Raw genomic sequence first — 56,748 nt, 5'->3', positions numbered from 1 at the left:
AGATGGCCGCCCTGGTCCTGTGCGCGGCCACCGCCTCGGTCCTCGGCGACCTGGTCGCCTACCGGCTGGCCCGGCGCGGCGGCGACCGCTTCGACCGCGCCATCGGCCGCTCCCGGCGGCTGTCCGCCGCCCAGCAGCGGCTGGGCGCGGCGCTCACCCGGGGCGGCGGCGGCCTGGTCGTGCTGGCCCGCTTCGCGCCGGCCGGGCGCTCGGTGGTCAGCCTGGGCGCCGGGGTCGCCCACCGGACCGTGCGCGAGTTCCTGCCGTGGTCGGCGCTGGCCGGCCTGGTCTGGGCCGCGTACAGCGTGAGCCTGGGCTACTTCGGCGGCCACTGGCTCGGCACGTCCTGGGTGAGCACCGCCCTCTCCGTACTGGCGCTCTTCGCCGCGGGCTCGGCCGCCGCCTACGTCGTCCGGCGCCCGGCCCGGGAGACCGCCGGGAGCTGACCGCCGCCCGCCGCCGTCAGGCCGCCGGGGCGATCCCGGAGCCGCCGGCCGCCCCGGCCGCGCCGCCGGCGTCCTCCTCCGCGGTCGCCGGGACCACCGCGACCGGGCAGACCGCGTGCAGCAGCACGGCGTGCGCCACCGACCCCAGCCGCGGGCCGACCGGCAGCCGCCGCCGGTGCCGGGCCACCACCACCAGATCGCTCTCCTCGGAGGCCGCCACCAGCTGGCCCGCGGCGTCCTCGCCACGCAGCCGGACCGCCACCTCCACGCCCGGGTACCGGTCCCGGTGGGGCGCGAGCACGTCCGCCAGCCGGAGACCGAGCGCCTCCTCGTACTCCTCCTGCGTGGACTCGTACACCGCCGCGTACTCGAAGGCGGGCGGCAGCAGCATCGGCCAGGTGTAGCCGGAGACCACGGTCAGCCGGGCGCCCCGGCGCGCGGCCTCGGCGAACGCGAACCCCACCCCGGCCGGCTCGTCGGCGCCCGCGTCCACCCCGAGGGTCACCTGCCGCTCCGGTGGCGCCACCGCCTCGCCGTCCGGGCCGCGCCGGGTGCCGGCCCGGTCCGGGCGCGGCACCACCACGACCGGGCAGGCGGACCGGGCCGCGCAGGCCAGCCCGTTGGAGCCGAGCAGCAGGCTGGCGAAGCCGCCGCGGCCCCGGGAACCCAGGACGAGCAGCTGTCCCTCGTCCCCGAGGGCGGGCAGCTGGGCGTCGGCCATGCCGTCCAGCCCGCGGAGCTCCACGTCCGGCAGGTCCGCGAGGTACGGCCGGTCCTTCAGGGCCGCCAGCACGGCGTCCCCGGCCGCCCGCTCCCGCTCCCCGCCGCCGTGCGGCCAGACGTGCACCACCCACAGCGGCGCCGAGCGCGCCCGGGCCGCGCCGGCCGCCCAGCGCACCGCCCGCTCGCTGTCCGGGGACCCGTCCACACCGACGATGACCGGCAAGGTGTCCATCTCCGCCTCCGCTCCGTACCGAGTGGCTCCGCCTACGACTGCGTACGCCCGCGTACCCCCGGGTGCGGCCCGGTATGGCCCGTGCCGGGCGGCTCTCTCCACCCTGCCCCTCGCACCGGGGGCGGAGACCGGGCCGAAGGGCCCGCCCCCGCAACGGAGTAGAGTCGGACGTCCACCACCCGGCCCCCGCCCGCAACGGGTCGCGGCGCCGCCCCGGCGCCCCCGGAGGGCGCGGGCCCGAACCACTCACACGAGGCACACTGCGGTGAACCACCCCCCGGTCGTCGAATGGACCGAGGACGATCAGGTCCTCACCGCCCGCTGGCGCTCGGAGAACGGCGCCCGGCCGCCCCGGCGGATCGTCGTCGCGGACGACCGCACCCGGGCCGCCGACGCCTACCGGCTGGCCTGCGAGGGCACCGCGCTGCTGTGGCGCGGCGACTACCACAACGCCCGCCAGCTGCTCTCGGCGCTGGCCCGGCGGGTCGACCGGCGCCCGCGCCGGACCCCGCCCGCCGACCCCACCCAGGCGTTCCACCTGCACCGCGCCGCCCAGAACCAGCGCGCCCGCATCCTGGGCATGGTGCTGGTCCCGCTGGACGCCGACCTCGCCGTCCGGCTGCCGCGCGCCCCCGACGTCCGCGAGGCGTGCGCCCGCGCCTACGGCCCGCCGGAGCCCGCCCCGCAGGGCTCCGCCCAGGACACCGCGTCCCTGGTCTCCCTGCGCGAACTCCTCGGCCTGATCGGGGCCGACGAGTGGCGCCGCAAGGGCGTGGAGATCCCCGCGCTCGGCGGCGACCGCATCCACCCGCACTACGGCGTCTTCTCCCCGGCGCGCGGCGAGTACGTCGACCTGGTGGCGAAGGCCCCGCTGCCCGCCCTGGACCTGGCGTTCGACATCGGCACCGGCACCGGGGTGCTGGCATCGGTGCTGGCCCGCCGCGGCGTCCGCCGGATCGTGGCCACCGACCAGGACCCGCGGGCGCTGGCCTGCGCCCGGGAGAACACCGCGCGGCTGGGCGTCGCGGACCGGGTGGAGGTGGTCGCGGCCGACCTCTTCCCGGCCGGCCGGGCCCCGCTGGTGGTCTGCAATCCCCCCTGGGTGCCCGCCAAACCGACCTCCCCGGTGGAGCACGCGGTCTACGACCCGGGCAACCGCATGCTGCACGGCTTCCTGTCCGGTCTGGCCGGCCATCTGGCCCCGGGCGGCGAGGGCTGGCTGATCCTGTCCGACCTGGCCGAGCACCTCGGTCTGCGGCCCCGCGCGGAGCTCCTCGACGCCTTCGCCCGGGGCGGCCTGACCGTCCTCGGCCGGCTCGACATCGCGCCCCGCCACCCCCGCGCCCGCGACACCGCCGACCCGCTGCACGCGGCCCGCGCCGCCGAGGTCACGTCCCTGTGGCGGCTGGGCGCGGCGGCGGACTGAGCGATCGGGGGTGAACGGGCCGGGCGGGCCGCGGCCGCGTCAGGGCCGCAGCCCCGCGCACACCGTGCGGACGTAGCGGCGCCAGTCCCCGGCGCCGGTGCGGATCACCGCCGCCAGTCCGCACACCGCCATCACCAGGTCCGCCACCTCGGCGTCGGCCCGGACCGAGCCCTCGTCCTTACCGCGGGCCAGCAGCCGGCCGGCGACCTCCTCGGCGCCCGCCCGGCCCCGGCCGGCCGGCTCGGTGGACCCGAACGCCGCCTCCAGGGCCGCGGACAGCCCGCGCTCGGCGCTGAGCACCTCGCCGATGTGGGTGAGGTAGGCCACCAGCCCCTCCGCGGCGGTCGCACAGCCCAGGCAGCGGCTGCGCCCGAACGCGACGATCTCCTCCTGCCGTTGCTCCCCCACCGCGGCGATCAGCGCGGCCCGGCTGGGGAAGTGGCGGTAGACCGTGCCGATCCCGACCCCCGCCGCCCGGGCGATCTCGGGCATCTGCGCCTCGTCGCCGCGCTCCCGGAAGACCTGCCGCGCGGCGTCCAGCACCCGGCCGCGGTTGCGTTCGGCGTCGGCGCGCGGACGGCGCTGCGGGGCGGAGGCAGGCGAGGGAGGGGGCACCCCGCCGATGCTACTGGCCGCACACCGGGCGGAATCGGGCGCCGGCCCGCCGGCCTCCCGGGTACCCGGGCCGCCCCCCGCGCCCATCAGGCACGATGGTCCCATCATGAACCTCGACGACCTCGTCGCCCGCGCCCGCCGGCTCGCCGCCTCCGCGACGCCCGGCCGGCGGCGGCTGCTCGGGATAGCCGGCCCGCCGGGCGCCGGCAAGTCCACCCTCGCCGCCCGGCTCGCGGCGGAGCTGACCGGCCAGGCCGTGCTCGTCCCGATGGACGGCTTCCACCTCGCCGCGGCGGAGCTGCGCCGGCTGGACCGGGCGGACCGCAAGGGCGCCCCGGACACCTTCGACGCCGCCGGGTACGCGGCCCTGCTGGCCCGCCTGCGCACCCCGGAACCGGGCACGCCCGTCTACGCCCCGGCCTTCGACCGCCGGATCGAGGACCCGGTCGCCGGCAGCATCCCGGTGGCGCCGCACATCCCGCTCGTCCTCACCGAGGGCAACTACCTCCTGCTGCACTCCGACCCCTGGACGCCGATCCGCGAACTGCTCGACGAAGCCTGGTACGTGGAGCTGGACCCGGCCGAGCGGGTGCGGCGGCTGATCGCCCGGCACGAGCGGTTCGGGCGCCCGCGCACCGACGCGGAGGAATTCGTCCGCACCTCCGACGAGGCCAACGCCCGCCTGGTGGCGGCCACCCGGGCCCGGGCCGACCTCGTCGTCTCCTTCGACGACGGCGAGGCCCCGCCCCCACTGCCCGGCTGACCCGCCGGGGACCGCCCGCCGAGCCCTCGGGGAACGCCACCGGACCGGAACACCGTCCAACAGGCCGGGCGCCGCGGCGTACCGGACCGGACCGGACCGGACCGGACCGGCGAGAATGTCCGGCACCGCACGCGCGCCTCGCACGTTCCTCCCGGGGGACGCGGCGTCCCGCCCGAGCGGGCGGCCGCCGCACCGGACGCCGCACCGGCGCCCGCCCCGCCGACCGCCCGCCCGCCCGCCCCGCACAGAACGGCCCGCAGAATGACGCACGACTTCCACGCCTGGTCCGAGATCGACAACGGCACCGTGCCGGTCGAGGACGGCGAGCTGTTCTACGAGACGGCCGGGCCCGGGTCGGGGCCCGCGGTGGTGCTGCTGCACGGCGGGATGCTCGACCAGCACATGTGGGACGAGCAGTTCGCCTGGCTGGTCAACTCCGGCCTGCGGGTGATCCGTTACGACTCCCGGGGCCACGGCCTGTCCTCCACCGTCACCGGCGACTGGGCCAACCACGACGACCTGGCGGCCCTGCTGGACGCGTTGGACGTGCCGCGCGCCGCGCTCGTCGGCCTCTCCCACGGCGCCCGGGTCGCGCTGGACACCGCGCTGGCCCACCCGGAGCGGGTCGCCGCCCTCTTCCTGGCCTCCCCCGGCATCAGCGGCCGGGCCTTCACCGACCCGTTCGTCCTGGGGCACATCCGCGAGCAGGTCGCCGCGATCGGCGAACCGGACGGCGCGGAGCGCTATGTGGAGCACTTCCTGCGGCTGTGGGTGGACGGGCCGCACCGCGCGCCGTCCGCCGTGCACCCCGGCTTCCGCGAGCGGATGCGCGCCTGCGCGGCCGCCAACGTCGAGGTGCACGCCGACGGGGCGGGCGCCGGTATACCGCTGGAGGTCGGCGCCTTCGACCGCCTCGGCGAGATCCGGGTGCCGACCACCGTCCTCGACGGCGACCTGGACGCCGCCGACATCTCCGCGAACGCCCACGCCATAGCCCTGGCGGTGCCCGGCGCCCGGCGGATCCGCGTCCCGGCCGCCGGCCACATGGTCAATCTGGAGAACACCCCGCTCTTCGACGGGGAGTTGCACGCCTTCCTGGCGTCTCTGGCGCTCTGACCCGGCGCCGCCCGGCCGGGCCGCCGCCCCCGGTCCCGGACGGCGGCATGGCCCGTTCTCGCCGGTGCCCGCTAGAGTGACCGGGCCGTGGTGTTCGGGAAGACCGGTGCAGGACCTCGTGTCCCAGGCCGGCGCGGCCCTCGCCACTGTGATCGGGGAGTTTCCGTCCCTCTTCCGTCCGCGCGCCCGCGCGGGCGGAGGCCACTGACCGCAGCCTGCGGCCGGGAAGGCGGGGCGGACGCGTGCACCCGTAAGCCAGGAGACCGGCCACGGCATCTCACGAAATCATCCACGAGGTGCTGGAGCGTGATGGCCGGATGGCCCTGTCCACCGATACCCCGGACAATTCCCCTTCTCCCCGCAACACCCCCTTCCCCGGCATACCCGGCTCCACCGGGTCGTTCCGGTGGCAACGCCGCGATACGGTCCGCACCGCGGGCCTGATGTCCGTGATCGCCGCCCTGCACGCCGTCGCCTTCGGCGTGCTGTTCCTGCTGGTCGTGCCGGGCCACTACACCGTCGGCAGCCAGGTCTACGGCGCCGGCCTCGGCATCACCGCGTACACCCTGGGCATGCGGCACGCCTTCGACGCCGACCACATCGCGGCGATCGACAACACCACCCGCAAGCTGATGGCCGACGGCAAACGGCCGGTCTCGGTGGGCTTCTGGTTCGCGCTCGGCCACTCCAGCGTGGTCTTCGCACTGGCCGCGCTGGTGGCCGGCGGCACCCGGCTCGCCGGCACCCTGCTCAACGACGACTCCCGCACCCACCAGGTCCTGGGCACCGTCGGCACCACCGTCTCGGGCACCTTCCTCTACCTCATCGCGGCCCTCAACCTCGTCGCGCTCGCCGGGATCTGGCGGGTCTTCCGGGGGATGCGCGGCGGCCGGTACGACGAGGCGGAACTGGAGCAGCGGCTGGAGTCGCGCGGCTTCATGAACCGCTTCCTGGGCCGGTTCACCCGGTCCATAAGCCGCCCCGGCCAGATGTTCCCGCTCGGGTTCGTCTTCGGCCTGGGCTTCGACACCGCGACCGAGGTGACGCTGATGGTGATGGCGGGCAGCGGCGCCGCGGCGGGCCTGCCCTGGTACGCGATCCTGTGCCTGCCGCTGCTGTTCGCCGCCGGGATGAGCCTGTTCGACACCCTGGACGGCACGTTCATGAACTTCGCGTACCAGTGGGCGTTCTCCAACCCGGTGCGCAAGGTCTACTACAACCTCACCATCACCGGCCTGTCGATCGCCGTCGCGTTCTTCATCGGCACCATCGAGCTGGTGACCGTGCTGCACGACAAGCTCGGCCTCACCGACCCGGTGACCGAGGGCATCTCCTCCCTCGACCTCGACAACGCGGGCTTCGTCATCGTCGGCCTGTTCGTCGTGGTGTGGGCGGCGGCGCTGGCGTACTGGCGCCTGGGCGGCGTGGAGAAGCGCTGGGCCGCCCGGACCCGCCCGGCCGCCGGCGACCCCGTCCCCCCGACCGGCCCCTGACGCCCGGGCCCGTTCCACCGCCCCGCGGCCGGGCCGGAGGGCGGGCGCGGTCCTCGGCGACCACGCCCGCCCTCCCCCGCTTCCCCGCCTCAGGTGGCCGAGCCGGCCGCCGCGCCCGTCAGCAGGTCCGGGCCCCAGCGCTCCAGCGCCGCCGGCAGGTCGAGCGGCCGGAGCCGGTCCGCCACGTCCGGCCCCGGCCAGTCCTCGCGCGGCACCCGCCACATCACCTCGAACTCGTTCCCGTCCGGGTCCCGGGCGTAGACCGACTTCGAGACCAGGTGGTCGGTGGCGCCCACCAGCGCGTCCCGCTCCCGCAGCCGCGCCTCCACCGCCGCCAGATCGCCCAGCGAGCCGACCTCCCAGGCCAGGTGGTACAGCCCGATCCGGCCGCGCTCCGGCCCGGGCGCGCCCGCGCCCACCGCGAACAGCCCCAGATCGTGGTCGTTGTGCGACCCGGGCGCGCTGAGGAACGCCGCCCGCCCCGGGATCTCGACATCGACCGTGAACCCCAGCACCTCGGTGTAGAACGCCACCGACCGGGCCACCTCCCGGATGTACAGCACCGCGTGATTGAGCCGCCGTACGGACATCAACCCTCCGTTCTTCCTTCTTCTCGTTCCCCGTCTCGTTCCCCGCCCGGCTCCCGGACGGAACGCTCCTTCAGCGGCGCAGCACCAGAAGCACCACCAGCCCCGCCGCCACCCCCAGCACCACCGCCGCCACCCCGTGGACGAGCCGGTGGGCGCGCAGCCCCGGCAGGAAGCGGTCGAGGGACCAGCGCCCGGGCCCGGTCAGCGCCAGCGCACCGGCCGCGGCGAGCAGCACCACCTCGTACTCCACGCCCTGCGGCGCGAAGAAACCGCCGCCCCAGCGCAGCCCCAGCGCGTTGACCATCACGCCGATCACGCCCGCGGCGGCGAGCGGCGTCAGCAGCCCGAGGGCCAGTCCGAGCCCGCCGACCGTCTCGGTCAGACCGGCGAGCAGCGCCATCGGCCGGCCGGCCGGATAGCCGTTCGCCGCGAAGTACTGCCCGGTGGGCCCCAGCCCGGGCCCGCCGAACCAGCCGAACAGCTTCTGGACACCGTGCGCCGCCATGGTCAGCCCGACGACCAGCCGCAGCAGGAGCAGCCCGGCGTCCACACCTCGAAGACCGGGGGCGTACCGCACCGCACCACCGGTGCGGCCGGCCCCGGACGTGCGGGACGTAGTCATGATCCGTGCTCTTTCCCGGCGCCCACCGCACACCGGCCCGGCCCACCGCGACCCGACCGCACCCGCGGTAATTACGCCCAGAGAATTTACTTGAAACTTCAAGTCAGTACCTACGATACACATCCCCGCGCAAACACCAAAGGCCCCCGATCGGGAGCCGCCTCAGGGCCACACGTGGCCGCCATGGGACGGAACGCACGCCCGAGCACCGCCAATGGCCGGGGGAAGCCCCACCGTAGGCTGACCGCATGATCCGTGCAGTGGCATTCGACGTCGGCGAAACCCTCATCAGCGACGACCGCGGGTGGGGCGCGTGGGCCGACTGGCTCGGCGTCAACCGGCACACGCTGTCGGCTCTGGTCGGTGCGGTGGTTGCGCAAGGCCGGGACAACGCGGACGCTCTGCGGCTCGTTCGGCCGGGCATCGACATCGAGGCCGAGCGCGCCGCGATGGAGCGGGCCGGCCACGGGGAGCTGCTGGAGGAGTCGGATCTCTACCCCGATGTGCGGCCGGCTCTCGCGGCGCTGCGGGGAGCAGGCGTCCGCGTGGTCGTGGCGGGCAACCAGACGGCCCGCGCCGGTGAGCTGCCGCGCGTCCTCGCTCTGCCACGATTCGGCGGCCCGCACAGCCCTTCGGGCAGGCGGTCCCCGTAGTCTTCGATCACGAAAACGGCCCCCTGCTCGGATAAGCAAGGGGCCGCCGACCTCACGGTCGCGTACGTGGGCACAGACGGATTTGAACCGCCGACATCTGCTTTGTAAGAGCAGCGCTCTACCGCTGAGCTATGCGCCCTGGGCCGAGCCGACAGACTACCTTGCCCTGGGGCCGGGACTGCAAACCCGTGGCCGAGGGGCGGACGGGGGCGGGCGGGGGCGGAAAGGGGACGTGGCGGGCGGAGGCGACCGGGTGGGCGGGGCGTGAACTTACCGGTCGGGATGTTCGTTTGGACGGGTGGGAGAATGTCAGCCTGCCCTGGGGCGATCCGATCGGGAGAGGGATGTGACGGCGACACACACGCAGCCGCAGCCGCGGCCGTCCGGGCGGCGGGACCGCCGTCGCGGCCGCCGGGGCGGGGTCCGCCGGGCGGCCGGTGAGGTCCTGGGTCTGGCCCTGCTGCCGTTGCCGCTGCTGGCGGCGGTGGCGCCGATGGCGTTCACCGGGGGCGGGACCCGCCGGTGGTTCGGCGGGCGCGCGGAGAGCCAGCGGGCCGAGGCGCAGGCCGCCAAGGACGCCGCCGCCGCGGCCTTCTACGACCTGGACACCGCCCACCGGGACCTGCGGATCTCGGTGGAGACGATCACCGCCGTGGACGACTCCGCGCGGGCGCGGCAGGCCGCGGTGGAGTACGAGAGCTTCGGGCAGCGGATCGACCGGGTCAGCCAGGGGTACATCACCGCCGTCGACTCCCACGACCTGGACCGGGACGAGATCGACGGCGCGGCGCTGGCGCGGGCGCGGGCCGATCTGACCCGGGCCCGGGAGGAGCTGGAGCGGGTCCGCGGGGAGCTGGACTGGTTCGCGCAGAGCCTGGCGCCGCTGCTCGACAACGCCGAGACGCAGCTGGCCCGGGTCGCCCCGGCCGTGGAGCGGGCCCGGCAGGCGCTGCTCGGGGCCAGCAACGCGCTGGACGCCGTCCGGGGCCAGGGCCTGCGAGCCGATGACCTCGCGGCTCGGCTGGCAGCGCTCGGCCCGGAGCTGACCAAACTCAACGAGGGCGCCGGGCAGCACGGCGTACCGGCCACCCTCCGGCGGGCGGAGGAGGTGCAGCGGCAGGCCGGGGCGATCCGGTCGGAGGCCGAGCGGCTGCCGCAGACCGCGGCGGAGATCGACAAGCGGCTGGTGTCACTGCGCACCCGCGCGGAGGCGATCACCACCCGCGCCCAGCAGGTCGCCCCGGTCCTCAGCGAGCTGCGCCGGCGGTACAGCGCGGCCTGCTGGCAGGACCTCCAGCACGTGCCGGAGCGGGCGGCCGCGTCGGTGGAGCAGGCCCGCGGGGCGCTCCAGGAGGCCGGACAGGCGCGGGCCGAGCAGCGCTGGGCGGACGCCACCGCCAAGCTGGCCACCGTACGGGCGCTGCTCAACACCACCGACGAGGCGGTGTCGGCGGCCGGCGACCGGCTGCGCCGGCTGGACGCGGTGGCGGCGGACCGGCAGCAGGAGGTCGAACGCACCCGCTTCGCGGTCCGGGACGCCCAGCGGCTGGCGATGGCCGGCCGCAGCACGCCGGATCCGCGACATGCCGGGCCGCTGGACGAGGCGGTGGCGCGGCTGGACCGCGCGGTCGCCGGGCTGGCGGGGCGGCACCCGGACTGGTGGCACTTCCTGACCGAGACGGAAGCGGTCCGGGAGACCGCGGCCCGGGTCGTCCAGGAGATCCGCGACGAACGCGGCGGCGCGGGCCCGGCGGCGGGCGGAGGCTGAGGGGCCGGAGCCCGCCCTTCCGCCCGCGATGGCACGAACCGGCGCCCTGTCGGATGCTGGAGTCTGGAGCGAGTACGGAGCGCGTACGCCCCCGGCGGCTCCTCTGCGCGAAGGAGGCCGAAGATGGCAACCGGTGCGACTGGCCACGTCCTGCACAAGCCCGCCAACCCCCTCCGCAAGGCCAAGCGGCGCCGCACCCAGATCAACGAGCACCTGCCCGTCGACCACCGGCTGAGCCGGGTCTACCGCATCGGGGCCGGGCTGATGGGGCTGGTGCTGGTCGCCTTCGGCATCCTCGGGCTGACCGACAACATCGGCTTCTTCGACACCGGCGGCGCGACGGTGGCCGGGCTGAACACCAACGGTTCGCTGAGCGTGATCTCGATCGTCGTCGGCGCGCTGCTCTTCGCCGGGATGGTGCTCGGCGGTAACTTCGCCTCCACCCTCAACATCGTGCTCGGCGGACTCTTCCTGCTCAGCGGGTTCGTGAACCTGGGGCTGCTCCAGACCGACGCCAACTTCCTCGCCTTCAAGATCCAGAACGTGCTGTTCAGCTTCGTGGTGGGGCTGCTGCTGCTGGTCTTCGGGATGTACGGGCGGGTCAGCGGCGGGCTGCCGCACGACAACCCGTACTGGCGGACGCGGCACCCGGAGGAGGCCGCGCGGTTCGACAGCGGGGAGCTGCACCCGGTGTCCGGGATGACCGCCGGGCGGCAGTCGGCCCGGGCGAAGATGCAGGGCGCCTGGCACGGCGGGCTCGGCTCGCTCGGCCCCGGCACCAGCCACACCGGCCCGCACCACTATGCAGGGGCGCACGCCGAGACCACCGGCGCGCCCGGTGCGGAGCGGGCCGGTAAGGAAGGCGTGCCGGGCGCCGGCCCGCGGCCCGGTGCGTCGCCGCCGGCCGGCAGCCCCGAGGAGCTGTGAGGCGGGGCCCGGCGGCGGCCGGGGCATGAGGCCGGGCCCGGCGGCGGCCCGGACGTGACCCGGGGGGCCGGGCGGCGCACCCGGCGGGCCGGACCGCACCGAGGCGGTCCGGCCGCCTCCGGGCCCCGCGGCCGGGCCGGAGCCGGGATACGGGCAAGTGGGAGCGACCATGGGGCAGTTGGGGAACCCCGCCTCGCACGCGGGCGGCGGACCGTACGGCGCGGCCGTCGAGGTGCTCGCCAAGCGGATCTTCGAGGGCCGCTACGGCGAGGGCGACGTGCTGGGCATGCCGGAGCTGATGGCGGAACTCGACGTCAGCCAGACCGTGCTGCGCGAGGCCGTGAAGGTCCTCACCACCAAGGGCCTGCTCGCCACCCGGCAGAACCACGGCACCTACGTCCGGCCCCGCGAGGACTGGAACCTCCTCGACTCCGACGTGCTGCGCTGGAAGCTGGCGGCCGGCGCCTCCTCCGACTTCTACGCCGATGTGCTCGAACTCCGGCGCTCCATCGAACCGGCGGCGGCCGCGCTGGCCGCGGAGCGCCGCACCGACGACGACCTCGAAGCGATCGGCGCCGCGCTCGGCGCGATGTCCGCCACCGAGGACGACCCGGTGCTGCTCATCCGCGCCGACGCCTCCTTCCACACCGCGGTGCTGCTCGCCTCCAACAACCGCTTCTACGCGCAGATGCACCGGGTGATCGTGCCGGTGATCATCCAGCGCGGCCGCGAGGTGTACGCCTCGGGCGGCGCCTTCGAGCATCCGCACGCGATCCACGCGGCGGTGGCCGAGGCCGTACGGGACCGGGATCTGGACGGGGCGTACATGGCGATGCTGGAGCTGCTGGACAAGTCGGCGCGCGAGCACCCCTAGCCAGGGGGTGCCCGCAAAGTCGCGTCTGCCGTCCGGCGCGCGGAACAGGCCCGGGGCGGGTAGACGGAGGGGTGGACACCCCTCTCCGGAAGGACGGTCCCCGCGCCATGACGCCCTCGACGAAGATCAGCCGGATCGAGACCTTCCTCGCCCCGCCCCGCCGGCTGTTCGTCCGTGTGGAGACCGACGAGGGCGTGGTGGGCTGGGGCGAGCCGGTGGTCGAGGGGCGGGCCGAGCCCGTCCGGGCGGCCGTGCCGCTGCTGGCGGACTGTGCGCCGCTGTTCGCCGAGGAGCCGGTGCTCCCGAGCACGCCCCACGCCCTCCCCCTTCTCGTCGCCGCGTCCACCATTCCCCTCGCATTGGGTGAATGCCTCAGCACCCGCCGTGAGTTCCCGGCTCCGCTGCGCGCCGGCGTCGCGGTGGTGCAGCCCGACGTCTCACACGCCGGCGGCATCTCCGAGCTGCGCCGGATCGCCGCGCTGGCGGAGACCTACGGCGCCCTGCTCGCCCCACACTGCCCGCTCGGTCCGGTCGCGCTGGCCGCCAGCCTCCAAGTGGTCTTCACCACCCCGAACTTCCTCATCCAGGAGCAGTCGCCGGGCCCGCACCACCACCGCGGCGCCGAACTCCTGGACTACGTCGCCGACCCCGCGCCGTTCCTCTTCGACCGCGGCGCGCTGCTGCGCACCGACCGCCCGGGGCTCGGGGTGGACGTGGACGAGGCGGCCGTGCGGGCCGCGGACGCGGCGGGCGGCCACACCTGGCGCAACCCGGTCCGGCGGTACGACGACGGCGCGTTCGCCGAATGGTGAGGCGGACCGCGCAAGAGGGCCGAACATGCCCCGGCCGCTCGTACGCCCCGCGGCGCGCCCCCGGTTAGCCTGTGGCCATGCCCCGTTACGAGTACCGGTGCCGCCCCTGCGGGACCACCTTCGAGCTGAACCGGCCGATGGCCGAGTCGTCCGCCCCGGCCGTCTGCCCCGAGGGCCACGAGGACACCGTCAAGCTGCTGTCCACCGTCGCCGTCGGCGGGACCGCGTCCGGCCCCGGCCCGTCCGCGGCCCCGCGCGGCGGCGGGGGCGGCGGCTGCTGCGGAGGCGGCTGCTGCGGCTGACCCGACCGGCCCGCCGCGCACGGACCGCGCGGCGGGTCTACCGCTTGCGGGCCAGGGTCACCCCGTCGGCCACGGTGAGCAGGACCGCCTCCGTCCGCGCGTCCTGGCGGACGTGCTCGTTGAACTCCCGGATCGCCAGCGCGGATCCGGACGCCGCGGGGTCGGTGACCTCGCCGCCGTAGAGGACGTTGTCCGCGACCAGCAGGCCGCCCGGGCGCAGCCGTGGCACCAGCTCCTCCCAGTAGCCGATGTAGCCGCCCTTGTCGGCGTCGAGGTACACCAGGTCCAGGTGCGGCGCGGACGGCAGGGACCGGAGGGTCTCCAGCGCGGGCCCGAGCCGCAGCCGGACCCGGTCCGCCACCCCGGCCGCCGCCCACGCCTCCCGCCCGCACGCGGTCCACTCCTCGGAGACATCGCAGGTCAGCACCGTCCCGCCGGCGGGCAGCGCCAGGGCCATGGCGAGCGTGGCGAAGCCGGTGAAGGTGCCCACCTCCACCACCTGGCGGGCCCCGGTCAGCCGCACGAGGAAGGCCAGCAGCGGTGCCTGCTCGGGTGCCGACAGCATCCCGGCCGCGTCCGGGAACCGCTCGCGGGTGCGGTCCGCCAGCGCCCGCAGCGCGGGGTCCAGCGGCGGGTTCTGCGCGAGGACGTAGGCGTACAGCTCCGGGGTGAGCGGGGTGTTCTTGGGCTCGGGCACGGCTCTCCTCCCTGGTCGGGGGCAGCCTACGGCCGGCTCCCCGGCCCGCTCAGCAGGCGCGCTGCGGCTCCGTACCGGCCAGGAACGCGCGGACGATCGCCTCGCCCGCGGCCACCCCGCGCTCGGTCAGCGCGGTGACGTGCGCGGCCTGCCAGCCGGTGTCGGCCAGTTCGCCGTGGCCCGGGCGCCAGGCGCGGTCCGCGGCCAGCAGCAGGTCGGTGTCGAGCAGCGAGTCGCCGGCCGCGAGGAAGCCGCCGGCGCCGGTGCGGCGGACCACCTCGGCGACCGCCGCGCTCTTGGTGAGCGGCTGCGGTACGACGTAGAGCTTGCGGCCCTGGAGGGAGACCGTCCAGCCGCGCGGCTCGGCCCAGCCGGCCAGCTCCGCGACCCACCCGTCCGGCAGCAGCGGCCGCTCCACGACGAGGTAGGCGAAGAGGTCCTCGGCGGTGCGGGCGCTGCGCAGCCAGGCGTCATCGGCGGTGCGCAGCAGGTGCGCGCGGACCTCCGCCAGGGGCGCGCAGCGGGCGGCGAGGCGGGCGGCGACGGTGCGCTGCCAGTCCTGGTCGGACGCGCCCCCGACGAGGAGGTGGCCGCCGTTGGCGCAGACCGCGTACGCCGGGGGCGGGCCGGGGAGGCGGATGCGCCCGTACTGCTCCCGGGTGCGGGTGGTGGCCGGTACGAAGGTGGTGCGGCCGGCCAGTGCGGCCAGCAGCCCGGCGGCGGTCTCGGTCAGGTAGGACAGCGGCCGGCCCTCGTAGACCTCGACGCACAGCAGCCGGGGGGCGGCGGCGTCCGGGCCGGTGAGGTGCAGGGCGGGGGCCGAGTAGATCAGGGTGCGGTCGAGGTCGCTGGCGACCAGCGGCGCGGGCGCGGTCATCGGGCCGCCACCGCCCTGCCGTCCGCGCCGGTGGCGCCGCGGGTGTAGCGGGGGTGGACCAACCCCACGCAGGTGTACGGGAGTTCGCCGACCTCCTCGACGGGCACCCCGCGCCGTTCGGCCAGCAGCCGGACGTGGTCGAGGTCGGACCCGGCACCCCGCCGGGCCAGGATCCGCCAGGGGACCCGGCGCAGCAGGACCCGGGTGGTCTCGCCGACCCCGGGCTTGACGAGGTTGACGTCGTGGATGCCGTACTCCTCGCTGATCCGCGCGACGGCCGCCCAGCCCGCCCAGGTGGGGGTGCGGTCGGCGGCGGTCAGCTCCCGGACATCGGCCGCGACCGCGCCGGTGACCGCGCCGAAGCGGGCGCTGACGGTGTCCAGGAACTCCGCCGACAGGTCGCTGCCGGCCAGCTCGCGGTAGAACTTCGCGCCGTGGAAGTCGTCCGGCCCGACCAGGTCGGCGCGGAGCACGGTGCGCGAGACCAGCCCGGAGACGGTGGAGTTCAGGCAGGCGGAGGGGATGAGGAAGTCGTCGCGGGTGCCGTAGGTGTCGACGCAGCCGCCGGGGTCGGCGAGCACCGCGATCCGCGGGTCGAAGCCGGCGAACTCCGGGGCGGCGAGCGCGCCGGCCAGTTCGCGGGTGATGGCGCCCTTGCCCGTCCAGCCGTCCACGAAGACCACGTCCCGCGGGTCGTGGTGGGCGGCGAGCCAGCGCAGGGCGGTGGTGTCGATGCCCCGGCCGCGGACGATGGAGACGGCGTAGTGCGCAAGGTCCAGGCCGCGGGTGTGCCGGGCCCAGCGGCGCATCAGGATGCCGACGGGGGTGCCGGCCCGGGCCAGCGAGACCAGTACGGGGCGGGGGCCCCGTTCGGCGAGGACGGTCTCGGTGACCGTGCCGACGGCGCGGGCGATCCGGTCCGCGGAGCCGCGCAGCGCGGTGCGGAACAGCGCCTGGTACTCCTCGTCGGGCTGGTACTCGACCGGCAGCGACTCGGCGTAGTGCGCGCCGCCGCGCTGGATCGCCTCCTCGCGCTCCTCGGTGGGCGCCTCCAGGGTGACCCCGGACAGGTCCTGGAGCAGCCAGCCGACCTCGTCGGGCGCGTACGAGGAGAAGGCGGGGCCGCGCAGCGGGGCGGGCAGCGCGCGCGGCGGGGTGTAGGAGGGGACGACGGCGAGCAGCAGCCGGTCGGTGTGGTCGGCGAGCCGGTCCAGGAGGCCGCCGGGGGCGTGGAGTTCGGGGCGGTCGCCGGCCGAGTCGACGACCGCGACGACGGCGTCGAAGCGGCGGTCCTGGCCGCGGCCGGGGGCGACGTTGTAGGCGTAGCGCTCCCCCGGCCCGTCGGCGGGCCGGTCGTGGGCGGGGAAGGCGAGCCGGGTGCGGAGGGCGTAGCCGGGGTCGTCCACGGCGAGCACCGGGGAGCGGGTGGTGGTGGAGAAGCGGACGGCCGCGCCGGTCCCGGCGAGGTGAGCGTCCAGCGCCCCGGCCAGGCGCAGCGGGGCGTACATCAGCTCCTCGCTGCCGAGGACGAGGATGCGGCGGGCGCCGCCGAGGCGGTCCGCGATGCGGGCGGCCATGGCCGGCAGGTGCTCCTCCAGGAGGGCGCGGTGCGCGGGGGTGAAGCCGTGCCGGCCGCCGTCGGGGAGCCCGGCGGGCCAGCCGAGGTCGATCCGGACGGCGCGCGGGGCGCGGCCGGCGGCGGGCGCGGGCGGCGGCTCCTCCTCGTGGGCGGCGACCAGCTCCCGGCCGCGCTCCAGGACGCCGTCGGGCAGGCGGACCCCGCCGGAGGCCAGGGCGACCAGGTCGACGCGGGCGCCCAGGCGGCCGGCGAACGCGGTCAGCCGCGCCCGGTCCTCGTCCCCGCGCATGTCCACCAGGGCGACGACGACGTACCGCCGGCGCGGGTGGCGGGCGTGCAGCGCGTCGATGGTGTTCAGGACCGTCCGCCCGGTGGAGAACTCGTCGTCCACCAGGACCAGCGGGCCGTCGCCGGCGAGCAGCCCGGGGTCCTCGGGGAGCAGCAGGTGGGAGGTGGCGTGGCTGTGCTCCTCCTCGAATCCGGCGGCGGGCCGGACGCCGGGCACCGGGCGCCGGGTGGAGTGCAGGTAGGGGGCGAGCGCCAGCCCGTCGGCGACCGAGTGGCCCAGGCCGGTGGCGGTCTCGGCGTAGCCCAGCACGACGGCGCGGGCGGCGTCGGCGTCGCCGAGCAGCTCCCGGACGCGGCGGCCGAGCCGGACGCCGGCGCCGTGCACCACGTCCGGGCGCTGCGGTACGTGCTTGCCCAGGACGTTGGAGACCAGCAGGTGGGCGCGGCGGGGGTTGCGCCGCAGCGCCAGCCCGAGGAGTCCGGGCAGCCGCTCGTCGCCGGTCAGCGCGACCCCGAGCCGCCGGGCGACCCACTCCCCCGTCCACCCGGCGGGCGGTATCAGCTCCGCCGCGCGCCGGGCGCCGTCCGCGCCGCCGGTGCCGTCCGTGCCCTCGTCCATGCCGCCTTCCCTGCCGTCCGCCATGCCGTCCGTCCTGCCCTCTGCCGTGCCGTCGTTGCCGTTCCGCATCCGTCTCCCGCTGCCGTCCGCCCCCGTGCCGGTCAGGCCGGCTGGAGGCTGGCCGTCAGCAGCTCCACGAAGCCGACGTCCTCCCGCGCCACGCCGAACGCCTCGGCGCGCAGCAGCGTCCGCTCGGCCCAGGCGCGGTGCGGTTTCACCTCGTTCATCTTGTTGGTGTAGGCGGAACGCAGTACTCCGCCGTCGCCGCGCTCGGGCCGCAGGATGTCCGTGGCGTCGCTGTACTCCTCGTGGCTGACGACGGAGAGGGCGTGCACCGGGGCGACGTGCGAGGGGTGGATGCAGGTCTTGCCCGTCAGGCCGTTGGCGCGGTCCAGGGCGATCTCCCGCAGCAGGCCGTCCATGTCGTGCTCGATGAGGCTGGTGCGCAGCTCCTCGGCCTGGCCCAGGAACGGGCTGCGGCGCAGCTGGGGCTTGAACATCCGCTCGTGCAGCCGGAAGTACTCCCACACCGGGCCGGTGACGGTGAAGCCGGTGCCGTCGGCGCGGCCGAGGACGTTGACCACGTCGGCGATCACCGAGGCGACGATCTGCACGTCGTAGGCGGTCATGTCGGGGGCACGGCGCAGTCCGTAGGCGGCGCAGAAGTCGGTGACGCCGAGGCGGAGGGCGAGGATCCGGTCGCGGTGGGCGCCGACGGTGCGGGCGATACCGGCCAGGGTGGCGGCGCGGCTCTCCAGGTGGAGCAGTTCCGGGGACTCCAGCACCGGCATCGCGAACAGCCGCCGCCCGCAGGCGGATTCGGCCGCGGCCAGCGCCGCCAGGAAGGGCTCCCCGCGCTCCCCGGTGAACTTGGGGAGTACGAATCCGGACAGCCGGCGCACGGTGCGGCCCAGCCGGCGCACGAGGTCCGCTATCTGGTGCGGTGCCCGGACCCGGATGAAGAGCAGCGGCAGGTCCTCGCCGCGGGCGGCGGCCTCGTCGAGGAGCGCGAACTGCCGGACCAGATTCTCCTCGCCGGCCGCCACGTCGCCGTCGCCTATGGAGTCCTCCAGGCAGAGCACCATGGACATGACGCCGCGGGCTGTCTGCTTGCGCACGTCGTCGGCGAGGCGGGGGCGGGTGGCGGGGCTGTAGAGCGTGGCACCGAGGGCGGCCGCGAGCGTGCGGGCGGGGGACTCGGCGGTGAACTCCACCGGCTCCTTATGGAACAGAGTCTTCCGGATATCCGGTGCAAGATGCCCAAAGTGCCGCATACAACTCCCCGTGGAAAAGCGGGAACCGGGCACCCCGCTGCGTCTCCCTGTCTGGATCCAGCCGGTAATCGTACGTGTGCGGGGGTCCCGAAAGTTCCCGCCCGCGCGAATTTCCCGCCACCCGCGAGCGTCCGCCCGGTGGCCCCCGGGTGGCCGCCCGGACCCGCGCCCGGCCCCCGCGTTGTGGCCGCGACCTGAGGGAAGGCAGGATTGCCGCATGACGCACGCGATGCTGAAAGGGTCGAACGTACCCCTCGACGCCACGGCCGTCCGGGCCGTCCTGCGCTGGACGCCGGGCGCCGGCGTCCCCGACGTCGACGCCTCGGCCCTGCTGGTGGGGCCGGACGGACGCGTGCGCTCCGACGCGGACTTCGTCTTCTACAACCAGCCGCGCCACCCCAGCGGCCTGGTCCGGCACCTGCCCAAGACCCGGCTGCCGGACGCCCTGACCGACACCATCGAGGCCGAACTCGCCCCGCTGGAGGCGTCGGTGGCCCGGGTGGTGCTCGCCGCCTCCTCGGACGGCGGCCCCTTCGGCGGCGTTCCGGACCTGCGGGTACTGCTCTACGACGCGGCCGCGGACGGCGCCGAACCGCTCGCGGTCTTCGACGTGGTACCCGAGACCGGCGACGAGACCGCGCTGATCTGCGGGGAGCTGTACCGCCGCGGCGACGGCTGGAAGTTCCGCGCGCTGGGCCAGGGGTACGAGACCGGGCTGGTCGGCCTGGCCACGGAGTTCGGCATCTCGGTCGAGGAGGGCGAGGAGGGCGAGGACGCAGCCGGCCGGCCGGCACCGGACGACCCGGCTTCCGCCACACCGGACGCACCCGCTCCGGACGCCCCGCGGGCCCCGGCCGCTCCCACCCCGCCGCCGTCACCGCCGACCGGCTCCCCGTCCGCCCCGCCCCCCTCCGCCGAGGCGTCCGCCGCGGACCCCGAGGGCGGGCCCGGCACCGGGAGCGCCCCGGCCGCCCCGCCGCCGCCCGCCCCGGTCTCCCCGCCGCCCGGCGCCTGGCCCGAGGAGGCCACCGCACCGCCGCCCGGCGGCCCGCGCTCGGACCCGGCAGCGGTCACCCAGCACGTACCGGACCGGATGCCGGAGCCCTTCTCGGCCGCCCCGCTGCCGCCCGCCCCCACCGGCGGCTACGGCTACCCCGCGCACGTCCCGCCCCCTCCGGCCCAGCCGCCCGCACCGGCCTACGGGTATCCGGGCCCGCCGCAGCAGCCGCCCGCCTACGGCTACCCCGGCCCGCCCCCGCCCGGGCCGGCGTACGGCTACCCGGCGCCCGGGCCGCAGCCGTTCCTGCCCGATCCGTCGTTCGTCCTGCCGCCCCAGGGGCCGCAGTTCCAGCGCCGCTGACGCGCCCGGTGGCCGGTGCTCAGACCTTGGACTTGTAGCCCCGGCCCCACTGGAGCCCCCAGCCGTAGAGCCGGTCCAGCTCGGCCTGGAAGCCGTAGACGTACTTCACCTCGCGGCGCACCGACAGGCCGTCCTTGCCGTTCTCCAGCATGAAGACGGCGCACGACCGGGCCTGCGGCGCCCGCTCCTCCAGCTTGACCTCCATCCGCGGGCCGGAGCTGGGGTAGAGCGTCACCACCGCGTGGGTGCGGTCGAACGCCGGCGTCCCGTCGTAGATGTAGACGAAGATCAGCAGCCGCTTGATCTCGTCCCGGTGGTCGAGGTTGATGTAGAGCGTCTCACCGGACCCGGAGCCGAACCGGTCGTCGCCGCTGAGCTTGACGTACGGCGCGGCGTTGAGGTCGCCGAGGAAGTCGCCCAGCGGCTGCACCACGCCCTTGGTGCCGTCCTTGAGCTCGTACAGGCAGGCCAGGTCCAGGTCGACGTTGACCACCGCCGGCCCCTGGGCCTGCACGATCTCCGGTTTGAACATCCGGCCCGGATTGCGCAGCAGGCTGCCGGCGCGCACGCCGCCCCGCTGGCCGAAGTCCGAGGTCCGCATCTGCCAGCTCAGATTGACCCGCAGATGCCCGCTGGCCGCCCCCTGCTTGGTCAGCGAGACGACCGGATTCCGCTTCGTCAGCTCGACGACGTGCGATCCGCCGCCGTCGAACTGCGGCGCGTTGCCACGCCAGAGGTTCCCCAGGAACGACACCTTGCCCACCCCATACTTCCGGCCCGTACCGACGCGGGGCGGCCGGGGATGCTGTCCCCGTGGCCGCCCCGCAGAAAGCGTTCCTCAATCAGGGGTCCGTCACACTCCGGACCGCACCTCCGCCTGCGCGGACGGCGCCTGCCCCGACTTGCCCTCGCGGCGGTTGCGCAGCACCGACGAACCGAAGGACAGCGCGATCAGGACCACCCCCACCAGGCCGGTGACGACCTCGCTGATCTCGTAGCGGATCGTGACGAGCAGGATGCCACCCAGCGCACCGATCGCGTAGTGCGCGCCGTGCTCCAGGTAGACGTAGTCGTCCAGGGTGCCCTTGCGGACCAGGAAGACCGTCAGCGAGCGGATGTACATGGCGCCGATGCCCAGACCCAGCGCCATCGCGAAGATGTCGTTGGTGATGGCGAACGCGCCGATGACGCCGTCGAAGGAGAACGAGGCGTCGATGACCTCCAGGTAGAGGAACATGAAGAACGCCGCCTTGCCGGCCAGGCCCACCGCGGACCCGGCCCCGCCGCTCTTCTTCTCCACCGCGGCCGCGCCCTCGCCGTCCGCCTCCTCCGCCTCGTCGTCCTCCAGCCGGCCCTCGAAGTAGCCGGAGATGCCGCCGACGACGAGATAGGTGATCAGGCCGGCGATCCCGGCCAGCAGGACCGTGGTGGTCTTGTCACCGCCGCCGTGCGCGGCGTGCGGCGCCACCGTCACGGCGCTCACCAGCAGGACGGCCAGCGCGACGATGATCGAGAGGGTGTCCAGCTTGCCGATCTTGGCGAGCGGCTTCTCGATCCACGACAGCCAGGTGTGCTCGCGGCCCTCGAAGAGGAAGTCGAGGAAGATCATCAGCAGGAAGATGCCGCCGAAGGCCGCGATGGCCGGGTGCGCGCCGGTGACCAGTTCCTGGTAGCGCGCCTTGTCGTTGAGAGCGAGCTGGACGGCCTCGATCGGCCCCATCTTCGCCGTGAGGGCCACGATGACGACCGGGAAGACCAGCCGCATGCCGAACACCGCGACGAGGATGCCGACGGTGAGGAAGATCTTCTGCCAGAAGGCGTTCATCTTGCGCAGGATGCCCGCGTTGATGACCGCGTTGTCGAAGGACAGCGAGATCTCCATGATGGAGAGGATCCCGACGATCGCGAGCCCCTGCCACCCCCAGAGGACGCCGGCCAGGCCGAGGCCGATCGCCGTGATGGCGAACGACCAGCCAAAGGTTTTCAGGAGCACTGCCTACCCAATCCTTCTGTGTGGGTCCCCCGCGCGCAGCGCGCGGCGCTTTACGAAACGTTGACCAGAAGTGTAGAGCGCGCGTTTTCCGGCCGGGCCGGTCGGCCCCCGCCCGCCCGGAGCGCCGCAGGTCGCGGCGCGGACGCCCGCGCACACCCCGGAAAACGCCTCCGGCGCCGCACTCCCCGGGGGGTGTACGGCGCCGGAGACGATTCCGCCGCGCGGTCAGACGTTGACGCCGAAGTCCTGCGCGATCCCGCGCAGGCCCGAGGCGTAGCCCTGGCCGATGGCGCGGAACTTCCACTCCGCGCCGTTGCGGTACAGCTCGCCGAAGACCATGGCGGTCTCGGTCGAGGCGTCCTCGCTGAGGTCGTAGCGCGCCAGCTCCTTGCCGTCGGCCTGGTTGACCACGCGGATGTAGGCGTTGCGGACCTGGCCGAAGCTCTGCTGGCGGGTCTCGGCGTCGTAGATCGACACCGGGAACACGATCTTGTGGACGTCGGCGGGGACGCCGGCGAGGTTCACCTTGATGGCCTCGTCGTCACCCTCGCCCTCGCCGGTGGTGTTGTCACCGGTGTGCTCCACCGAGCCGCAGGGGCTCTTGAGGTTGTTGAAGAACACGAAGTTGAGGTCGTTGGCGACCTTGCCCTGGTCATTCGTCAGCAGGGCGCTGGCGTCCAGGTCGAAGTCCGTACCGGTGGTGGTACGCGCGTCCCAGCCCAGACCGACCAGAACGGCGGTCAGATTGGGGGCTTCCTTCGTCAGCGAGACGTTGCCGCCCTTGCTGAGGCTGACTCCCACGAGTCCTCCCGTAGATTCGAGGGGTACGTCATGATGTGCGCCCCCATCGTGCATGGCATCGGATCAACGATTCGATCCTAGTGACGGGTTCCCGCCGCACGCAGATATCGCGCACGGTTCCGGCCGGATGTCCGGCCGGAACGGTCCCGTCCGCCGCGCCCGGGCCCGTCGGCGCCGCCGGACCTGCGGTCCTCAGAGGGCTTCGAGGGCCTTGACGTAGTCGTTGAGGTCGCGGGCGTCCGGCAGGCCGTTGACGACCGTCCAGCGGACCACGCCCTCCTTGTCGATGACGAAGGTGCCGCGCACCGCGCAGCCCTTCTCCTCGTCGAAGACGCCGTACGCCTTCGAGGCCGCGCCGTGCGGCCAGAAGTCCGACAGCAGCGGGTACTCCAGGCCCTCCTGCTCGGCGAAGACGCGCAGCGAGAACGGCGAGTCGTTGGAGACCGCGAGCAGCTGGACGTCGTCGTTGACGAACTTCGGCAGCTCGTCGCGGAGCGCGCACAGCTCACCGGTGCACACGCCGGTGAAGGCGAAGGGGTAGAAGAGCAGGACGACGTTCTTCTCGCCGCGGAAGTCGGAGAGCCTGACCAGCTCGCCGTGCTGGTTCTTCAGCTCGAAATCCGGAGCCTTGGTGCCGGCCTCGATCGCCATGGGACTGCTTCCTTCCGCGTCACGCACAACTTGGACGCGACCACCCTACGCGGCCCGGCCCGGCCCCCGCGCACCCCCGGTGAACAGCACCGAGCCCCCTTCCGGGAGGGGCCCGGAGGGGGCTCGGCGAGGACGGTGGGGGTGCTGCGGTCAGCGCTTGGACTGAGGCGAGATCAGCCGGCTGCCGGTCCAGTCCTTGCCCGCGTTGATGCTCCGGGTCTGGGAGAGGCCCGCGGTCTGCGCGGCTTCGTTGATGTCGCTCGGCTCGATGTAGCCGTCGCGCCCCGTCTTGGGCGTCAGCAGCCAGATCTGGCCGCCTTCGTCGAGCAGACTGATGGCGTCCACCAGCGCGTCCGTGAGATCGCCGTCCTCGTCCCGGAACCACAGGAGGACGACATCGGCGACGTCGTCGTACTCCTCGTCCTCCAGTTCCTGGCCGATGATGGCCTCAATGCCTTCTCGGAGCTCCTGCTCGACGTCGTCGTCGTAGCCGATCTCCAGGACCACCTGTCCGGGCTCGAACCCCAGCCTGGTGGCAGGGTTGGTCCGCTCCTCCGCGTGGTCCGCGGTCGCGCTCACGGATTGCCTCCTGTCATCTTTCGGTAAGTGGGGGACCCCGCGCGTGCGCGGAGCATTGGGCGTAGTCCACACGTGCCGGGCGGATCGCGCAAGTACCCGGCGATCGAGACCGCCGAAACGGTGACGATCAGCGGGCGCGACGCCGCGGCCCGGCCCCCACCAGGACACCATGAAGTGATACGCACCACAGCATTGTGCCGGGTATATGGGGTAGTGGGGAAGGAATGGCCTCCGCGCAGGGTATCGGAGCGTCCCGGCTCCGCCGCCGGGCACCGCGCAGCCCTCCGGCGGGGCGTTTCGAGATGAGCGTATGGTTGCGATTTGGCCGACCCCAGGAATCGGCCCGCGCAGCGCCCTCTCCCAGCGGGTGGTTACCCATCGGTAGAGGTGACGTATCCCAGTGGCTCGGTACACGATGGAAGACGGCGCGACACAAGGCACAGACAGCATTCGTCCCCGTGCACAGCGGCAATCGCAGGCAGAGCACGATACGAACCGAACACGAAGGAACAGCGTGGCTTCCGGATCCGATCGAAACCCGATCATCATTGGCGGCCTTCCCAGCCAGGTCCCGGACTTCGATCCCGAAGAGACCCAGGAATGGCTCGACTCGCTCGACGCGGCCGTCGACGAGCGCGGCCGGGAACGTGCCCGCTACCTCATGCTCCGCCTGATCGAGCGCGCCCGCGAGCGGCGGGTGGCCGTGCCCGAGATGCGCAGCACGGACTACGTCAACACCATCGCGACCAAGGACGAGCCGTTCTTCCCCGGCAACGAGGAGATCGAGCGCAAGGTCCTGAACGCGACCCGGTGGAACGCCGCCGTCATGGTCTCCCGCGCCCAGCGCCCGGGCATCGGCGTCGGCGGCCACATCGCCACCTTCGCCTCCTCCGCCTCCCTCTACGACGTGGGCTTCAACCACTTCTTCCGGGGCAAGGACGAGGGCGACGGCGGCGACCAGATCTTCTTCCAGGGCCACGCCTCCCCCGGTATCTACGCCCGCGCGTTCCTGCTGGACCGGCTCTCCGAGGCGCAGCTCGACGCCTTCCGCCAGGAGAAGTCCAAGGCCCCCGACGGCCTCTCCAGCTACCCGCACCCGCGGCTGATGCCGGACTTCTGGGAGTTCCCGACCGTCTCGATGGGCCTCGGCCCGCTCGGCGCGATCTACCAGGCCCGGATGAACCGCTACATGGAGGCCCGCGGCATCGCCGACACCTCCAAGTCGCACGTCTGGGCGTTCCTCGGCGACGGTGAGATGGACGAGCCGGAGTCGCTCGGCCAGCTGTCCATCGCCGCCCGCGAGGGCCTGGACAACCTGACCTTCGTCGTCAACTGCAACCTCCAGCGGCTGGACGGCCCGGTCCGCGGCAACGGCAAGATCATGCAGGAGCTGGAGTCGCAGTTCCGCGGCGCCGGCTGGAACGTCATCAAGCTGGTCTGGGACCGCAGCTGGGACCCGCTGCTGGCGCAGGACCGCGACGGCATCCTGGTCAACAAGCTCAACAGCACCCCCGACGGCCAGTTCCAGACCTACGCCACCGAGACCGGTGCCTACATCCGCGAGCACTTCTTCGGTGACGACCACCGGCTGCGCGCGATGGTCGAGAACATGACCGACGACCAGATCCTCCACCTGGGCCGCGGCGGCCACGACCACCGGAAGATCTACGCGGCGTACGCGGCGGCCAAGGCCCACAAGGGCCAGCCGACCGTGATCCTGGCCCAGACCGTGAAGGGCTGGACCCTCGGCCCGAACTTCGAGGGCCGCAACGCCACGCACCAGATGAAGAAGCTGACGGTCGAGGACCTCAAGCGCTTCCGCGACCGGCTGCACCTGCCCATCCCGGACAAGGACCTGGAGGACGGCCTGCCGCCGTACTACCACCCGGGCCCGAAGTCCGAGGAGATCCAGTACATGCACGACCGCCGCAAGGCGCTGGGCGGCTACGTGCCGACCCGGGTCGTGCGCGCCAAGCCGCTCCAGCTGCCCGGCGACAAGGCGTACGCCACCGCCAAGAAGGGCTCCGGCCAGCAGAAGATCGCCACGACCATGGCGTTCGTCCGCATCCTGAAGGACCTGATGCGGGACAAGGAGATCGGCAAGCGCTTCGTGCCGATCGCGCCGGACGAGTACCGGACCTTCGGCATGGACGCGTTCTTCCCGTCCGCCAAGATCTACAACCCGCTGGGCCAGAGCTACGAGTCGGTCGACCGCGAGCTGCTGCTGGCCTACAAGGAGTCGCCGACCGGCCAGATGCTGCACGACGGCATCACCGAGGCCGGCTGCACCGCCTCCCTGATCGCCGCGGGCTCGGCCTACGCCACCCACAACGAGCCGCTGATCCCCGTCTACGTCTTCTACTCGATGTTCGGTTTCCAGCGGACCGGCGACCAGTTCTGGCAGATGGCCGACCAGCTCGCGCGCGGTTTCGTGCTCGGCGCGACCGCCGGCCGCACCACGCTGACCGGTGAGGGCCTCCAGCACGCCGACGGCCACTCCCAGCTGCTCGCCTCGACCAACCCGGCCTGTGTCGCCTACGACCCGGCCTACGGCTACGAGATCGCGCACATCGTCCGGGACGGTCTGCGGCGGATGTACGGCGAGACCGCCGACGGGCAGCCGGGCGAGGACGTCTTCTACTACCTCACCGTCTACAACGAGCCGATCGTGCACCCCGCGGAGCCGGAGGACGTCGACGTCGAGGGCATCCTGAAGGGTCTGCACCGGATCGCGTCCGGTGAGAAGGGCGAGCACCGGGCCCAGATCCTCGCCTCCGGCGTCGCGGTGCCGTGGGCCGTCGAGGCCCAGCGGATCCTGGCGGAGGAGTGGAACGTCAAGGCCGATGTGTGGTCGGCGACCTCCTGGAACGAGCTGCGCCGGGACGCGGTCGCGGCCGAGGAGCACAACCTGCTCCACCCGGAGGAGGAGCAGCGCGTCCCGTACGTGACGCAGAAGCTCCAGGGCGCCGAGGGCCCGACGGTGGCGGTCTCGGACTGGATGCGCTCCGTCCCGGACCAGATCGCGCGCTGGGTGCCCGGCACCTACCAGTCGCTGGGCGCCGACGGCTTCGGCTTCGCCGACACCCGCGGTGCGGCCCGCCGCTTCTTCCACATCGACGCCCAGTCGATCGTGCTGGCCGTGCTCACCGAGCTGGCCAAGGAGGGCAAGGTCGACCGGTCGCTGCTCAAGCAGGCCATCGACCGCTACCAGCTCCTGGACGTGACGGCCGCCGACGCGGGTGAGGCCGGCGGCGACGCCTGATCTCCCCGCGGCCTGCCGCCGCACCCCCTCCCCCGCGCCCCCCGGCCGACGGATCCCGTCGGCCGGGGGGCGCGGCGCTTCCACCGCGGCCGGCCCGCTCAGCGCTCCCACAGCTTGACCGCCCGTACCTGATAAGGGGAGCGCGGCACCCAGCTGCCGCCGCCCGGGTAGGTGTCGAACTCGCCGGTCTCGGCGCAGACCTCGCTCTGGTAGGTGGTGACCGGGCGGCCGGTGCGGTTGGCGAACGAGGCCGCGGTCATCCCCTGGGGCAGCGTCACACAGCTCTCGATCTCGGTGCCGGCCAGCTCGTAGTGGTGCGGCCGGCCGCGGAAGTCCGCCTTCGGCCAGAGGCAGAGCCGGCCCGCCGCGCACTCCCCGGAGGCGGCGGCGGTGCGGCCGCCGGTGGCCGCGCGGGCGGCGGCCGGGGCGCCGTGGGCGGCCGGGGTGACCAGGGCCGCGGCGAGGGCGGCGAGGCCGGTGACGAGTGCGGTGCCGCGGAAGGTGCGGGACGTCGGGATGCGCATAGGAGTCTCTCCCCCGTGTGGGGCCGTGGCGGGTCTGCGCGCGGGTCGGCGCGGGCCACGGCCGGTGGCGTCCGCTGCGGGCGGCTGCCCGCGGCGGGTTCGGGTTCGAGCGTGCGGCGGAGCGGACGCCTCCGCCAAGCCCCGGGCGGCCGGTCCACCCGGATCGGCTATGTGGACAGCCACCGGACCGCCAACCTCCCCGCACACCCACGGTGTTGACGCCCGGCGCTCTCCGGCGCCGAACCGGCGAAACCGTTCCTCCCCTGCGCGGCACGGGAGGCCCCCGGCCCTCCCGTCCCGGAGGCGCGGTGCGGTCCGCGCGGTTCCCGCCCGGCATCATCCGGATGAGCGATCCGACACCCCAGCAGAAACCAACTGCCGCAAGGCTTCCGGCTGGTGACCGGCGGGAGACGCGCGGAGAGGCGGGTTGACGCTTGCGGGTGACGGGCGGGACGGCCGGGGCGGGCGGGGGACGTCCGCGGGCGGGCCCGGGCGTCGCGCTGCGGCTGATGGGTGGCGGGAGGCGGATGGAGGGGCGGGGCGACGTCCGCGGGCGAGCGGGGCGACGTCCACAGGCGGGCCCCGGTCGTCGCGCTTGCGTTCCCGCCTGCCGTCGCGGGATCACGGAATCGCGGACGAGGTGTTCGACGCCCCCACAGAGGTCAACTGACGCAGGACGGCGGGCCGGTGAGCGGCGGGAGCGACGCGGGAGGGCGGGAAGATGTCCGCGGGCGAGCCCAGGCCGTCGCGCTCGCGTCGGTGTCTGGCGTCGCGGAGACACGGAGCGCGGTGGATTCGCGGAGATGCGGCACGGCGAACTCCCAGCGGGGGCCGCGGGGAGGCCGCGGAGTCGCGCCGGGCAAGGCCGCCGGAATCCCGGCAGGGCCACGGCGGGGGCCGCGCGGACGCCGAGGCCACGGCGGAGTAGTGCCGGAAGCCACCGGAATCGCGGCGGCGTCGTGCCGGAAGCCGCCGGAAGCGGACGCCTCGGAAGCCGCCGGAGTCGCAGCCGGGGCACTTGGGAATCGCGGCCCGGGCCCACCGGAAACGCCGCGGCGCGCGGCCGGCCGAGGGGGTCGGTCGGTCGCGCGCCGCGGGGCGGGCCGGGCGGGATCAGATGTGGCCGACGCCGGCGCCCGCCGCGGCGTTCGCGCCACGCTTGGTCAGCAGGGCGACGGCGGCGGCGAGGATCGCCACTCCGCAGGCGACCGTGAAGGCCAGGCCCATGCCGGAGACGAAGGTGTCGTGCGCGACCGCGATGATCTTGTCGGCGAACGGCTTCGGGGTGCCCTTCGGCACCGGCGCGAAACCGGCCGAGACGGCATCGGACGCCTGGGACAGCTGCTCGGGGCGCAGCGGCGGGAGGCCGGCGCCCTGCCAGTTGCCCGGCAGGTCACGGTCGACGCGGGAGGCCATCACCGCGCCGAGCACGGCGGTGCCGAGACTGCCGCCGACCTGCATCGCGGCCTGCTGGAGCCCGCCGGCGACCCCGGACAGCTCCAGCGGGGCGTTGCCCACGATGACCTCGGTGGCACCGACCATGACGGGCGCCAGGCCCAGGCCGAGCAGGGCGAACCAGACCGACATCGGGCCGGTGGTGGTGCCGGCGTCCAGCCCGGACATGCCGTACATCGCCACGGCGGTGATGACCATGCCGCCGACCAGCGGGATGCGCGGGCCGAGCTTGGTGATCAGTGCACCGGCCAGCGGGGAGCCGACGATCATCATGCCGGTCAGCGGCAGGAGGTGCAGCCCGCTGTCCACCGGGCTCATCCCGTGGACGTTCTGGAGGTAGAACGTCACGAAGAACAGGCCGCCCATGAAGGCGAAGGCCATCAGCACCATGAGCACGGTGCCGGCGGTCAGCGGCACGGAGCGGAACATCCGCAGCGGGATCAGCGGCTCGCGGACGCGGCTCTCCAGGACGGCGAAGAGGACGAAGAGGACCACCGCGCCGATCAGGAAGCCCCAGGTGGTCATGGAGCCCCAGCCCCACTCGGACGCCTTGATCAGCGGCCAGATGAGGCAGAACATCGCGCCGGACAGCAGCGCGATGCCGGGGATGTCGAAGGAGCGGGGGGCGTTCTGCGCGCGGTGGTCCTTGAGGATCACCAGGCCGAGGGCCAGGGCGAGCACGCCCACCGGCACGTTGATGAAGAACACGGACTGCCAGTTGACGTGCTCGACCAGCAGTCCGCCGACTATCGGGCCGCCGGCGGTGGAGGCGCCGATGACCATGCCCCAGATGCCGAGGGCCATGTTCAGCTTCTCGGCCGGGAAGGTGGCGCGCAGCAGACCCAGCGCGGCCGGCATCAGCAGCGCACCGAACAGCCCCTGGAGCACCCGGAAGACGATCACCAGCGCGACCTCGCCGGAGAACCCGATGGCGGCGGAGGCGGCGGCGAAGCCGACGATGCCGATGAGGAAGGTCTGGCGGTGGCCGAAGCGGTCGCCGAGCTTGCCCGCCGTGATCAGCGAGATCGCCAGGGCGAGCATGTAGCCGTTGGTGATCCACTGCACGTCGGCCAGGGACGCGTGCAGGTCCTCCTTGATCGCCGGGTTGGCGATGGCGACGATCGTGCCGTCGAGCGCCACCATCATCACTCCGATGGCGACGGAGAAGAGGGTCAGCCAGGGATGGCCCCGCAGCCCCTTGCGAGGCTCCGGTACGGGAAGTTCCGGTGCGACGTGGGCGACCGGGGTCTGAGAGCTCATGATTCGAGGCTAATGTCAGCCACTGACAGTTGACAAAGCAATTCATCAGTCGGTAACTGTCATTTAGCTCACAGGTATTCTGAGCAGCGAGAACACCACGGAAGGGGCGGCGCAGGATGACGGACCCGACGCCGCGGACGACCCCGGCCCCAGGACTGCGCGAACGCAAGAAGCAGCGCACCCGGGACGCCCTGATCCGGGCCGCCCTGGAGCTCTTCACCGAGCAGGGCTACGAGGAGACGACGATCGACGAGATCGCCGAGGCCGTCGACGTCTCCCAGCGCACCTTCTTCCGGTACTTCGCCAACAAGCAGGAAGTCGTCTTCGCCGTCCAGGACATGATCGAGGCCCGGTTCCTGGACGAGCTGCGGGCCCGGCCGGCCGCGGAGCCGCCGCTGACCGCCCTGCGCAGCGCCGTGATGACGGCCTGGGACGACATCGGCCAGACCATCGCCTCGACGGTCCCGGTGGACCTGCACATGCGCTCGTACCGGATGATCGAGTCGACGCCGGCGCTGATCGCCGCGCACCTGCGGCGCTCCACGGAACTGGAGGAGCAGATCGCCCAGTTGGTCGCCCGGCGCGAGGGACTGGACGTGGACGCCGACCCGCGGCCGCGGGTGCTGGTCGCGGCGTTCAGCGGGGTGATGCGGGTGGCCGGGAAGGTGTGGGGCGAGGGGCACGACTGCAGCGTGGCGGCGATCCGCGAGGTGACCGAGTCGTATCTGGACCACATCGGCCCGGCGATCGAGACGCACTGGCGGCGGGGCTGACGACGGCACCCGCCGGACCTGCGCCGATGGGACGTTCGGCGCGTCGGATCGGTTCCGCCCCGTTGCGTTCGAAAGTGTGTCTTCGCGCACGCCGTGCCGCCGCGAGATGTCGCGTTTAACACAAATACCCTTCGTGAAACGTGAGATGGCTCACGGGGTCCACGAGCACCCTCGCGCGTCTCCTAGGGTGGCCCGCGGTGACTTCTTTCCCGGGCCTCGGTCCCTTCCCCGGTTTCCCCCAGTCCACCGCCTGGCGAGCCGCGCTCGCCCTGGTGGTGGTGTTCGTGATGCTCGCCATGACGGGCTTCACGGCCATCCGAGGCACCAAGGAGGACGGCAATCCCCTGGCCACCGCCCGGAACGCCTGGCGGCACACCACCTTCCACGGGCACCCGCTGCCCGACCCCGACGCCGCGCCGGCCGCCCTCCGCGCGTTCTTCACCGGTCTGGACACGTCCGCCCGCCGGCAGCTGGCGGACCGCTATCCGCTGGTCGTCGGCAACATGGGCGGCGCCCCCGTCGGCCTGCGGTACCACGCCAACCGGATCGCGATCGACCACGCCCGGGAGACCGAGCAACGGCGCATGGTCGACCACCGGCTCACGCCCGTCGGCCGCCAGGAGGCGGGCCGGCTGATGCACCGCCTGGAATCGCTGATGAGCCCCGGCCGGCAGATCCTGGCCTTCGACCCGGCCGGTGACGGCCGGGTCGCGGAGGTCTTCGGCAACCTCCGCACCGCCGACCGGGTCTCGGTGGTGGTGCCCGGCGTGGACACCAACCTCTCGACCTTCGAACGCACCGTGAAGGCGACCGCCGCCCCCGTGGGCATGGCGCAGTCCCTCTACGACGCCGAGCGCGCCGCCCGCCCCGGTACCCGCACCGCGGTGATCGCCTGGGCCGACTACACCACCCCGGCCGGGGTGGGCGTCGAGGCGGCCACCGGCCAGCTCGCCGAGGCCGGCGCGGTCCGGCTGCGCGCCCTGGTGGCCGCGCTGCCGGCCTCCGACACCGTCTCGCTGTTCTGCCACAGCTACGGCTCCGTGGTGTGCGGCCTGGCGGCCCGGAATCTTCCCCGCAACGTCACCGACATCGCGGTGGCGGGCAGCCCCGGTATGCGGGCCGGGAACCTCGCGGGCCTGGGCACGCACGCCCGGGTCTGGGCGATGCGGGACGCCGACGACTGGATCCAGGACGTGCCCTACCTGGAGGTCGGCGGGCTCGGCCACGGGGCCGACCCGGTGGACCCCTCCTTCGGGGCCCGGGTCCTGTCCGCCCAGGGCGCCGCCGGGCACGCCGGCTACTTCGCGCCCGGTACGGGCAGCCTCCGCAACTTCGCGCTGATCGGCGTCGGCGACCTCACGTCGGTGGGCTGCGCGTCCACCGACACCCGGTGCAGCGCGGATCTGGCGTAATCGGTCCGGCCGGGGCCGGACGCGCGCAGCGGTGGCCGCGGGTACGGCCCGGCGCCCGGGGACGGGCCGCACCCGCGGGAACCGCCCCGGGGCCCGCCGGCGTGAACAGGGCAAGGGCGGCCACCGGTCACCGGGCGCCCCAGACCCGCGCAGCACAGGTGTCCGGAAGGGGGACGGGTGGGCAACCACCCGCATACGATGAGCCGCATGGGTGATGTGCTGGCCGGTTTTCATGCCGTCTGGGAGTTCGACTCGGACTCCGTACTCATCCGCTTCGAACGGGGGATCCGCAGGCCGAGGCTGTTCCAGGCGCTCGGCGAGCGACGCATTCCGTACGAGGCGCTGAGATCCGTCGAGGTCCGCACGGGCCGGCGCGGCACGGTCGTGCTGCGCGCGGTGCCGCGGCCGGGCGCCGACCCCCTGATGGAGGCGGCGGACGGACAGCTCAAGGAGGACGCCGACCCGTACCGGCTGGTGCTGCCGGCCGAACGGGAGACGCTGGCCTCGTACTACGCCGACGAGCTGCGGACCGCGCTGGGGCCCGCCGCCGGGGAGCCCGCCGACCGCCACCTGGTGGCCGCGCCCGACCCCCCGCTGCACTTCAAGGCGTACGACGGCAAGGCGTCCTTCGACGGCCGGTCGGTCGCCTTCCGCTGGTTCTGGACGGGGGCGTCGTCGGCGAAGTGGAAGCGCGGCGACCAGACCTTCCCGGTCGGCGGGCTGACCGGCGTGGAGTGGCGCTCGCCGGAGATCGTCAACGGCCACCTGCGGCTGCTGGAGCGCGACGCCCCCGAGGCGCGGCCCGGCGAGGCCGATCAGGACCCGGCGGCGGTGGTCTTCGGGCTCGGTTACGGGCCGGTCCACGAGTCGTTGCCGTTCGCGGCCGCCGTGCTCCAGGCCGTGCGGGCCGCCGAGCCGGCACCGGACGGGGCCGGGCGGGCGCCGGTGCGGTGCGCCGGCGCCACCGGCCGGGACCCGGCCGACATCGCGGACCGGATCCGGCACCTCGGCGAGCTGCACGGCGCGGGGCTGCTCACGGACGACGAGTTCAGCGCGAAGAAGGCCGAGCTGCTGGCCGAACTGTAGGGCGCGGGGCCGCCGGAGCGGGCGCACCGGGCTGCCTCGGCTCCCCGCCGGACCGCCGGGTCATACCGTGGTACGGGACGGAAGCCCGCACCACGGTATGACGCGGCGCCGTGCGCGGCCCGCTTACATTGATCCCGCGATGACCAGGCGATCCCTCACCCCAGACCACGACCCGGCCCCCGACCGCGGGCACCGGGCGGCCCTCGCGCAGGCGCTGCGCGTGGCCCGCCGGGCAGGGCGGGCCGCGCGCCCCGCGCTGCGCGTGCTCGCCACCGAGCTCGGTACGCCGACCCGGCCCGGCACCCCTCTCTTCGGCAGCGTCCAGCGCCGCTGGGTGCGCCGGCTGCCGTACGCCGTCGCCATCGTGTTCGCCGTGTCCCTGCTGCCGACCGGGGTCAACGTCCTGCACAACGACTACGGCATGGCCGGCGGGCTGGCCGGTGCGCTGGCCACCGCGCAGAGCGTGCCGCTGCTGCTGGCGGTGACCCGGCCGCTCCAGGCATGGTGGGTGATCTTCGCGGCGGACGTGATCTGCGCCGCGGCACTGACCGGCGCGGACGGGGTCGCGGGCCGCCCCTGGCCCTGGCCGGTCACGGTGATCATCGGCTATCTGGCGCTGCTGCTGGCGCTGTCCGTGCGCGAGCGCCGGCGCACGCTGATAGCGGTCTGGCTGACGACCGGTGCCGCGGGCATTCTCTTCGAGGTCTTCGCGCCCGACGGCGTGCAGAGCAGCTGGGTGCTGCTGTTCGTGCTCTCCGGTGTGGTGCTGCTGCTCGGCGCCGCACTGCGCGAACGGGGCGACGCCCAGCGGAAGTTGCAGGAGCAGGAGACCATCAGCGAGGCGGAGCGGGCCCGGCGCACGCTGCTGGAGGAGCGCACCCGCATCGCCCGCGAGCTGCACGATGTCGTCGCCCACCACATGTCGGTGATCACCGTCCAGGCGGACAGCGCGCCGTACCGCATCAGCGGCATACCCCAGGAGGCCCAGGAGGAGTTCGGGGCGATCGCGTCGAGCGCGCGGGAGTCGCTGGCGGAGATGCGGCGGCTGCTCGGGGTGCTGCGCAGCGAGGAGACCGAGCGGCAGGGCGCTCCGGAGAAGGCCCCGCAGCCGGGGATCGGCCAGCTGCCGAAGCTCGTCGAGGCGACCGTACGGGCCGGTGTGCCGGTCGAGTTGGTGCTGCCCGAGGAGCCGGTGGCGCCCGAGCCGGCGGTGGACCTGTCGGCGTACCGCATCGTCCAGGAGGCGCTGGCCAACGTGGTCCGGCACGCGCCGGGGGCCCGGACGAGGGTGTCCGTGACGACCACCGGCGACGGCTCCCGCCTGACGGTGCTGGTGGTCAACGAACCGCCCGCGCCGCCGGTTTCCGCGCCGCTGGAGACCAGCGGCACCGGGCACGGTCTGGTGGGAATGCGGGAGCGGGTGCGGCTGGTGGACGGCACACTCGATACCGGGCCGCTGCCCGACGGCGGCTTCCGGGTCGCCGCCCAGCTCCCGCTGTCGGCGCCGCCCGCCCCGCCCGCCCCTCGCACCGTGAAGGACTCCGACGCCCCATGACGACCCGCGTGATCATCGTTGACGACCAGGCCATGGTGCGGGCGGGATTCGCCGCGCTGCTCGCCGCGCAGAGCGACATCGATGTGGTGGGTGACGCGGCGGACGGGGTGCAGGGCGTCGAGCTGGCCCGGCGCACGCACCCCGACGTGGTGCTGATGGACGTCCGGATGCCGGAGATGGACGGTCTGGAGGCGGCCCGGCGGCTGCTCGACCCGCCCGTCGGCGTCGCCCACCGCCCGAAGGTGCTGATGCTGACCACCTTCGACGTCGACGACTACGTCTACGAGGCGCTGCGCGCCGGCGCCTCCGGCTTCCTGCTGAAGGACGCCCCGCCGGCCGATCTGATCTCCGCGGTGCGGGTGGTGGCGGCCGGTGAGGCGCTGCTCGCGCCGTCGGTGACCCGTCGGCTGATCGCCGATTTCGCCCGCCAGCGCCCCGCACCCCGCAAGGACCGCACCGCCCTGCGGCTCAACGGCCTCACCCCGCGCGAGACCGAGGTGCTGGAGCTGATCGCCCGCGGTCTGTCCAACCAGGAGATCGCCGAGAAGCTGATCCTGGCCGAGCAGACGGTGAAGACCCACATCGGCCGGGTGCTCGCCAAGCTGGAGCTGCGCGACCGCGCCCAAGCGGTGATCTTCGCCTACGAGTCGGGGCTGGTCGCCCCCGGCGAACGCTAGGGGGTGTCCGCAAAGGCGCGTCGTTCGCCCGGAGGGCGGCCGGGCGGTGTCCGGTGCGTGCTCTCGGCGTGCCGGGCGCCGGACGGCAGACGGGACTTTGCGAACACCCCCTAACTTTACGAACACCCCCTAGGCACGCCCCGGATCCGTCGGCGCCGCCGCCGCGGGTCATACCGCCGCGCACCGGCTGCCCCCACCCCGCCCTGGGGACAGCCCCACCCACCCTGACGAGCCGGCCCCCCACTCCTCATCCCGGGGTACGAGGGCCGTCCGGCACCCCCTACCCCGGTATCACCCGGGAGTTGGCTCCGCGGTGTGACGCCGCGTAACCCAGCGCCTCCGTACCTTTCCCTCCGCCACACCGCTGGAAGAGGGAGAGACCACCATGACCGTGCTGCGGAGCGCCGTCCGGCGCAGCAAGCGGGCGCTCACCGCCGCCGCCCTCGCACTGGCCGTCGCCGCGGGGACCGGCGGCTGGGCGGCCGGCAGCGCGCAGACCGCGGTCACCGGTCCGGCCCCCGGCGCCGCCGCCTGGCGCGCCGACCACAGCCTCGGACTCTCCCTGCCGGACCCGGCGAGCGCCTCCCCCGCCGAGGTCGCCCGGTTCTTCGCCGCGCTGACCGGCGCCCAGCGGCAGGCGCTCGCCGCCCGGCACCCGCTCACCGTCGGCAACCTCGACGGCGCCCCGGTCGCCCTGCGGTACCAGGCCAACGCCCGGGCGCTGCGCGCCGAACGCGACCGCGCGCTGGCCCGGTCCACCGACCCGGCCGGCACCCGCCAGGACCACCAGCAGGCCCGGCGGGCCGCCGCCCGCTACGCCTCGCTGCTCGCGCCCGGCCGGCAGATCCTCGCCTTCGACCCGCGCGGCCGCGGTCAGGTGGCCGAGGTCCACGGCGACTTGGCGGCCGCCCGGCGCACCGCGGTGGTCGTGCCCGGCTCGGACATCGACCTGGCCACCTTCGACCGCACCACCGACCCGTACGGCACGCCGACCGGGATGGCGCGGTCGCTGCGCCGGCAGATGGCGGCCGAGGCGCCCGGCGTCCCGACGGCGGTGATCGCCTGGGTCGGCTACACCACCCCGGTCGGGCTCGGCCCGGACGCCGCGACCGGCCGGCTCGCCGAGGCCGGCGCGCCCCGGCTGACCCGCTTCCTGGCCGGTCTGGCCGCCACCGGCACCCCGGCCCCGGCCGTGCTGTGCCACAGCTACGGCTCGGTGGTCTGCGGACTGGCCGCCCCGCGTACCGGCCGCGGCGACCTCACCGACCTGATCGTCTTCGGCTCCCCCGGGATGCGCCGGGACACCGCGGCCGACCTCCGCACCCCGGCCCGGGTGTGGGCGGCGCGGGACGCCTCGGACTGGATCGGCGACGTACCGAACGTCGAGGTGCTGGGCCTGGGCCACGGCACCGACCCGACCGATCCGGCGTTCGGCGCCCGCCGGGTGCCCGCCGTACGGGCCGAGGGCCACACCGGCTACCTCGCCCCCGGGACGGATTCCCTCCGCGACTTCGCCGCGATCGCCCTGGGCCGCCCCGCGGACGTGCGCTGACGCCCCGCGGCGGCCCGTCCGGCCCCGCACCGCACCACCGCACCGGCCCGCACGAACCGCCCGCCGCACACCCGCCCACCGGACCGCACCAAGGGCCGCCGCGGCCCGTACCGCACCCCCGCCCCGCAACCCCGCCGCCCCACCGGCCCGTAGCTCCGCAGCCCCGCCGAAGCGCACCGCAGGGCACCCCGTCGCACCCCAACCCGCCTTCAGAGGACGCCTCATGACCACCGCGAGTCCCACCCGCCCCCGCCCGGCCACCGGGCAGGCGCTGCACACCGCCCGCGCCCGGGTCCGCACCGCCGTCCGCACCCTCGACGCCCGCACCCCCGCGCACCGCGACCGGGCCCTGGACGGACTGCGCGCCCTGGCCCTGCTCGCCGTGCCCACCGGCCACTGGCTGCTCGGCGGCTTCACCCTCGACGCCGGCGGCGCGCTGCACAACGCCAGCCCGCTGACCGCCCTCGGCTTCCTGGCCCCGGCGAGCTGGCTGCTCCAGATGCTCGGGATCTTCTTCCTGGTCGGCGGCCACTCCGCGGTGCTGTCCCTGCGCCGCCACACCGCGCGGGGCGGCTCCACACCCGGCTGGCTGGGCGGCCGGATCGCCCGCCTGGGCCGCCCGGTCCTGGGGGTCACCGCCGTGTGGGCCGCGCTGGTCCCGCTGCTGCACGGGCTGGGGGTGCCCACCGCGACCCTGCGGACGGGCGCCACGCTGGTCATCCAGCCGCTGTGGTTCGTCGGCATCTACGCGGTGGTCACCGCCCTGACGCCGTACTGCGCCGCGGCCGCGCGCCGGGCCGGCCTGTGGAGCGCGCTGCCGCTGCTGGCCTCGGTGGCCGTCGTGGACTTCCTGCGCTACGGCCCGTTCGCCGCGGCCGCGCCGTCCTGGCTCAGCCTGCTCAACCTGCTGCCCGGCTGGCTGTTCGGCTACCAGCTCGGGGTGTGCTGGGGCGAGCGGCGGCTCGGCCGGCGCGCCGCGTGGGCGCTGCTGCTGGGCGGCGCCGCGCTGTTCGCCGCGCTGCTGCTCTTCTTCCACTACCCGGCGAGCATGGTCGGCGTCCCCGGCCAGGACCGGACCAACTCCCACCCGCCGTCGCTGCTGGTCCTGGCGCTGGCCGCGGCCCAGTCCGGGGCGGCGGTCCTGCTCCGGGACCGGCTGGCCGCGCTGCTGCGGCGGCCGGCCCTGTGGGCGCCGGTGGTCGTGGTCAATCTCTGCGCGATGACGATCCTGTGCTGGCACCAGACGGCGATGTTCGCCGCGGCCGTACCGGCCTCGTTCGCCGGCGCCGTCCCCGGGCTGACCACCGCCCCGGTCTCGCTGGGCTGGATGGCGGCCCGGCTGGCCTGGATGCCCCTGTTCGCCGTCCTGCTCCTCGCGATCGGCCACCTCACCCGCCGTTTCGAGGCGCCCTGGACGGGAGCCGGGCGAGCCCGCCGCGCGCTCGCGGCCGTCCTGGCGGCCGGCTTCGCGGCGTTCGCGCTGGGGTACGCGTAGCCCCCGCGCGAAGGCGCCCCGGCAGGCCGCGCGGGCCCGCCGGGGCGCACCGGCGTACGGGACTACTCCCGGCCGGCCGAGGTGAACCCCATGTCGGCGTAGCGGTCGCCGGCGACCTTGTCCGCGAGCGGCTCCAGCAGCGCCAGTTCCTCCGCGGTCAGCTCGATCCGGGTGGCGGCGGCGTTCTCCTCCAGGCGGCTGCGCTTGCGGGTGCCGGGGATCGGGACGACCGCCAGATTGTGCGCGGCGGCCCGCTGCTGCACCCAGGCCAGCGCGATCTGGGCGGGCGTCGCGCGCCGGGCCTCGGCAATCGCCCGGACCGGCTCCAGGAGGGCGGCGTTGGCGGCCGCGTTGTCACCGGTGAAGCGGGGCTGCTGGCGGCGGAAGTCGTCGGCGGTCAGCTCCTGGTCGGCGTGGACGAACGCGCCGGTGAGGAAGCCGCGGCCGAGCGGGGAGTACGGGACCAGCGCGACGCCCAGTTCGGCGGCGGCCGGAACCACCGACTCCTCGATGTCGCGGCTGAACAGCGACCACTCGGACTGCACCGCGGTGATCGGGTGGACGCCCTGCGCGGCGCGCAGTTCGGCGGCGGTCACCTCGCTCAGCCCCAGGTACGCCACCTTCCCCTCGGCGACCAGTTCGGCCATCGCGCCGACCGTCTCCTCGATGGGGACGGCCACGTCGCGGCGGTGCATGTAGTAGAGGTCGATCCGCTCGACGCCCAGCCGCCGCAGGCTGCCCTCGACGGCCTGGCGGACGTACGCACGGTCGTTGCGGATGACGCGCCTGGTGGGGTCGTCCGGGTCGGTGCCGAGCGCGAACTTGGTGGCCAGCACGATCTCGTCGCGGTGCGCCCGTACGAAGGGCGCGAGGAACTTCTCGTTCTCGCCGCCGCCGTAGACGTCGGCGGTGTCGTAGAGCGTGACGCCCAGCTCCAGGGCGCGCTCCAGGGTGGCCCGCGCCTCATCGCCGTCGGTGGGGCCGTACGCCCAGCTCATGCCCATGCAGCCCAGGCCCTGGACGCCCACCCGCGGGCCGCCGGTGCCCAGCTGGACGGTGCCGATCGCGGGGGTGGAGGGGTTGCCCTGTTCGTTCGCCATCTGTGCCTCAGGCCCTTCCGGACGCCCGCCGGGCGTCCGCGTAGATACCGATCTTGTAGTCGAGGACGTCCAGGGTGCTGTGGAGTTCGGCGATCCGGCGCCGCACGTCCTCACGGTGCTCGGTGAGCAGCCGCTCGCGTTCGGCGAAGGTGCTCTCGCCCTCCCGGACCAGCTCGGCGTACCGGACCATGTCCGCGACCGGCATGCCGGTCAGCCGCAGCTTGGCGACCAGGTCGAGCCAGTCCAGATCGCGGTTGGTGAAGCGGCGCTGCCCGGTGTGCGTGCGGTCCACGTGCGGCATCAGGCCGATCCGCTCGTACCAGCGCAGGGTGTGGGCGCTCAGGCCGGTGTACTCGGCCACCTCGCCGATGGTGTACCGGTCGCGGCCGGCCGGCCGCGGGTGTCCGCCGTCGGCCCGGCACGCCCGGGGCTCCGGCGGGCGCTGCCAGGGGCGCGCGCCCTCGGGCAGGCCCGCCACGGCCGTACCGGCCCCCTGGTCCGGCTGCGTCATCGTCGCCGTCATGCCGCGTCTTCCCCTCCTCGTCCCCGGGCGCTGGTGCCGTCCGGGATGCCGTCCGCGCCGCCGGCTGTCCGCCGGGCGCCTCTCGACGTCCTCAACGCTAAAGAGTTGGAGTGCACTCCAGGCAAGCAGTGGCGGCGGGCGGTCTTGACCGGAATTTGAAGCCACCGGGGCACCCCGTAGGCTCGGGGCCATGCAGAGCCTGGGGATGATCGAGAACTGGCCGGTGCCCACCGCCGCGGCGGCCGTCGTACGGGCCGACGGCTCGGTGGCCGGATCGTACGGCCCGACCGCGCACCGCTTCCCGCTGGCCTCGGTCACCAAGCCGCTGGCCGCCTACGCCGCGCTGCTCGCCGTCGAGGAGGGCGCCGTCGAGCTGGACGAGCCGGCCGGCCCGGAGGGGGCGACGGTCCGCCATCTGCTCGCCCACACCTCGGGGCTGGCCTTCGACGAGGCACGCCAGGTGGCCGCCCCGGGCACCCGCCGGATCTACTCCAACGCCGGTTTCGAGGCGCTCGGCGACCACCTCGCCAAGGCCACCGACATCCCGTTCGCGCAGTACGTGCACGAGGCGGTGCTCGCACCGCTGGGCATGACCGCCACGGAGGTGGCCGGTTCCCCGGCCAAGGACGGCGTCTCCACCGTCGCCGACCTGGTCCGCTTCGCCGCCGAGCTCCAGGCGCCCAGGCTGCTGGCACCCCAGACCCTCGCCGAGGCGACGCGGGTGGTCTTCCCCGGCCTGACCGGCGTGCTGCCGGGCTACGGCCACCAGAAGCCCAACGACTGGGGGCTGGGCTTCGAGATCCGGGACGGCAAGGCGCCGCACTGGACGGGGGCCGGGTCCTCACCGCGCGCCTTCGGGCACTTCGGGCAGTCCGGGACGTTCCTGTGGGTGGACCCGGAGGCGGGCGCGGCCTGTGTCGCGCTGACCGACCGGGACTTCGGCCCGTGGGCCATCGAGGCGTGGCCGGAATTCACCGACGCGGTCCTCGTCGAGCTGGCCGGAAACCGCTGACGTTCCCGGTACAGCCAGGGGCTCCCGTACCGGGCGGACGGCGCCCGCCCGGCACCGGTGCGCGGTCTCACCCGTACACCGGCTCGGTCCCCGTCTCCCACACCAGGCACTCGGCGCCGTCCGCCCCCGGCGGTGCCAGCAGCTCCAGCCCCCGGGCGTCGCTGATCCGCGCCGCGTCCCCGGCCGCCAGCTCCTTACCGCCGAGCCGCACCGCGCCCCGGACGACATGGACGTAGACCCGGGCGGCCTCCGGGACGGCGGCGCGGCCGCCCGCCCCGAGGCGGTGCACGTGCAGCGTGGCGCCGGCCGACGGCAGCGGGTAGCGGCCGCCGCCGGCGAGCCCGCGCACCACCTCGTAGCCGGGCTCGCCCCCGGGGGCCAGCGGTGCCAGCCACATCTGGACGAAGCGCAGCGGCACCGGGCCGTCGTTGCGCTCCACGTGCCGGACCCCGCCGGCCGCGCTGAGCCGCTGGAGATCGCCGGGCCGTACGGTCGTCTCGCGGCCGGTGCTGTCCCGGTGGGTCAGCTCGCCCTCGACGACCCAGGTGACGATCTCGGTGTCCCGGTGCGGGTGTTCGGCGAAGCCGGCGCCGGGCGCCAGGTGCTCCTCGTTGCAGGCGATCAGCGCCCCGAAGCGCAGGTTGTCCGGGTCGTAGTGGGGGCCGAAGGAGAACGCGTGCAGCGTCGCGATACCGGCCCCCGCGTCGCCGCCCCGATAGCGTTCCGCACCCCTGCGCACCTGAATCATCGGCCCACCGTAGCCCCACCGCTCCACCCCCTCATCCCGATAGGGCAGGCTTGGTCCCGTGTCTGAACCCGCCTCGCGCGACGCGCACCCGCACTCCGCGACCCTCCGGCGGCTGGAGAACTCCTCCGGCAAGCTGGCGGCCGCAGCGATCTCCCGTATGGACGCCACGCTGCCGTGGTACCGCGCGATGCCCCCGGAGAACCGTTCCTGGATCGGCCTGGTCGCCCAGGCCGGTATCGCCGCGTTCACCGAGTGGTTCCGGCACCCGGAGACGCCCCAGGCGATCAGCACCGACGTCTTCGGGACGGCGCCGCGCGAGCTGACCCGGGCGATCACCCTGCGGCAGACCGTCGAGATGGTCCGCACCACGATCGAGGTCATGGAGGCCGCGATCGACGACGTCGCGGCCCCCGGCGACGAGTCGGTGCTGCGCGAGGCGCTGCTGGTCTACGCCCGCGAGATCGCCTTCGCCACCGCCCAGGTCTACGCCCAGGCCGCCGAGGCGCGCGGCGCGTGGGACGCCCGCCTGGAGTCCCTGGTGGTCAACGCGGTGCTCTCCGGGGAGGCCGACGAGGGCGCCGTCTCCCGGGCCGCGGCCCTGGGCTGGAACGCCCCGGAGCACGTCTGCGTGGTGCTGGGCACGGCACCGGACGGCGACAGCGAGCTGACCGTGGAGGCGATCCGGCGGGCCGCCCGGCACGCCAAGCTCCAGGTGCTGACCGGCGTCCTGGGCAGCCGCCTGGTGGTCATCGCGGGCGGTTCGGACAATCCGCTCAAGGCCGCCAAGGCGCTGATCGGGCCGTACGCCGCCGGCCCGGTGGTGGCCGGACCGGTGGTCTCCGACCTGCTGGCGGCGACCCGCTCGGCACAGGCCGCGGCGGCCGGTCTGCGGGCCTGCGCGGCCTGGCCGGACGCCCCGCGGCCGGTGCTCGCCGACGATCTGCTGCCGGAGCGCGCGATGGCCTCCGACCCGGTCGCCCGCGAGCAGTTGGTGGAGGAGATCTACAGACCGCTGGAGGAGGCGGGGTCGGCGCTCCTGGAGACGCTGAGCGTCTATCTGGAGCAGGCGAGCAGCCTGGAGGGCGCCGCCCGGATGCTGTTCGTCCACCCCAACACCGTGCGCTATCGGCTCCGACGTGTGACAGACGTCACCGGCTGGTCGCCGTCCGACGTCCGCTCCGCCTTTACGCTGCGTATCGCGCTGATTCTGGGGCGTCTCGCCGACGGGGAGACGCAACCCTAGACTTTGTCGAACACCAACAATTCCCCCGATGGTTCTTCGTCCCTGTCCCCACGGGCGGGCGGGACCTCCCACAAGAGAGAGTGTGAGGGTGCTCGTACTCGTCGCTCCCGGCCAAGGCGCTCAGACGCCCGGCTTCCTGATCCCCTGGCTCGACCTCCCCGGAGTCGAGGACCGGCTCCGCGAATGGTCCGACGCCATCGACCTGGACCTCGTCCACTACGGCACCAAGGCCACCGAAGAAGAGATCCGCGACACCGCGGTGGCCCAGCCCCTGCTGGTGGCCTCCGCCCTGATCTCCGCCCGGCAGCTGTTCCCGGCCGCCGGCGACCTCGCCGCGCGGGTGGGTGCGGTGGCCGGCCACAGCGTCGGTGAGCTCGCCGCCGCCGCGCTGGCCGGGACCCTCTCCGACACCGAGGCGATGACCCTGGTCCGCCGCCGCGGGCTGGCCATGGCCGAGGCCGCCGCGGTCACCGAGACCGGCATGGCCGCGCTGCTGGGCGGCGCCGAGGACGTCGTGCTGCCGCACCTGGAGAAGCTCGGCCTGACCCCGGCGAACGTCAACGGCGCCGGCCAGATCGTCGCGGCGGGCACCGCCGAGCAGATCGCCGCGCTGGTCGAGAACAAGCCGGAGGGCACCCGCCGGGTCGTGCCCCTGAAGGTGGCCGGCGCGTTCCATACTCACCACATGGCACCCGCCGTCTCGGCCCTGGAAGCCGCGGTCGCCGAGCTGTCGCCGGCCGACCCGGGCACCCGGTACGTCTCCAACAGGGACGGCCAGGTGGTCACTTCCGGCCAGGACGTGGTCGGGCGGCTGGTCGGCCAGGTCGCCAACCCCGTGCGCTGGGACCGGTGCATGGAAACGTTCCAGCAGCTCGGCGCCACCGCGCTCATCGAAGCCGCCCCCGGCGGCACCCTCACCGGCCTCGCCAAGCGCGCCCTGCCCGGTGTCAAGACGCTCGCCCTGAAGACGCCCGACGATCTCGACGCGGCCCGCGAGCTGATCGCCACCGCGGCGGACGCCGCCTCCGCAGCCCCGGCCGAATAGGAGTCCGCAGCGCATGACCTCGAAGATCAAGCCCGCCAAGGGCGCCCCGTACGCGCGGATCATGGGTGTCGGCGGCTACCGCCCGACCCGTGTCGTGCCGAACGAGGAGATCCTCAAGCACATCGACTCGTCCGACGAGTGGATCCGTTCGCGGTCGGGCATCGCCACGCGCCACTGGGCCGGTCCCGAGGAGACCGTGGCGACCATGGCGGTCGAGGCGTCCGGCAAGGCCATCGCGGACGCCGGCATCACCCCGGAGCAGATCGGCGCGGTGGTGGTCTCCACCGTCTCGCACTTCAAGCAGACCCCGGCCGTCGCGACCGAGATCGCGCACCTCATCGGTGCCGGCAAGCCCGCCGCGTTCGACATCTCCGCGGGCTGCGCCGGCTTCGGCTACGGCCTGACGCTGGCCAAGGGCATGATCACCGAGGGCTCCGCCGAGTACGTCCTGGTGATCGGCGTGGAGCGGCTCTCGGACCTGACGGACCTGGAGGACCGGGCCACCGCCTTCCTGTTCGGCGACGGCGCCGGCGCGGTGATCGTCGGCCCGGCCAAGGAGCCGGCGATCGGCCCGACCGTCTGGGGCTCGGAGGGCGACAAGTCCGAGACCATCAAGCAGACGCTCTCCTGGGACGTGTACCGCACCACCCCGGTGCCCGGCGGCGACGGCCCCGGGGAGCGGCCCGCGCCCGAGGCGATCCGGTACCCCGCCATCACCCAGGAGGGCCAGGCGGTCTTCCGGTGGGCGGTGTTCGAGATGGCGAAGGTCGCCCAGCAGGCGCTGGACGAGGCCGGCGTCAGCCCGGACGACCTGGATGTCTTCATTCCGCACCAGGCCAACATGCGGATCATCGACTCGATGGTGAAGACTCTGAAGCTGCCGGAGAGCGTCACGGTCGCCCGTGACGTGGAGACCACCGGCAACACCTCGGCCGCCTCCATTCCGCTCGCCATGGAGCGGCTGCTGGCGACCGGTCAGGCCAAGAGCGGGGACACCGCGCTGGTCATCGGCTTCGGGGCGGGTCTCGTCTACGCCGCGACGGTCGTTACCCTCCCCTAGGACAAGATCTGCACAGCCCGGCACCGAGCAGGACGTACCGGCCGCTGTGCGGGCCTTCACCGCTTCACCGTAAACAAGCAGTTTCCGCTAATCGAAGGAGCGCCATCATGGCCGCCACTCAGGAAGAGATCGTCGCCGGTCTCGCAGAGATCGTGAACGAGATCGCCGGTATCCCCACCGAGGACGTCAAGGTGGACAAGTCCTTCACCGATGACCTGGACGTCGACTCGCTGTCCATGGTCGAGGTCGTCGTCGCCGCCGAGGAGCGCTTCGACGTGAAGATCCCGGACGACGACGTCAAGAACCTCAAGACCGTCGGCGACGCGACCGACTACATCCTCAAGCACCAGTCCTGATCTGGCGAAGCGCATGTCGCCACCCTGCGGTGGCGCCGTCGATTCAGACCCCTCTACCCGTGGAGTAAGAATTCCCGTGAACGCGACCAATCGCACCGTGGTCGTCACCGGTATCGGCGCAACCACACCGCTGGGTGGCGACAGCGCTTCGACCTGGGAGGGCCTGCTCGCCGGCCGGTCCGGCGTCAGCGTCCTGGAGCAGGACTGGGCGGCCGAGCTGCCCGTGCGGATCGCCGCACAGGCGGCCGTGGACCCGGCCGAGGCGCTGCCCCGCGCCCAGGCCCGCAAGCTCGACCGGTCGGCGCAGTTCGCGCTGATCGCGGCCCGTGAGGCGTGGGCGGACGCCGGCTTCACGGCCAAGGCCGGCGAGCCCGACGCGGCCGCCGGACCGGCCGGTTCGGTCAACCCCGACCGGCTGGGCACCGTCATCGCCTCCGGCATCGGCGGCGTGACCACCCTGCTGGGCCAGTACGACATCCTCCGGGAGAAGGGCGTCCGCCGCGTCTCCCCGCACACCGTGCCGATGCTGATGCCCAACGGGCCGTCGGCCAACGTCGGCCTGGACGTCAACGCCCGCGCCGGTGTGCACACCCCGGTGAGCGCCTGCGCCTCCGGCTCGGAGGCGATCGGCTACGCCATCGAGATGATCCGTACGGGCCGTGCCGACATCGTCGTCGCGGGCGGTACGGAGGCGGCCATCCACCCGCTGCCGATCGCCGCGTTCGGCAACATGATGGCGATGTCGAAGAACAACGACGACCCGCAGGGCGCCTCCCGCCCGTTCGACACCGAGCGCAACGGCTTCGTCCTCGGTGAGGGCGCCGGCGTGATCGTCCTGGAGTCGGCCGAGCACGCCGCCAAGCGCGGCGCCCGGGTGTACGCCGAGGCGGTCGGCCAGGGCATCTCCGCCGACAGCCACGACATCGTGCAGCCCGAGCCGTCCGGCAACGGCATCGCGCACGCGCTGCAGAACCTCCTCGACAACAGCGACCTCGCCGCGTCCGAGATCGTGCACGTCAACGCGCACGCCACGTCCACCCCGCAGGGCGACCTGGCGGAGCTGAAGGCGCTGCGCAAGGTCTTCGGCGACGACGTCGACCACATGGCGGTCTCCGCCACCAAGTCGATGACCGGCCACCTCCTGGGCGGTGCCGGCGGTGTCGAGACGGTCGCCGCCATCCTGGCGCTGTACCACCGGGCGGCCCCGCCGACCATCAACGTCACCCACCTCGACCCGGAGGCGGAGGCGGACATCGTCCGCGACGCGCCCCGCGCCCTGCCCGCCGAGGGCCGGATCGCGGCGCTGAACGACTCGTTCGGCTTCGGTGGCCACAACGTGGTCCTCGCCTTCCGCACGGTCTGACCCGTATACCGCGCACGAGGGCCCGCCCGGTCGTCCTGACCGGGCGGGCCCTCGCCGTGTCCGTGCGCCCGTCAGCCGTCGAAGCTGGCGAAGTACGCGGCCGCGCCGTCCTCGCCGCCGTGCCCCTGCTCCTCGGCCCGGCGGAAGCGCTCCGCGACCGCCTGGGCCAGGTCCGAACGGACGCCGGCCCCTTCGGCGGCATCGGTGATCAGCCGGGCGTCCTTGTGCCCCGCGGAGACCGTGAAGCTCGGCGCGAGGTCGCCGGTGAGGATCAGCTCCGACTTCATCCGCAGGTACGGCATGTCGAGCGAGCCGCCGGCGACCGCCGCCAGGAATTCCCGCGGGTCGACGCCCAGCCCCTTGGAGAGCGCCAGAGTCTCACCGGTTCCGGCGATGACGGTGAGCACCCAGTTGTTGACGACGATCTTCAGGCGGCTGGCGGCGCCGCTCGCGGCGTCCTCCCCGACCCACTGAGTGCGGCCGCCGACGATGCCGAAGACCTGCTCGGCGCGGTCCCGCAGGTCGTGCGGCCCGGCGGCGAGGACGACCAACTGCCCCTTCTCGGCCGGTGCCTTGGTTCCCAGGACGGGAGCGTCGACGAACCGCAGGTCCTGTTCGGCGGCGAAGCGGACGAGCGGTTCGAGCGCCGCGGGCCCGACGGTGCTCATCTGGAGCCAGAGGGTCCGGGGCGCGAGCTGCGGGGCGGCCTGGCGCATGGCGTCGAGGGCGGCGGGCCCGTCGAGCAGCATGGTCAGGACGGCGTCGGCGCCGTCCACCGCCTCACCGGGGGTGTCGGCGACCCGGGCGCCGTCGGCGGCCAGTGGCTCGGCCTTGGCGCGGGTGCGGTTCCAGACGCGGACGTCGAGCCCGGCGCGGGCGAGGTTGCGGGCCATCGCGGTGCCCATGATCCCGGTGCCGAGGACGGCCACCGAGCGGATGTCGGAAGTGTTGTTGTCGACCATGGCGGCACGCTAGGCCGTGGAGCGCACTCCACGGCAACTGCGCGCCGTGTGTCGCCGCACGGGCCCGCCCGGTGGCCCGGGGGTCCGGCCGGACCGGCGGAGCGGGCGCACCGGCGCCCCGGCCCTCAGACGACCTGGTGCAGCCAGCGCACCGGGGCGCCCTCGCCGGCGTAGCGGAAGGGCTCCAACTCGTCGTCCCAGGGCTTGCCGAGCAGCTTGGCGACCTCGGCGGCCAGCTCGGTCTCCCCGCGCGCGGAGCGGGCGACGGCGGCGCGCAGCCGGTCCTCGGGGATCAGGATGTCCCCGTGGATGCCGGTGACGGCGTGGAAGATGCCCAGATCGGGGGTGGAGCTGTAGCGCTCGCCCTCGGCGGTGGCGCAGGGCTCGGCGGTCACCTCGAAGCGGAGCAGGTGCCAGCCGCGCAGCGCGGAGGCGAGCTTGGAGGCCGTGCCTGCCTCGCCCTGCCAGGACAGCTCGGCTCTCCAGGTGCCGGGAGACGCCGGCTGGCGGATCCAGTCGAGGTTGACGCGCACCCCGAGGACGCCCGCCACCGCCCATTCGACGTGCGGGCACAGCGCGCGCGGAGCGGAGTGGACGTACAGGACTCCACGTGTCGTCACCGGGACCTCCGTTGCGGATCGAGGTTCGCCTTCCCCAGCGGCCTCGTGCCCGTTCCGGTCGCGGCCGGGACAGCTGTCCACATTCTGCCCCAGTGATCACTTCGGCACCAGCATGCGAGGTGACCTACAGTAAACACCACGAGGCGGAATTTGCCGCAAAAGGGACAGGAAATGACGTGTTGTAATTTGTCTGTGCCGACTGCACAGGCCACTCCGGGGCACCCCCCGGCAGGCACGGGGCCAAGCTACCGTGCGGCGCCGGACCCGAAGTGACGTACCGTCGGTACCCGAAGAGATATCACTCGCACGCCGGAGGGGGACAGGGTATGACGGCGACCGGCCGGCCCGTGCGCCCGCGGCGCCGCCGCCGTACGGCCCGGGCCGCCCTGGCCTCGGCGGCCGCCTCCGGCCTGCTGGCCGCGCTCACCGCGTGCGGTGGCGGCACCGCCCCCCAGGGCCGCCACCCGGTCCCGTCGCCCACGGTGAAGCAGGCCCCGGTCTGGCGGACGGACCCCTCCTCGATCGCCGCGCTCGGCGACTCCATCACCGTCGGCTTCGACGCCTGCACGGTGCTCTCCGACTGCCCCGAGGTCTCCTGGGCCACGGGCACCAGCCCCAAGGTCGACAGCCTGGCCCGCCGGCTGCTGAAGAAGGACGCGGCCGCCCGCAGCTGGAACTACGCCCGCACCGGCGCCCTGATGAGCGATCTGCCGGAGCAGATCACCGAGGCCGCCACCCGCCGGCCCGCCCTCGTCACGATCCTGATCGGGGCCAACGACGCCTGCCGCAGCGACGTGGGGGCGATGACCTCGCCGGCCGCCTTCCGCGCCGGTTTCGAGCGGTCCATGGCGGCCCTGCGGCGGTCCCTGCCGCGCACCCAGGTGTACGTGGCGGCCATCCCCGACCTGCTCCGGCTGTGGTCCGAGGGGCGCAAGAACCCGCTCGGCAAACAGGTGTGGAAGCTGGGCATCTGCGGCTCGATGCTGCGCGACCCGGACGACCTGACCCGGCCCGCCCAGGACCGGCGCTCGCAGGTCCGGGACCGGGTCATGGCCTACAACGAGGCGCTGGCGGAGGTCTGCGCGAAGGACGCCCGGTGCCGGTTCGACCGCTCCGTCTTCGACTACCGCTTCACCGGGCAGCAGTTGAGCACCTGGGACTGGTTCCACCCGGGCCTGAACGGCCAGCAGCAACTGGCGGAGCTGGCGTTCCGCACGATCACCCGCAAGGAGAACCCCCTGGAGGGCGCGGCGGCACCCACCGGGTGACGGCGGCCGGGCCAGGGACGTCTCAGGGGGACCCCTAAGGGCACGCCGGGGCCGCTCATACCGTGCGGTGACGGGCAAGGTCATACCGTGCGGCGACGTCGCGGCGACGCGGGACGGGGAGGATGATTGCCGAGCGGATCCGGTCCGGTCCCGCTCCGGTCCCGTACCGTTCGCCACTTCTTCGGGGGATTCACCATGGCCCGTCTCCGCGCCGCCCATCTCGTCCTGCCCTGCGCGGCGTTGACGCTGCTGACGACCGGCTGCTCCCTACAGTTCGGCAGCCCGGAGCACACCGCCGAGCGGACGTACGGCGTGAGCGGCACGGTCAGCGCGCTGTCCGCCACGACGTACGGCGGCGACATCGAGATCGTGCCGGTGACGGCCGGCACCCCGCTCAAGGTCACCGAGAAGGTCCGCTACGACGACAGCAAGCCCCGGACCGCCCACACGGTCAAGGACGGCCGGCTGACGCTGACCGCCGACGGCTGCGGCTTCGGGCACCGCTGCGAGGTGGCCTACCGCGTCCTGCTGCCGCGCGACGCCTCCGTCGACCTGCGCACCAGCGGCGGGAACATCACCGTGCGCGGCGCCTCCGGCGGAATCACCGCGCAGACCAGCGGCGGCGACATCACCGTCGAGGACACCACGGCCCGCACCGCCAAGGCGCGGACCAGCGGCGGCAATGTGGAGATGACACTGGGCGCGGTGCCCGACGAGGTCTCCGGGCGGACCAGCGGCGGCGATGTCACCATCCACGTGCCCAGGAGCACCTACGCCGTCGACGCCGGGACGAGCGGCGGGAGCCGCAAGGTCTCCGTCCCGTCCGACGAGGACTCGGCGCACAAAATATCCGCCCGGACCAGCGGTGGGGACGTCTCGGTGCTCACTCGGCGGTGAGCGGCGCGGTCAGCCGGATGTCGGCGCTGCTGCGGGCGGCCTCGACGGTGTAGTCGCCGGGGACCCGGCGCCAGGTGCCGTCCGCCTCCGACCAGACCTCGAACGCCCGGCCCGGCAGCGGGATCTCGGTCTCGGCGCGCTCGCCGGGGCCGGCCTCGACGGTCGCGAATCCGGCCAGCCAGCGGTCCGGACGCTCCGGGGCGCCGGGAGCGGCGCCGGCCGGTGCGAGGTAGATCTGGACCACCTCGCGCCCGGGGCGGCCGCCGGTGTTGCGGAGCCGGACCCGCACCGAGTCGGGCGTGGCGTCCAGCGTCTCGTACTCCCAGTCGGTGTAGCCGAGGCCGTGGCCGAAGGGGTAGGCGGGGGCGGTGCCGGAGCGCTGCCAGGCCCGGTAGCCGATGAACAGCCCTTCGCTGTACGGCAGCGTGCCGTCGGTGGGGGTGACGGTGGTGACCGGCGCGTCGGCGAGCCGGGCCGGCCAGGTGGTGGGGAGCCGCCCGCCCGGTTCGTGGGCGCCGAGCAGCACCTCGGCCAGCGCCGCCCCGGCCTCCTGGCCGGGGAACCAGCTCAGCAGCACCGCGGGCACCCGCTCCCGCCAGGGCAGTTCGACCGGCGAGCCGGCGTTGACCACCACGACGGTGCGGGGGTTGGCGGCGGCGACCCGGGCGACCAGTTCGTCCTGCCGGCCCGGCAGCCGGAGGTCGGTGCGGTCGAATCCTTCCGACTCGACCTCCTCGGTCGTGGCGACCACCACCACCGCGACGTCCGCGCCGGCCGCCGCGCGGACCGCCTCCGCGATCTCCGCGTCCCCGTCGAGCCGCGGTTCCGTGTGGCCGAGGGTGAAGTTCAGCGCGTCCAGCCCCTCCCCCAGCCCCAGGCCGTCCGGGATGAAGCGCAGGGTGACCGGGAGTTCCTGGCCGGCCGTCAGTTCCGCCCCGAGGCGGTGCTCGGCAGGCTGCATGAACGCCTCGAACGGGTCGGTCCCCTGCCCCGCCGCCCCCGCCCCGTCGAAGAGGACGGTGCCGCCGACGGTCAACCGGAGCCGACCGGCGCCGGCCACCGCCAGGGTGTGGGTGCCGGTGGTCCGCGGGGTGAAGGTGCCGGTCAGCTCGACGGCGTGCAGGTCCTGGCGGGTGACGCCGTCGGGGAAGCTGCCGAGCACCTGCACCCGCCCGTCGAACTGCGGGGTCTCGGCGAGCACCCGGCCGTCGGCGGTGAGGTAGCGGGCGCGCAGGTCGAAGCCGGCACGGGCGTGCGGCACCCGGATGCGCGGATCCGCCCCGGTCGCGAAGACGACCTCGACGTCCTCCGGGAGCGCGGCCCGCAGGCCCTCCAGCGGGGAGACGATCTCCGCCGGGAAGACGGTCGCCGAACCACCGCCGAGCACCCGGGCGTCCCGGGCGGCCGCCCCGATGACCGCGACCCTCCGCAGCCCGGAGACCGCCAGCGGGAGAAGCGCCCGGCCGCAACCGCCCGCCATGCCACGGGCGCTCTCGGTACGAACGCCTCCGTCACGAACTCCCTCGTCGCGAACGCTCCCGTCCTGAACGCTGCCGCCTCGAACGCTTTCCTCGGGCACGCTCTCGTTGCGGAGCAGGACGATCGCGCGGCGGGCCAGTTCGCGGGCGAGGGCCCGGCCGTCGAGGTCCCGCGGGACGTCGTCCGGGGCGACCGCGGGCGGGACCCCGTCCAGAGCGCCGGTCCGGGCGGCGAGCAGCAGCACCCGGCGGACCGCGGCGTCCACCTCCGACTCGTCGATCCGGCCCGCGCGGACGGCCGCCGCGAGCGGGGCGCCGAAGACCGAGTCCGGGCCCGGCATCGCCACGTCCAGGCCGCCGCGCAGGGCCCGGACGGTGTGCCGGGCCGCCGTCCAGTCGGAGACGTTGCAGCCGTCGAAGCCCCATTCCCCGCGCAGCACGTCGGCGACGAGGTGGCGGTGCTCGGTCATGGTCGAGCCGTTGACCTGGTTGTAGGCGGTCATGATGCCCCAGGGGCGGGCGTGCCTGACGATGTACTCGAAGGGCGCGAGGTAGAGCTCGCGCAGCGGGCGCGGGGCGATCCGGTTGTCGACGGTGAAGCGGTCGGTCTCGGCATCGTTGCCGACGAAGTGCTTCACCGTGGCCCCGACGCCGCCCTCCTGCACACCCCGCACATAGCCGGCCCCGATCACGCCGGTCAGCAGCGGGTCCTCGGCATAGCACTCGAAGTGCCGGCCGCCGAGCGGCGACCGGTGCAGGTTGACCGTCGGCGCCAGCAGTACGTGCACCCCCTTGCGGCGGGCCTCCTGCGCCAGCAACTGCCCGGCCCGGCGGGCCAGTTCCGGCTCCCAGGTGGCGGCCAGGGCGGTGGGGCTGGGGAGAGCCACGGACGGGTCCTCCGCGGTCCAGTGCCGCCCCCGTACGCCGATCGGCCCGTCCGACATCACCAGCGACCGCAGACCGATCGCGGGCACCGCCGGCAGCGACCACATGTCCTGACCGGACAGCAGCCGGGCCTTGGTGTCCAAGTCCAGCGCGGCGAGCGCCCGTTCGACCGCCGCGGCGTGGTCCCGGCCGCCGGCTCCGGCGCGGGCGCCCGGCGCGGTGCGGCTGCCGGACGCGGTGCGGGGACCGGTGGGGCGGGCGTGCGGCTGATCGGTCATATGCGGCGCTCCCTTGCGCGGATAAGCGGACCCCCTGGCCGAATTCTTACTCTCATACCGGACGGCTGGTAGGTAGTGTTATCTGTCCGATACCTTCACCGCCGGTCGCTCTCTTCCCTGTCCTCCCCGCCCGGTTCTGGCCTGGCCCTCTCCCGGCCCTGCCCGGCCCGGGAGGGGGTTGCTGCCCCTGGCCGGGACGGCACCCGGGAGCGGTGAAGCGGCTGGCGGGGCGCGCGGTCGGTGGCCCGTCCGCTCCCGAGTGCGGGACGGCGGCGAACGCGCGGCGGGGGCACGCGGCGGGAGCGCCTGGCAATGGCCCTCCCGCCGGGCCTCGTCCTGGCGCCGGGGCGGCGAGCCCGGAGGGTTACGCTCGGCCGGTGAGTGGTGCACGGGAGCAGGACGCGGCACGCCCCGCCCGGCGGGCCGGGGGCGGGCGGGCGGCCCAGCGCGCGGGGCGGCGGGCGGCGATCCTGGAGGCCGCCATGGAGCTGATCGCCGAGCGCGGCTACCGCCGTACGTCCCTGGCAGCCGTCGCCGAGCGGGCCGGCCTGACCCAGCAGGGGCTGCTGCACCACTTCCCCACGAAGGAACTGCTGCTGGTCGGCGTACTGGAGGCCCGGGACCGCTGGGACGCGGCCGCCGCGGCCTCCGGGACCTGGCGCACCGGCACCCTCGCCCAGCTCGTCGACTACAACGCCACCCGCCCCGGCGTCGTCCAGGCGTACACCGTGCTCTCCGCCGACAGCGTCACCGAGGACCACCCGGCGCGCGGCTTCTTCGAGGCCCGCTTCCGCGGCGTACGCGAGGCCCTGTCCGAGGCGCTGCGCGCCGAGTACGGCGCCACCCTCCCCGGCGGCCTGACCCCGGAACGCGCCGCTCCCCTGCTGGTCGCGGTCATGGACGGCCTCCAGCTCCAGTGGCTGCTGGACCCCGACCGCATCGACATGCCCGCAGCCTTCCGCGACTTCCTCACCCTCCTCGGCCCCCCTCCGACCACAGGCACAGCCACAGCACCAGCACCAGCACCAGCACCAGCACCAGGCACACCTGGCGCCGCCGACCCGCAGGGGCGGAGCGAGGGCTCCGCGGCGGAAGGCCAGGCGGAGAGGGAGGATGCGGCGGAGACGGAAGGCCCGGCGGAAACGGGGGACCAGGCGGAGTAGGAGACGGGCTCCGCGCTCACCACCGTCGCGTGCCGACCCGCCCGCGCCGTGCCCGGGGTCGGCGAGTCCGATGCCCCGGACTGCTGCGCGCCGGCACAGCGGGCCGTCCGGTCGGTCGGCTCCGTTCGTTGCGGCGCGGTCGGCATCGCTCCGGCGGGCCCCGCCGTTCCGGCAGCTCCGGTCGCACTGCTCACCCGGAGTTCCCACCACAACGGCGTCTTGCCCCCTCCCGTCACTCCAGCGACACAGGCCGCCGGGGCCCGGGAACTGCCGGGCCTGCGTGGCCGCGGGACCCACGAAGTCGGCGGAGGCCACCGGAGATCGGAGACACCGAGCCTGCGGACCCCCCGAGACCGCCGGGCCGCTGGGGCTGCCGGAACGGCGAAAGGACTGAACAGCCCAGGCCGGGCCCGGTGGTGCGTGGGTCAGGGCGTGGGCGGGGACGGGAAGTGGGCCAGGTCCTCGGCGGTGGGGTACGACGGCTGGGCGCCCGGCTTGGTGACGGCGGCGGCGCCCACCCGTACGGCGAAGCGGGCCGCGTCGGAGAGGGACGCGCCGCCGGCCAGGCGGGTGGCCAGGGCCCCGGTGAAGGCGTCCCCCGCACCGGTGGTGTCCACGGCCTCGACCCGGATGCCGGGCACGGTGGCCGGGCCCTCGGAGTCCAGCACCAGTGCGCCCTCGCCGCCGAGGGTCACCACGACCGAGCGGGCACCCCGGTCGCGGAGGGCGGCCGCCCAGTCGGCCGGCGTGCCCCCGGTGCGGCCGGCGAGCTGCCGGGCCTCGTGCTCGTTGACCACCAGCGGGTCGGCCACGGCGAGGAGTTCGGGGTCGAGGTCGTCGGGGGCCGGGGAGGGGTTGAGGACGACGCGGGTGCCGGCCTCCTCCGCGGCCGCCGCCGCGGCCCGTACGGTCTCCCTCGGGATCTCCAGCTGGAGGGAGACCACCGCGGAGGACGCGATCACGTCCTTGGCCGCGGCCACGTCCTCCGGGGTGAGGGCGGCGTTGGCGCCCGGGGAGACGACGATGCTGTTGTCCCCGTCCGGGCCGACGATGATCATCGCGGTGCCGGTGCGGGCGTCCTCGTCCACGATGACCGGGCCGACGTCAGTACCCGCCGCACGCTGGGCGGCCAGCAGCAGTTCGCCGTAGGCGTCCCCGCCGACCCGGGCCAGCAACGCGGTGCGGCCGCCGATCCGGGCCGCCGCGGCCGCCTGGTTGGCGCCCTTGCCGCCGGCCGATTCCACCAGGTCGGTGCCGAGCACGGTCTCCCCCGCGCCGGGCCGCCGGTTCACCCGTACGGTCAGGTCCGCGTTGGCCGAGCCGACCACCAGGACGTCGTACATGCGCCGTTCCTCTTCTCTGTCCGGGCGTCGTTCTCTCGTGTCCATACGCCGCTTGCCTGTCTCTTCCTGCTTTTCCTGCTTTTTCGGCCTTCCGGGCTTTTCCCACCCTTCAGGCTGTTCCGGCTGTTCCGGCTCTTCCGCCTGTTCCGGGTTCTCGCCGGACGGCGGGCACCGGTGGCGGCCTCACCCCGGTGCCCCACCGGCCGCCAGAGGTGGCCGCCGTCAGCCGTCAGCCGTCAGCCGTCAGCCGTCAGCCGTCAGCCGTCAGCCGTC

48 protein-coding genes, 1 tRNA gene, 3 pseudogenes and 1 riboswitch (1 of these 53 only partly in view) are annotated in these 56,748 nt (G+C 74.3%); of the genes and pseudogenes, 29 read left to right on the top strand and 23 right to left on the bottom strand.

Annotation, left to right across the window (positions count from 1 at the left end):
- Positions 1-446: the 3' portion of a DedA family protein gene (locus MUU72_RS27225; protein WP_248016061.1), read on the top strand. The gene continues 193 nt to the left of window position 1, outside the view; 446 of the gene's 639 nt are visible here — the last part of the coding sequence; its start codon lies off the left edge, out of view; the stop codon is at positions 444-446.
- 16 nt (positions 447-462) lie between these two features.
- On the opposite strand, the gene MUU72_RS27220 is transcribed toward MUU72_RS27225, so the two are convergent.
- Entirely contained in the window at positions 463-1,401 is a 939-nt protein-coding gene (locus MUU72_RS27220) for a universal stress protein (protein WP_248016060.1), read from the bottom strand.
- A 265-nt stretch (positions 1,402-1,666) separates the two neighbouring features.
- Here MUU72_RS27220 and MUU72_RS27215 point away from each other — a divergent pair, with 265 nt between their 5' ends.
- Complete coding sequence (locus MUU72_RS27215) at positions 1,667-2,827, top strand: methyltransferase (protein ID WP_248016059.1); 1,161 nt, start codon at positions 1,667-1,669, stop codon at positions 2,825-2,827.
- A gap of 39 nt (positions 2,828-2,866) precedes the next feature.
- Here MUU72_RS27215 and MUU72_RS27210 read toward each other — a convergent pair whose 3' ends face one another.
- Entirely contained in the window at positions 2,867-3,442 is a 576-nt protein-coding gene (locus tag MUU72_RS27210; protein ID WP_248016058.1) for a TetR/AcrR family transcriptional regulator, read from the bottom strand.
- Between the two features lie 106 nt (positions 3,443-3,548).
- Between MUU72_RS27210 and MUU72_RS27205 the strand changes: the two genes are divergently transcribed.
- From MUU72_RS27205 to nicT, 3 genes are all read left to right on the top strand, one after another.
- A complete protein-coding gene (locus tag MUU72_RS27205; protein WP_248016057.1) occupies positions 3,549-4,205 on the top strand; it encodes a nucleoside/nucleotide kinase family protein in 657 nt (218 codons plus the stop codon).
- Positions 4,206-4,466: 261 nt separating this feature from the next.
- Positions 4,467-5,321: an alpha/beta fold hydrolase gene (locus tag MUU72_RS27200; protein ID WP_248016056.1), complete on the top strand. Its 855-nt coding sequence runs from the start codon at positions 4,467-4,469 to the stop codon at positions 5,319-5,321.
- A 71-nt stretch (positions 5,322-5,392) separates the two neighbouring features.
- Positions 5,393-5,607: riboswitch (cobalamin riboswitch) on the top strand.
- A gap of 31 nt (positions 5,608-5,638) precedes the next feature.
- Entirely contained in the window at positions 5,639-6,814 is a 1,176-nt protein-coding gene (gene nicT / locus MUU72_RS27195) for a Nickel transporter NicT (protein WP_282504738.1), read from the top strand.
- Positions 6,815-6,903: 89 nt separating this feature from the next.
- Here the strand turns inward: nicT and MUU72_RS27190 are convergent, their stop codons facing one another.
- Both MUU72_RS27190 and MUU72_RS27185 read right to left on the bottom strand, forming a co-directional pair.
- Positions 6,904-7,404 (bottom strand): VOC family protein, encoded by a 501-nt coding sequence (locus MUU72_RS27190; protein WP_248016054.1) that lies wholly within the window; start codon positions 7,402-7,404, stop codon positions 6,904-6,906.
- A gap of 70 nt (positions 7,405-7,474) precedes the next feature.
- A complete protein-coding gene (locus MUU72_RS27185; protein ID WP_248016053.1) occupies positions 7,475-8,026 on the bottom strand; it encodes a DoxX family protein in 552 nt (183 codons plus the stop codon).
- 248 nt (positions 8,027-8,274) lie between these two features.
- Here MUU72_RS27185 and MUU72_RS27180 point away from each other — a divergent pair.
- Positions 8,275-8,634, top strand: a pseudogene (locus MUU72_RS27180) (HAD family hydrolase); the annotation flags it as partial.
- Positions 8,635-8,746: 112 nt separating this feature from the next.
- Here the strand turns inward: MUU72_RS27180 and MUU72_RS27175 are convergent.
- Positions 8,747-8,818, bottom strand: a tRNA-Val gene (locus MUU72_RS27175).
- 207 nt (positions 8,819-9,025) lie between these two features.
- Between MUU72_RS27175 and MUU72_RS27170 the strand changes: the two genes are divergently transcribed.
- From MUU72_RS27170 to MUU72_RS27150, 5 genes and pseudogenes are all read left to right on the top strand, one after another.
- Positions 9,026-10,447 (top strand): coiled-coil domain-containing protein, encoded by a 1,422-nt coding sequence (locus MUU72_RS27170; protein ID WP_372503265.1) that lies wholly within the window; start codon positions 9,026-9,028, stop codon positions 10,445-10,447.
- A gap of 123 nt (positions 10,448-10,570) precedes the next feature.
- The gene (locus MUU72_RS27165) at positions 10,571-11,374 is read left to right on the top strand and encodes a DUF4383 domain-containing protein (RefSeq protein ID WP_248016052.1); all 804 of its coding nucleotides are present in this window, start codon (positions 10,571-10,573) and stop codon (positions 11,372-11,374) included.
- A gap of 169 nt (positions 11,375-11,543) precedes the next feature.
- Positions 11,544-12,248, top strand: a complete 705-nt coding sequence (locus MUU72_RS27160) for a FadR/GntR family transcriptional regulator (RefSeq protein WP_248016051.1) — start codon at positions 11,544-11,546, stop codon at positions 12,246-12,248.
- Between the two features lie 230 nt (positions 12,249-12,478).
- A pseudogene (locus MUU72_RS27155) lies at positions 12,479-13,060 on the top strand (enolase C-terminal domain-like protein); the annotation flags it as partial.
- Positions 13,061-13,137: 77 nt separating this feature from the next.
- Positions 13,138-13,362: an FmdB family zinc ribbon protein gene (locus MUU72_RS27150; protein WP_248016049.1), complete on the top strand. Its 225-nt coding sequence runs from the start codon at positions 13,138-13,140 to the stop codon at positions 13,360-13,362.
- 37 nt (positions 13,363-13,399) lie between these two features.
- On the opposite strand, the gene MUU72_RS27145 is transcribed toward MUU72_RS27150, so the two are convergent.
- From MUU72_RS27145 to MUU72_RS27130, 4 genes are all read right to left on the bottom strand, one after another.
- Complete coding sequence (locus MUU72_RS27145) at positions 13,400-14,059, bottom strand: O-methyltransferase (protein ID WP_248016048.1); 660 nt, start codon at positions 14,057-14,059, stop codon at positions 13,400-13,402.
- Positions 14,060-14,108: 49 nt separating this feature from the next.
- Positions 14,109-14,936 carry an HAD family hydrolase gene (locus tag MUU72_RS27140; protein ID WP_248016047.1) on the bottom strand — a complete coding sequence of 276 codons (828 nt, stop codon included), beginning with the start codon at positions 14,934-14,936 and terminating at the stop codon, positions 14,109-14,111.
- Positions 14,933-17,422, bottom strand: a complete 2,490-nt coding sequence (locus MUU72_RS27135) for a phosphoribosyltransferase (RefSeq protein WP_248016046.1) — start codon at positions 17,420-17,422, stop codon at positions 14,933-14,935. Before MUU72_RS27135 ends, MUU72_RS27140 begins: the two co-directional genes overlap by 4 nt.
- A 101-nt stretch (positions 17,423-17,523) precedes the next feature.
- Positions 17,524-18,696 (bottom strand): HpcH/HpaI aldolase/citrate lyase family protein, encoded by a 1,173-nt coding sequence (locus MUU72_RS27130; RefSeq protein ID WP_248016045.1) that lies wholly within the window; start codon positions 18,694-18,696, stop codon positions 17,524-17,526.
- A gap of 217 nt (positions 18,697-18,913) precedes the next feature.
- On the opposite strand from MUU72_RS27130, the gene MUU72_RS27125 reads away from it, so the two are divergent.
- The gene (locus tag MUU72_RS27125; RefSeq protein WP_248016044.1) at positions 18,914-20,056 is read left to right on the top strand and encodes a TerD family protein; all 1,143 of its coding nucleotides are present in this window, start codon (positions 18,914-18,916) and stop codon (positions 20,054-20,056) included.
- Positions 20,057-20,075: 19 nt separating this feature from the next.
- On the opposite strand, the gene MUU72_RS27120 is transcribed toward MUU72_RS27125, so the two are convergent.
- The 5 genes from MUU72_RS27120 to MUU72_RS27100 form a co-directional block, all read right to left on the bottom strand.
- Complete coding sequence (locus MUU72_RS27120) at positions 20,076-20,810, bottom strand: TerD family protein (protein WP_248016043.1); 735 nt, start codon at positions 20,808-20,810, stop codon at positions 20,076-20,078.
- 99 nt (positions 20,811-20,909) lie between these two features.
- Positions 20,910-22,049 carry a DUF475 domain-containing protein gene (locus tag MUU72_RS27115; protein ID WP_248016042.1) on the bottom strand — a complete coding sequence of 380 codons (1,140 nt, stop codon included), beginning with the start codon at positions 22,047-22,049 and terminating at the stop codon, positions 20,910-20,912.
- Positions 22,050-22,274: 225 nt separating this feature from the next.
- Positions 22,275-22,850 carry a TerD family protein gene (locus MUU72_RS27110; protein WP_066973772.1) on the bottom strand — a complete coding sequence of 192 codons (576 nt, stop codon included), beginning with the start codon at positions 22,848-22,850 and terminating at the stop codon, positions 22,275-22,277.
- Positions 22,851-23,042: 192 nt separating this feature from the next.
- Positions 23,043-23,501: a peroxiredoxin gene (locus MUU72_RS27105; protein WP_066973769.1), complete on the bottom strand. Its 459-nt coding sequence runs from the start codon at positions 23,499-23,501 to the stop codon at positions 23,043-23,045.
- A gap of 150 nt (positions 23,502-23,651) precedes the next feature.
- A complete protein-coding gene (locus MUU72_RS27100) occupies positions 23,652-24,080 on the bottom strand; it encodes a DUF3052 domain-containing protein (RefSeq protein WP_248016041.1) in 429 nt (142 codons plus the stop codon).
- Between the two features lie 514 nt (positions 24,081-24,594).
- On the opposite strand from MUU72_RS27100, the gene aceE reads away from it, so the two are divergent.
- Positions 24,595-27,342, top strand: coding sequence for a pyruvate dehydrogenase (acetyl-transferring), homodimeric type (gene aceE / locus MUU72_RS27095; protein ID WP_248016040.1), 2,748 nt, complete (start codon positions 24,595-24,597; stop codon positions 27,340-27,342).
- 98 nt (positions 27,343-27,440) lie between these two features.
- On the opposite strand, the gene MUU72_RS27090 is transcribed toward aceE, so the two are convergent.
- Positions 27,441-27,866, bottom strand: a complete 426-nt coding sequence (locus MUU72_RS27090; protein WP_248016039.1) for a peptidase inhibitor family I36 protein — start codon at positions 27,864-27,866, stop codon at positions 27,441-27,443.
- A 1,113-nt stretch (positions 27,867-28,979) separates the two neighbouring features.
- The gene (locus MUU72_RS27085; protein ID WP_248016038.1) at positions 28,980-30,581 is read right to left on the bottom strand and encodes an MFS transporter; all 1,602 of its coding nucleotides are present in this window, start codon (positions 30,579-30,581) and stop codon (positions 28,980-28,982) included.
- 116 nt (positions 30,582-30,697) lie between these two features.
- Here MUU72_RS27085 and MUU72_RS27080 point away from each other — a divergent pair, with 116 nt between their 5' ends.
- The 7 genes from MUU72_RS27080 (at position 30,698) to MUU72_RS27050 (ending at position 39,131) form a co-directional block, all read left to right on the top strand.
- Positions 30,698-31,354: a TetR family transcriptional regulator gene (locus MUU72_RS27080; protein ID WP_248016037.1), complete on the top strand. Its 657-nt coding sequence runs from the start codon at positions 30,698-30,700 to the stop codon at positions 31,352-31,354.
- A 197-nt stretch (positions 31,355-31,551) separates the two neighbouring features.
- Positions 31,552-32,766 carry an alpha/beta hydrolase gene (locus tag MUU72_RS27075; protein ID WP_248016036.1) on the top strand — a complete coding sequence of 405 codons (1,215 nt, stop codon included), beginning with the start codon at positions 31,552-31,554 and terminating at the stop codon, positions 32,764-32,766.
- Positions 32,767-32,973: 207 nt separating this feature from the next.
- A complete protein-coding gene (locus MUU72_RS27070; RefSeq protein WP_248016035.1) occupies positions 32,974-33,852 on the top strand; it encodes a DUF4429 domain-containing protein in 879 nt (292 codons plus the stop codon).
- Positions 33,853-33,991: 139 nt separating this feature from the next.
- Complete coding sequence (locus MUU72_RS27065) at positions 33,992-35,407, top strand: sensor histidine kinase (RefSeq protein WP_248016034.1); 1,416 nt, start codon at positions 33,992-33,994, stop codon at positions 35,405-35,407.
- Entirely contained in the window at positions 35,404-36,084 is a 681-nt protein-coding gene (locus MUU72_RS27060; protein WP_248016033.1) for a response regulator, read from the top strand. The genes MUU72_RS27065 and MUU72_RS27060 overlap by 4 nt, the downstream gene beginning before the upstream one ends.
- 385 nt (positions 36,085-36,469) lie before the next feature.
- Positions 36,470-37,636: an alpha/beta hydrolase gene (locus MUU72_RS27055; protein ID WP_248016032.1), complete on the top strand. Its 1,167-nt coding sequence runs from the start codon at positions 36,470-36,472 to the stop codon at positions 37,634-37,636.
- Between the two features lie 223 nt (positions 37,637-37,859).
- On the top strand, positions 37,860-39,131 hold the full coding sequence (locus MUU72_RS27050; protein ID WP_248016031.1) for an acyltransferase family protein: 1,272 nt from the start codon (positions 37,860-37,862) through the stop codon (positions 39,129-39,131).
- Between the two features lie 62 nt (positions 39,132-39,193).
- Here MUU72_RS27050 and MUU72_RS27045 read toward each other — a convergent pair whose 3' ends face one another.
- Positions 39,194-40,231 (bottom strand): aldo/keto reductase, encoded by a 1,038-nt coding sequence (locus tag MUU72_RS27045; protein WP_248016030.1) that lies wholly within the window; start codon positions 40,229-40,231, stop codon positions 39,194-39,196.
- A gap of 7 nt (positions 40,232-40,238) precedes the next feature.
- Positions 40,239-40,754, bottom strand: a complete 516-nt coding sequence (locus MUU72_RS27040; RefSeq protein WP_248016029.1) for a MerR family transcriptional regulator — start codon at positions 40,752-40,754, stop codon at positions 40,239-40,241.
- Between the two features lie 190 nt (positions 40,755-40,944).
- On the opposite strand from MUU72_RS27040, the gene MUU72_RS27035 reads away from it, so the two are divergent.
- Entirely contained in the window at positions 40,945-41,766 is an 822-nt protein-coding gene (locus tag MUU72_RS27035) for a serine hydrolase domain-containing protein (RefSeq protein WP_248016028.1), read from the top strand.
- A gap of 67 nt (positions 41,767-41,833) precedes the next feature.
- On the opposite strand, the gene MUU72_RS27030 is transcribed toward MUU72_RS27035, so the two are convergent.
- Entirely contained in the window at positions 41,834-42,514 is a 681-nt protein-coding gene (locus MUU72_RS27030) for a pirin family protein (RefSeq protein WP_248016027.1), read from the bottom strand.
- Positions 42,515-42,572: 58 nt separating this feature from the next.
- On the opposite strand from MUU72_RS27030, the gene MUU72_RS27025 reads away from it, so the two are divergent.
- From MUU72_RS27025 to MUU72_RS27005, 5 genes are all read left to right on the top strand, one after another.
- Positions 42,573-43,757, top strand: a complete 1,185-nt coding sequence (locus MUU72_RS27025) for a PucR family transcriptional regulator (RefSeq protein ID WP_248016026.1) — start codon at positions 42,573-42,575, stop codon at positions 43,755-43,757.
- A gap of 88 nt (positions 43,758-43,845) precedes the next feature.
- Positions 43,846-44,802, top strand: coding sequence for an ACP S-malonyltransferase (locus MUU72_RS27020; protein WP_248016025.1), 957 nt, complete (start codon positions 43,846-43,848; stop codon positions 44,800-44,802).
- A 13-nt stretch (positions 44,803-44,815) separates the two neighbouring features.
- Positions 44,816-45,862, top strand: a complete 1,047-nt coding sequence (locus tag MUU72_RS27015; RefSeq protein WP_248016024.1) for a ketoacyl-ACP synthase III — start codon at positions 44,816-44,818, stop codon at positions 45,860-45,862.
- Positions 45,863-45,969: 107 nt separating this feature from the next.
- Positions 45,970-46,218, top strand: a complete 249-nt coding sequence (locus tag MUU72_RS27010) for an acyl carrier protein (protein ID WP_033268693.1) — start codon at positions 45,970-45,972, stop codon at positions 46,216-46,218.
- Positions 46,219-46,294: 76 nt separating this feature from the next.
- Positions 46,295-47,581: a beta-ketoacyl-[acyl-carrier-protein] synthase family protein gene (locus MUU72_RS27005; RefSeq protein ID WP_248016023.1), complete on the top strand. Its 1,287-nt coding sequence runs from the start codon at positions 46,295-46,297 to the stop codon at positions 47,579-47,581.
- Positions 47,582-47,652: 71 nt separating this feature from the next.
- Here the strand turns inward: MUU72_RS27005 and MUU72_RS27000 are convergent, their stop codons facing one another.
- Positions 47,653-48,543 carry an NAD(P)-dependent oxidoreductase gene (locus tag MUU72_RS27000; RefSeq protein ID WP_248016022.1) on the bottom strand — a complete coding sequence of 297 codons (891 nt, stop codon included), beginning with the start codon at positions 48,541-48,543 and terminating at the stop codon, positions 47,653-47,655.
- Positions 48,544-48,668: 125 nt separating this feature from the next.
- A complete protein-coding gene (locus MUU72_RS26995) occupies positions 48,669-49,163 on the bottom strand; it encodes a DUF3145 domain-containing protein (RefSeq protein WP_066987345.1) in 495 nt (164 codons plus the stop codon).
- A 326-nt stretch (positions 49,164-49,489) separates the two neighbouring features.
- On the opposite strand from MUU72_RS26995, the gene MUU72_RS26990 reads away from it, so the two are divergent.
- The gene (locus tag MUU72_RS26990) at positions 49,490-50,431 is read left to right on the top strand and encodes an SGNH/GDSL hydrolase family protein (protein WP_248016021.1); all 942 of its coding nucleotides are present in this window, start codon (positions 49,490-49,492) and stop codon (positions 50,429-50,431) included.
- A gap of 195 nt (positions 50,432-50,626) precedes the next feature.
- Positions 50,627-51,328: a DUF4097 family beta strand repeat-containing protein gene (locus MUU72_RS26985; RefSeq protein ID WP_248016020.1), complete on the top strand. Its 702-nt coding sequence runs from the start codon at positions 50,627-50,629 to the stop codon at positions 51,326-51,328.
- Here the strand turns inward: MUU72_RS26985 and MUU72_RS26980 are convergent.
- Positions 51,315-53,969 (bottom strand): beta-glucosidase, encoded by a 2,655-nt coding sequence (locus tag MUU72_RS26980; RefSeq protein WP_248016019.1) that lies wholly within the window; start codon positions 53,967-53,969, stop codon positions 51,315-51,317. The genes MUU72_RS26985 and MUU72_RS26980 overlap by 14 nt on opposite strands.
- A 482-nt stretch (positions 53,970-54,451) precedes the next feature.
- On the opposite strand from MUU72_RS26980, the pseudogene MUU72_RS26975 reads away from it, so the two are divergent.
- A pseudogene (locus MUU72_RS26975) lies at positions 54,452-54,961 on the top strand (TetR family transcriptional regulator); the annotation flags it as partial.
- A 596-nt stretch (positions 54,962-55,557) separates the two neighbouring features.
- Here the strand turns inward: MUU72_RS26975 and rbsK are convergent.
- Positions 55,558-56,475 (bottom strand): ribokinase, encoded by a 918-nt coding sequence (rbsK, locus tag MUU72_RS26970; protein WP_248016018.1) that lies wholly within the window; start codon positions 56,473-56,475, stop codon positions 55,558-55,560.
- Between the last annotated feature and the right edge of the window lie 273 nt (positions 56,476-56,748).

The organism is Streptomyces rhizoryzae, from assembly GCF_023155275.1.
Classification (GTDB): domain Bacteria; phylum Actinomycetota; class Actinomycetes; order Streptomycetales; family Streptomycetaceae; genus Streptomyces; species Streptomyces rhizoryzae.
The sequence above is the reverse complement of the archived record's forward strand: the minus strand, read 5'-3'. Positions and strand labels throughout refer to the sequence as shown.

Bases quoted from the DNA above. Each gene is read 5' to 3' on its own strand.
- MUU72_RS27220 (WP_248016060.1), bottom strand. From the start codon at position 1,401: ATGGACACCTTGCCGGTCATCGTCGGTGTGGACGGGTCCCCGGACAGC.
- MUU72_RS27205 (WP_248016057.1), top strand. From the start codon at position 3,549: ATGAACCTCGACGACCTCGTCGCCCGCGCCCGCCGGCTCGCCGCCTCC.
- MUU72_RS27200 (WP_248016056.1), top strand. From the start codon at position 4,467: ATGACGCACGACTTCCACGCCTGGTCCGAGATCGACAACGGCACCGTG.
- nicT (WP_282504738.1), top strand. From the start codon at position 5,639: ATGGCCCTGTCCACCGATACCCCGGACAATTCCCCTTCTCCCCGCAAC.
- MUU72_RS27190 (WP_248016054.1), bottom strand. From the start codon at position 7,404: ATGTCCGTACGGCGGCTCAATCACGCGGTGCTGTACATCCGGGAGGTG.
- MUU72_RS27185 (WP_248016053.1), bottom strand. From the start codon at position 8,026: ATGACTACGTCCCGCACGTCCGGGGCCGGCCGCACCGGTGGTGCGGTG.
- MUU72_RS27165 (WP_248016052.1), top strand. From the start codon at position 10,571: ATGGCAACCGGTGCGACTGGCCACGTCCTGCACAAGCCCGCCAACCCC.
- MUU72_RS27160 (WP_248016051.1), top strand. From the start codon at position 11,544: ATGGGGCAGTTGGGGAACCCCGCCTCGCACGCGGGCGGCGGACCGTAC.
- MUU72_RS27150 (WP_248016049.1), top strand. From the start codon at position 13,138: ATGCCCCGTTACGAGTACCGGTGCCGCCCCTGCGGGACCACCTTCGAG.
- MUU72_RS27140 (WP_248016047.1), bottom strand. From the start codon at position 14,936: ATGACCGCGCCCGCGCCGCTGGTCGCCAGCGACCTCGACCGCACCCTG.
- MUU72_RS27135 (WP_248016046.1), bottom strand. From the start codon at position 17,422: ATGGACGAGGGCACGGACGGCACCGGCGGCGCGGACGGCGCCCGGCGC.
- MUU72_RS27130 (WP_248016045.1), bottom strand. From the start codon at position 18,696: ATGCGGCACTTTGGGCATCTTGCACCGGATATCCGGAAGACTCTGTTC.
- MUU72_RS27125 (WP_248016044.1), top strand. From the start codon at position 18,914: ATGACGCACGCGATGCTGAAAGGGTCGAACGTACCCCTCGACGCCACG.
- MUU72_RS27105 (WP_066973769.1), bottom strand. From the start codon at position 23,501: ATGGCGATCGAGGCCGGCACCAAGGCTCCGGATTTCGAGCTGAAGAAC.
- MUU72_RS27090 (WP_248016039.1), bottom strand. From the start codon at position 27,866: ATGCGCATCCCGACGTCCCGCACCTTCCGCGGCACCGCACTCGTCACC.
- MUU72_RS27085 (WP_248016038.1), bottom strand. From the start codon at position 30,581: ATGAGCTCTCAGACCCCGGTCGCCCACGTCGCACCGGAACTTCCCGTA.
- MUU72_RS27080 (WP_248016037.1), top strand. From the start codon at position 30,698: ATGACGGACCCGACGCCGCGGACGACCCCGGCCCCAGGACTGCGCGAA.
- MUU72_RS27070 (WP_248016035.1), top strand. From the start codon at position 32,974: ATGGGTGATGTGCTGGCCGGTTTTCATGCCGTCTGGGAGTTCGACTCG.
- MUU72_RS27065 (WP_248016034.1), top strand. From the start codon at position 33,992: ATGACCAGGCGATCCCTCACCCCAGACCACGACCCGGCCCCCGACCGC.
- MUU72_RS27060 (WP_248016033.1), top strand. From the start codon at position 35,404: ATGACGACCCGCGTGATCATCGTTGACGACCAGGCCATGGTGCGGGCG.
- MUU72_RS27055 (WP_248016032.1), top strand. From the start codon at position 36,470: ATGACCGTGCTGCGGAGCGCCGTCCGGCGCAGCAAGCGGGCGCTCACC.
- MUU72_RS27050 (WP_248016031.1), top strand. From the start codon at position 37,860: ATGACCACCGCGAGTCCCACCCGCCCCCGCCCGGCCACCGGGCAGGCG.
- MUU72_RS27045 (WP_248016030.1), bottom strand. From the start codon at position 40,231: ATGGCGAACGAACAGGGCAACCCCTCCACCCCCGCGATCGGCACCGTC.
- MUU72_RS27040 (WP_248016029.1), bottom strand. From the start codon at position 40,754: ATGACGGCGACGATGACGCAGCCGGACCAGGGGGCCGGTACGGCCGTG.
- MUU72_RS27035 (WP_248016028.1), top strand. From the start codon at position 40,945: ATGCAGAGCCTGGGGATGATCGAGAACTGGCCGGTGCCCACCGCCGCG.
- MUU72_RS27030 (WP_248016027.1), bottom strand. From the start codon at position 42,514: ATGATTCAGGTGCGCAGGGGTGCGGAACGCTATCGGGGCGGCGACGCG.
- MUU72_RS27015 (WP_248016024.1), top strand. From the start codon at position 44,816: ATGACCTCGAAGATCAAGCCCGCCAAGGGCGCCCCGTACGCGCGGATC.
- MUU72_RS27010 (WP_033268693.1), top strand. From the start codon at position 45,970: ATGGCCGCCACTCAGGAAGAGATCGTCGCCGGTCTCGCAGAGATCGTG.
- MUU72_RS27000 (WP_248016022.1), bottom strand. From the start codon at position 48,543: ATGGTCGACAACAACACTTCCGACATCCGCTCGGTGGCCGTCCTCGGC.
- MUU72_RS26990 (WP_248016021.1), top strand. From the start codon at position 49,490: ATGACGGCGACCGGCCGGCCCGTGCGCCCGCGGCGCCGCCGCCGTACG.
- MUU72_RS26985 (WP_248016020.1), top strand. From the start codon at position 50,627: ATGGCCCGTCTCCGCGCCGCCCATCTCGTCCTGCCCTGCGCGGCGTTG.
- MUU72_RS26980 (WP_248016019.1), bottom strand. From the start codon at position 53,969: ATGACCGATCAGCCGCACGCCCGCCCCACCGGTCCCCGCACCGCGTCC.
- rbsK (WP_248016018.1), bottom strand. From the start codon at position 56,475: ATGTACGACGTCCTGGTGGTCGGCTCGGCCAACGCGGACCTGACCGTA.